This is a genomic window from Vibrio sp. D404a (assembly GCF_030248535.1).
Classification (GTDB): domain Bacteria; phylum Pseudomonadota; class Gammaproteobacteria; order Enterobacterales; family Vibrionaceae; genus Vibrio.
The window spans coordinates 1-55,817 of sequence record NZ_JAHGAJ010000033.1; the positions used below are offsets into that span (position 1 = coordinate 1).

Annotated in this window: 60 protein-coding genes and 1 riboswitch (1 of these 61 running past the window's edge); of the genes, 23 read left to right on the forward strand and 37 right to left on the reverse strand. The window is 46.5% G+C overall.

Going from position 1 to position 55,817, the window contains the following annotated elements; genetic code table 11:
• Window positions 1-174 precede the first annotated feature (174 nt).
• Window positions 175-669 (reverse strand): DUF2780 domain-containing protein, encoded by a 495-nt coding sequence (locus KI655_RS18805; protein ID WP_285407872.1) that lies wholly within the window; start codon window positions 667-669, stop codon window positions 175-177.
• Between the two features lie 129 nt (window positions 670-798).
• Complete coding sequence (locus KI655_RS18810; RefSeq protein ID WP_285407874.1) at window positions 799-1,419, reverse strand: FKBP-type peptidyl-prolyl cis-trans isomerase; 621 nt, start codon at window positions 1,417-1,419, stop codon at window positions 799-801.
• A gap of 214 nt (window positions 1,420-1,633) precedes the next feature.
• Here KI655_RS18810 and KI655_RS18815 point away from each other — a divergent pair, with 214 nt between their 5' ends.
• The gene (locus KI655_RS18815; protein ID WP_285407876.1) at window positions 1,634-2,194 is read left to right on the forward strand and encodes a LysM-like peptidoglycan-binding domain-containing protein; all 561 of its coding nucleotides are present in this window, start codon (window positions 1,634-1,636) and stop codon (window positions 2,192-2,194) included.
• A gap of 26 nt (window positions 2,195-2,220) precedes the next feature.
• Here the strand turns inward: KI655_RS18815 and KI655_RS18820 are convergent, their stop codons facing one another.
• The 10 genes from KI655_RS18820 to KI655_RS18865 all read right to left on the reverse strand — a co-directional run bounded on the left by KI655_RS18820 (window position 2,221) and on the right by KI655_RS18865 (window position 11,769).
• Window positions 2,221-3,066 (reverse strand): DMT family transporter, encoded by an 846-nt coding sequence (locus tag KI655_RS18820; RefSeq protein WP_285407878.1) that lies wholly within the window; start codon window positions 3,064-3,066, stop codon window positions 2,221-2,223.
• On the reverse strand, window positions 3,066-3,518 hold the full coding sequence (locus tag KI655_RS18825) for a GNAT family N-acetyltransferase (RefSeq protein WP_285407880.1): 453 nt from the start codon (window positions 3,516-3,518) through the stop codon (window positions 3,066-3,068). Before KI655_RS18825 ends, KI655_RS18820 begins: the two co-directional genes overlap by 1 nt.
• A gap of 57 nt (window positions 3,519-3,575) precedes the next feature.
• Window positions 3,576-4,142, reverse strand: coding sequence for a Crp/Fnr family transcriptional regulator (locus tag KI655_RS18830; protein ID WP_285407882.1), 567 nt, complete (start codon window positions 4,140-4,142; stop codon window positions 3,576-3,578).
• Window positions 4,143-4,219: 77 nt separating this feature from the next.
• Window positions 4,220-5,983 (reverse strand): lysophospholipid acyltransferase family protein, encoded by a 1,764-nt coding sequence (locus KI655_RS18835; protein WP_285407883.1) that lies wholly within the window; start codon window positions 5,981-5,983, stop codon window positions 4,220-4,222.
• A gap of 12 nt (window positions 5,984-5,995) precedes the next feature.
• Window positions 5,996-6,433 (reverse strand): YHS domain-containing (seleno)protein, encoded by a 438-nt coding sequence (locus tag KI655_RS18840; RefSeq protein ID WP_285407884.1) that lies wholly within the window; start codon window positions 6,431-6,433, stop codon window positions 5,996-5,998.
• A gap of 12 nt (window positions 6,434-6,445) precedes the next feature.
• Window positions 6,446-7,195, reverse strand: a complete 750-nt coding sequence (locus KI655_RS18845) for an NRDE family protein (protein ID WP_285407886.1) — start codon at window positions 7,193-7,195, stop codon at window positions 6,446-6,448.
• Between the two features lie 2 nt (window positions 7,196-7,197).
• Complete coding sequence (locus tag KI655_RS18850; RefSeq protein ID WP_285407887.1) at window positions 7,198-7,740, reverse strand: hypothetical protein; 543 nt, start codon at window positions 7,738-7,740, stop codon at window positions 7,198-7,200.
• A 19-nt stretch (window positions 7,741-7,759) separates the two neighbouring features.
• Complete coding sequence (locus KI655_RS18855; RefSeq protein ID WP_285407888.1) at window positions 7,760-8,893, reverse strand: D-alanine--D-alanine ligase; 1,134 nt, start codon at window positions 8,891-8,893, stop codon at window positions 7,760-7,762.
• The gene (locus KI655_RS18860; protein WP_285407889.1) at window positions 8,890-9,477 is read right to left on the reverse strand and encodes a DedA family protein; all 588 of its coding nucleotides are present in this window, start codon (window positions 9,475-9,477) and stop codon (window positions 8,890-8,892) included. The genes KI655_RS18855 and KI655_RS18860 overlap by 4 nt, the downstream gene beginning before the upstream one ends.
• Before the next feature lie 315 nt (window positions 9,478-9,792).
• Complete coding sequence (locus KI655_RS18865; RefSeq protein ID WP_285407891.1) at window positions 9,793-11,769, reverse strand: bifunctional 2',3'-cyclic-nucleotide 2'-phosphodiesterase/3'-nucleotidase; 1,977 nt, start codon at window positions 11,767-11,769, stop codon at window positions 9,793-9,795.
• Between the two features lie 402 nt (window positions 11,770-12,171).
• Here KI655_RS18865 and cysD point away from each other — a divergent pair, with 402 nt between their 5' ends.
• The 4 genes from cysD (at window position 12,172) to cysC (ending at window position 16,993) form a co-directional block, all read left to right on the forward strand.
• The gene (cysD, locus tag KI655_RS18870; RefSeq protein WP_285407969.1) at window positions 12,172-13,116 is read left to right on the forward strand and encodes a sulfate adenylyltransferase subunit CysD; all 945 of its coding nucleotides are present in this window, start codon (window positions 12,172-12,174) and stop codon (window positions 13,114-13,116) included.
• Between the two features lie 18 nt (window positions 13,117-13,134).
• Window positions 13,135-14,562 carry a sulfate adenylyltransferase subunit CysN gene (gene cysN / locus KI655_RS18875; protein ID WP_285407892.1) on the forward strand — a complete coding sequence of 476 codons (1,428 nt, stop codon included), beginning with the start codon at window positions 13,135-13,137 and terminating at the stop codon, window positions 14,560-14,562.
• Window positions 14,563-14,623: 61 nt separating this feature from the next.
• A complete protein-coding gene (locus KI655_RS18880; RefSeq protein WP_285407893.1) occupies window positions 14,624-16,348 on the forward strand; it encodes an SLC13 family permease in 1,725 nt (574 codons plus the stop codon).
• Between the two features lie 24 nt (window positions 16,349-16,372).
• Complete coding sequence (gene cysC, locus KI655_RS18885; protein WP_285407894.1) at window positions 16,373-16,993, forward strand: adenylyl-sulfate kinase; 621 nt, start codon at window positions 16,373-16,375, stop codon at window positions 16,991-16,993.
• 95 nt (window positions 16,994-17,088) lie between these two features.
• Here cysC and KI655_RS18890 read toward each other — a convergent pair whose 3' ends face one another.
• The 7 genes from KI655_RS18890 to KI655_RS18920 all read right to left on the reverse strand — a co-directional run bounded on the left by KI655_RS18890 (window position 17,089) and on the right by KI655_RS18920 (window position 22,880).
• Window positions 17,089-18,003, reverse strand: a complete 915-nt coding sequence (locus KI655_RS18890; RefSeq protein ID WP_285407896.1) for a TIGR03899 family protein — start codon at window positions 18,001-18,003, stop codon at window positions 17,089-17,091.
• Window positions 18,004-18,490: 487 nt separating this feature from the next.
• On the reverse strand, window positions 18,491-19,003 hold the full coding sequence (locus KI655_RS18895; protein ID WP_285407897.1) for a DUF3299 domain-containing protein: 513 nt from the start codon (window positions 19,001-19,003) through the stop codon (window positions 18,491-18,493).
• 14 nt (window positions 19,004-19,017) lie between these two features.
• Window positions 19,018-20,277: an ABC transporter permease gene (locus tag KI655_RS18900; RefSeq protein ID WP_285407899.1), complete on the reverse strand. Its 1,260-nt coding sequence runs from the start codon at window positions 20,275-20,277 to the stop codon at window positions 19,018-19,020.
• Window positions 20,274-20,990 (reverse strand): ABC transporter ATP-binding protein, encoded by a 717-nt coding sequence (locus KI655_RS18905; protein WP_285407900.1) that lies wholly within the window; start codon window positions 20,988-20,990, stop codon window positions 20,274-20,276. Before KI655_RS18905 ends, KI655_RS18900 begins: the two co-directional genes overlap by 4 nt.
• A 156-nt stretch (window positions 20,991-21,146) precedes the next feature.
• Entirely contained in the window at window positions 21,147-21,902 is a 756-nt protein-coding gene (locus tag KI655_RS18910) for a DUF2796 domain-containing protein (RefSeq protein WP_285407901.1), read from the reverse strand.
• 45 nt (window positions 21,903-21,947) lie between these two features.
• Window positions 21,948-22,238, reverse strand: coding sequence for a DUF2607 family protein (locus tag KI655_RS18915; RefSeq protein WP_373417303.1), 291 nt, complete (start codon window positions 22,236-22,238; stop codon window positions 21,948-21,950).
• A 90-nt stretch (window positions 22,239-22,328) separates the two neighbouring features.
• Entirely contained in the window at window positions 22,329-22,880 is a 552-nt protein-coding gene (locus KI655_RS18920; RefSeq protein ID WP_285407903.1) for a YtfJ family protein, read from the reverse strand.
• 253 nt (window positions 22,881-23,133) lie between these two features.
• On the opposite strand from KI655_RS18920, the gene KI655_RS18925 reads away from it, so the two are divergent.
• Complete coding sequence (locus tag KI655_RS18925; protein ID WP_032553292.1) at window positions 23,134-23,334, forward strand: DUF1107 family protein; 201 nt, start codon at window positions 23,134-23,136, stop codon at window positions 23,332-23,334.
• Window positions 23,335-23,414: 80 nt separating this feature from the next.
• Here the strand turns inward: KI655_RS18925 and msrA are convergent, their stop codons facing one another.
• Window positions 23,415-24,044: a peptide-methionine (S)-S-oxide reductase MsrA gene (gene msrA / locus KI655_RS18930; protein WP_285407904.1), complete on the reverse strand. Its 630-nt coding sequence runs from the start codon at window positions 24,042-24,044 to the stop codon at window positions 23,415-23,417.
• 168 nt (window positions 24,045-24,212) lie between these two features.
• Here msrA and KI655_RS18935 point away from each other — a divergent pair, with 168 nt between their 5' ends.
• The 3 genes from KI655_RS18935 to KI655_RS18945 are packed head-to-tail and all read left to right on the forward strand — an operon-like array spanning window position 24,213 to window position 30,047.
• Window positions 24,213-25,925 (forward strand): autotransporter assembly complex family protein, encoded by a 1,713-nt coding sequence (locus KI655_RS18935; protein ID WP_285407905.1) that lies wholly within the window; start codon window positions 24,213-24,215, stop codon window positions 25,923-25,925.
• A complete protein-coding gene (locus tag KI655_RS18940) occupies window positions 25,922-29,671 on the forward strand; it encodes a translocation/assembly module TamB domain-containing protein (RefSeq protein ID WP_285407906.1) in 3,750 nt (1,249 codons plus the stop codon). Before KI655_RS18935 ends, KI655_RS18940 begins: the two co-directional genes overlap by 4 nt.
• Before the next feature lie 4 nt (window positions 29,672-29,675).
• Window positions 29,676-30,047: a gamma-glutamylcyclotransferase family protein gene (locus KI655_RS18945; protein WP_285407907.1), complete on the forward strand. Its 372-nt coding sequence runs from the start codon at window positions 29,676-29,678 to the stop codon at window positions 30,045-30,047.
• A gap of 68 nt (window positions 30,048-30,115) precedes the next feature.
• Here the strand turns inward: KI655_RS18945 and fbp are convergent, their stop codons facing one another.
• Window positions 30,116-31,132, reverse strand: coding sequence for a class 1 fructose-bisphosphatase (gene fbp, locus KI655_RS18950; RefSeq protein ID WP_285407908.1), 1,017 nt, complete (start codon window positions 31,130-31,132; stop codon window positions 30,116-30,118).
• A gap of 270 nt (window positions 31,133-31,402) precedes the next feature.
• Between fbp and mpl the strand changes: the two genes are divergently transcribed.
• The 5 genes from mpl (at window position 31,403) to thiQ (ending at window position 37,005) form a co-directional block, all read left to right on the forward strand.
• Window positions 31,403-32,761, forward strand: coding sequence for a UDP-N-acetylmuramate:L-alanyl-gamma-D-glutamyl-meso-diaminopimelate ligase (mpl, locus tag KI655_RS18955; protein ID WP_285407909.1), 1,359 nt, complete (start codon window positions 31,403-31,405; stop codon window positions 32,759-32,761).
• A 39-nt stretch (window positions 32,762-32,800) separates the two neighbouring features.
• Window positions 32,801-33,424 carry a flavin prenyltransferase UbiX gene (locus KI655_RS18960; RefSeq protein WP_032553282.1) on the forward strand — a complete coding sequence of 208 codons (624 nt, stop codon included), beginning with the start codon at window positions 32,801-32,803 and terminating at the stop codon, window positions 33,422-33,424.
• A 43-nt stretch (window positions 33,425-33,467) separates the two neighbouring features.
• Window positions 33,468-33,587: riboswitch (TPP riboswitch) on the forward strand.
• Window positions 33,588-33,639: 52 nt separating this feature from the next.
• Window positions 33,640-34,632 carry a thiamine ABC transporter substrate binding subunit gene (gene thiB, locus KI655_RS18965; protein WP_285407910.1) on the forward strand — a complete coding sequence of 331 codons (993 nt, stop codon included), beginning with the start codon at window positions 33,640-33,642 and terminating at the stop codon, window positions 34,630-34,632.
• A 70-nt stretch (window positions 34,633-34,702) separates the two neighbouring features.
• Window positions 34,703-36,301, forward strand: a complete 1,599-nt coding sequence (gene thiP / locus KI655_RS18970; protein ID WP_285407912.1) for a thiamine/thiamine pyrophosphate ABC transporter permease ThiP — start codon at window positions 34,703-34,705, stop codon at window positions 36,299-36,301.
• Window positions 36,301-37,005, forward strand: a complete 705-nt coding sequence (gene thiQ / locus KI655_RS18975; protein ID WP_285407913.1) for a thiamine ABC transporter ATP-binding protein — start codon at window positions 36,301-36,303, stop codon at window positions 37,003-37,005. The genes thiP and thiQ overlap by 1 nt, the downstream gene beginning before the upstream one ends.
• A gap of 104 nt (window positions 37,006-37,109) precedes the next feature.
• On the opposite strand, the gene yjgA is transcribed toward thiQ, so the two are convergent.
• On the reverse strand, window positions 37,110-37,637 hold the full coding sequence (yjgA, locus tag KI655_RS18980; RefSeq protein WP_032553278.1) for a ribosome biogenesis factor YjgA: 528 nt from the start codon (window positions 37,635-37,637) through the stop codon (window positions 37,110-37,112).
• 118 nt (window positions 37,638-37,755) lie between these two features.
• On the opposite strand from yjgA, the gene pmbA reads away from it, so the two are divergent.
• Window positions 37,756-39,099: a metalloprotease PmbA gene (gene pmbA / locus KI655_RS18985; RefSeq protein ID WP_285407915.1), complete on the forward strand. Its 1,344-nt coding sequence runs from the start codon at window positions 37,756-37,758 to the stop codon at window positions 39,097-39,099.
• Between the two features lie 106 nt (window positions 39,100-39,205).
• Here the strand turns inward: pmbA and mgtE are convergent, their stop codons facing one another.
• From mgtE to KI655_RS19045, 12 genes are all read right to left on the reverse strand, one after another.
• Entirely contained in the window at window positions 39,206-40,561 is a 1,356-nt protein-coding gene (gene mgtE / locus KI655_RS18990) for a magnesium transporter (protein ID WP_032553276.1), read from the reverse strand.
• Between the two features lie 150 nt (window positions 40,562-40,711).
• On the reverse strand, window positions 40,712-40,987 hold the full coding sequence (locus KI655_RS18995) for an HPr family phosphocarrier protein (protein ID WP_150893324.1): 276 nt from the start codon (window positions 40,985-40,987) through the stop codon (window positions 40,712-40,714).
• 3 nt (window positions 40,988-40,990) lie between these two features.
• A complete protein-coding gene (rapZ, locus tag KI655_RS19000; RefSeq protein WP_285407916.1) occupies window positions 40,991-41,860 on the reverse strand; it encodes an RNase adapter RapZ in 870 nt (289 codons plus the stop codon).
• A gap of 1 nt (window position 41,861) precedes the next feature.
• Window positions 41,862-42,323 carry a PTS IIA-like nitrogen regulatory protein PtsN gene (gene ptsN, locus KI655_RS19005; RefSeq protein WP_032553273.1) on the reverse strand — a complete coding sequence of 154 codons (462 nt, stop codon included), beginning with the start codon at window positions 42,321-42,323 and terminating at the stop codon, window positions 41,862-41,864.
• A 1-nt stretch (window position 42,324) separates the two neighbouring features.
• Window positions 42,325-42,612: a ribosome hibernation promoting factor gene (gene hpf, locus KI655_RS19010; protein ID WP_032553272.1), complete on the reverse strand. Its 288-nt coding sequence runs from the start codon at window positions 42,610-42,612 to the stop codon at window positions 42,325-42,327.
• Between the two features lie 45 nt (window positions 42,613-42,657).
• Window positions 42,658-44,124 (reverse strand): RNA polymerase factor sigma-54, encoded by a 1,467-nt coding sequence (locus KI655_RS19015; RefSeq protein ID WP_285407918.1) that lies wholly within the window; start codon window positions 44,122-44,124, stop codon window positions 42,658-42,660.
• Window positions 44,125-44,178: 54 nt separating this feature from the next.
• The gene (gene lptB / locus KI655_RS19020; RefSeq protein WP_032553270.1) at window positions 44,179-44,904 is read right to left on the reverse strand and encodes an LPS export ABC transporter ATP-binding protein; all 726 of its coding nucleotides are present in this window, start codon (window positions 44,902-44,904) and stop codon (window positions 44,179-44,181) included.
• Window positions 44,905-44,906: 2 nt separating this feature from the next.
• Entirely contained in the window at window positions 44,907-45,401 is a 495-nt protein-coding gene (lptA, locus tag KI655_RS19025; RefSeq protein ID WP_285407919.1) for a lipopolysaccharide transport periplasmic protein LptA, read from the reverse strand.
• The gene (gene lptC / locus KI655_RS19030) at window positions 45,382-45,945 is read right to left on the reverse strand and encodes an LPS export ABC transporter periplasmic protein LptC (RefSeq protein ID WP_285407921.1); all 564 of its coding nucleotides are present in this window, start codon (window positions 45,943-45,945) and stop codon (window positions 45,382-45,384) included. Before lptC ends, lptA begins: the two co-directional genes overlap by 20 nt.
• On the reverse strand, window positions 45,942-46,499 hold the full coding sequence (gene kdsC, locus KI655_RS19035; protein WP_150869337.1) for a 3-deoxy-manno-octulosonate-8-phosphatase KdsC: 558 nt from the start codon (window positions 46,497-46,499) through the stop codon (window positions 45,942-45,944). Before kdsC ends, lptC begins: the two co-directional genes overlap by 4 nt.
• Entirely contained in the window at window positions 46,499-47,470 is a 972-nt protein-coding gene (gene kdsD / locus KI655_RS19040) for an arabinose-5-phosphate isomerase KdsD (RefSeq protein WP_285407924.1), read from the reverse strand. The genes kdsC and kdsD overlap by 1 nt, the downstream gene beginning before the upstream one ends.
• Before the next feature lie 45 nt (window positions 47,471-47,515).
• On the reverse strand, window positions 47,516-48,481 hold the full coding sequence (locus KI655_RS19045) for a calcium/sodium antiporter (RefSeq protein ID WP_285407926.1): 966 nt from the start codon (window positions 48,479-48,481) through the stop codon (window positions 47,516-47,518).
• Window positions 48,482-48,744: 263 nt separating this feature from the next.
• On the opposite strand from KI655_RS19045, the gene mlaF reads away from it, so the two are divergent.
• The 8 genes from mlaF to KI655_RS19085 all read left to right on the forward strand — a co-directional run bounded on the left by mlaF (window position 48,745) and on the right by KI655_RS19085 (window position 54,183).
• Window positions 48,745-49,539, forward strand: coding sequence for a phospholipid ABC transporter ATP-binding protein MlaF (gene mlaF, locus KI655_RS19050; protein WP_285407927.1), 795 nt, complete (start codon window positions 48,745-48,747; stop codon window positions 49,537-49,539).
• A 1-nt stretch (window position 49,540) separates the two neighbouring features.
• Window positions 49,541-50,320 carry a lipid asymmetry maintenance ABC transporter permease subunit MlaE gene (gene mlaE / locus KI655_RS19055; RefSeq protein WP_032553263.1) on the forward strand — a complete coding sequence of 260 codons (780 nt, stop codon included), beginning with the start codon at window positions 49,541-49,543 and terminating at the stop codon, window positions 50,318-50,320.
• A 2-nt stretch (window positions 50,321-50,322) separates the two neighbouring features.
• The gene (gene mlaD / locus KI655_RS19060) at window positions 50,323-50,814 is read left to right on the forward strand and encodes an outer membrane lipid asymmetry maintenance protein MlaD (protein WP_285407928.1); all 492 of its coding nucleotides are present in this window, start codon (window positions 50,323-50,325) and stop codon (window positions 50,812-50,814) included.
• A gap of 16 nt (window positions 50,815-50,830) precedes the next feature.
• The gene (locus tag KI655_RS19065) at window positions 50,831-51,463 is read left to right on the forward strand and encodes an ABC transporter substrate-binding protein (RefSeq protein ID WP_373417302.1); all 633 of its coding nucleotides are present in this window, start codon (window positions 50,831-50,833) and stop codon (window positions 51,461-51,463) included.
• Window positions 51,460-51,768: a lipid asymmetry maintenance protein MlaB gene (locus tag KI655_RS19070; protein ID WP_285407930.1), complete on the forward strand. Its 309-nt coding sequence runs from the start codon at window positions 51,460-51,462 to the stop codon at window positions 51,766-51,768. Before KI655_RS19065 ends, KI655_RS19070 begins: the two co-directional genes overlap by 4 nt.
• A gap of 13 nt (window positions 51,769-51,781) precedes the next feature.
• Window positions 51,782-52,036 carry a BolA family iron metabolism protein IbaG gene (gene ibaG, locus KI655_RS19075; RefSeq protein WP_261838179.1) on the forward strand — a complete coding sequence of 85 codons (255 nt, stop codon included), beginning with the start codon at window positions 51,782-51,784 and terminating at the stop codon, window positions 52,034-52,036.
• A gap of 8 nt (window positions 52,037-52,044) precedes the next feature.
• On the forward strand, window positions 52,045-53,310 hold the full coding sequence (murA, locus tag KI655_RS19080; protein WP_285407932.1) for a UDP-N-acetylglucosamine 1-carboxyvinyltransferase: 1,266 nt from the start codon (window positions 52,045-52,047) through the stop codon (window positions 53,308-53,310).
• A gap of 147 nt (window positions 53,311-53,457) precedes the next feature.
• A complete protein-coding gene (locus tag KI655_RS19085; protein ID WP_285407934.1) occupies window positions 53,458-54,183 on the forward strand; it encodes a 1-acylglycerol-3-phosphate O-acyltransferase in 726 nt (241 codons plus the stop codon).
• Window positions 54,184-54,243: 60 nt separating this feature from the next.
• Here the strand turns inward: KI655_RS19085 and KI655_RS19090 are convergent, their stop codons facing one another.
• The 3 genes from KI655_RS19090 to pyrB form a co-directional block, all read right to left on the reverse strand.
• A complete protein-coding gene (locus KI655_RS19090) occupies window positions 54,244-54,633 on the reverse strand; it encodes a RidA family protein (protein ID WP_239841798.1) in 390 nt (129 codons plus the stop codon).
• 136 nt (window positions 54,634-54,769) lie between these two features.
• Entirely contained in the window at window positions 54,770-55,231 is a 462-nt protein-coding gene (pyrI, locus tag KI655_RS19095; RefSeq protein ID WP_285407936.1) for an aspartate carbamoyltransferase regulatory subunit, read from the reverse strand.
• A gap of 13 nt (window positions 55,232-55,244) precedes the next feature.
• Window positions 55,245-55,817: the 3' portion of an aspartate carbamoyltransferase gene (gene pyrB, locus KI655_RS19100; protein WP_285407937.1), read on the reverse strand. The gene runs 357 nt beyond the window's last position; the window shows 573 of its 930 coding nt (coding positions 358-930); the start codon falls outside the window, past its right edge — the gene reads right to left on this strand; the stop codon is at window positions 55,245-55,247.

A 55,817-nucleotide genomic window follows, 5' to 3' on the forward strand; every position in this document is an offset into this window, starting at 1 on the left:
GTATCTCGTATCTCGTATCTCGTATCTCGTATCTCGTATCTCGTATCTCGTATCTCGTATCTCGTATCTCGTATCTCGTATCTCGTATCTCGTATCTCAATTTCTAACACCGACAAAAAAGAGCACCGAAGTGCCCTTGATTAAAACTGTCTAAAGTTGCGTCCGTTTGGAGGATTAACTCCAAATTGCTGACAACGAGTCAAGCAAACCAGAGGTTGCACCTTGTGATTGCAGTGCTTGTAGAATAATTGGTGCAAAGGTCGTGATCATTGAAGAGTCCATACCTAGACCTGAGAATGCGCTTTCAACCGCGCCTTGTGAATTCAGGATAGATGTTAGGCCTGTAGACTCTAGCGTTGACATGCCTGGAATTAGAGATGACAACTCTTTGTTATCGGCGCTGCCCAGAGAGTTTTGTGCAAGTGCAAGCATTGAACCAATACCACCTAGTGCTTGGTCGCTCGTTACAGAAGCTTGGCTTGCTACTGTATCGGCCAACGGTGTCGATTCGTTCTGTTGCGACCACATGTTAACGGCGGCCATCAGTGCGGTTTGAGTCAGTTGAGAGTAATCAGTCGTCGCTGCTGCGCTAGTTGAGGCTTGATCTGAAGTGCTTGCGCAAGATGCTACTGCAAGTGCGCTGAATACTGTGATGAGAGCTTTCTTCATTATTCTTCCTTAAGTAATAAAGTAATCGTCCCTCCACTATAAACGAAAAACGGCGATGTTGTTACATCGCCGTTGCATTAATTTAACTTTATTTGCGCTTAGTTTATTGTTTACTAAGGCTTTATAAAATTAAAGGATAGCTAGTAGTTCTACTTCGAATACTAGAGCTGCAAATGGAGGGATAGCAGCACCTGCGCCACGCTCACCGTATGCAAGATCTTGTGGGATGTATAGTTTCCACTTAGAACCAACAGGCATCATTTGTAGAGCTTGAACCCAACCTTGGATTACGCCAGTTACTGGGAACTCAGCTGGTTGACCGCGAGATACAGAGCTGTCGAATACAGTACCGTCTGTTAGCTCACCGTGGTAGTGAACGCGAACTTGCTTGTCAGCAGTTGGGATTTCACCAGTACCTTCAGTGATTACTTCGTACTGTAGGCCAGACTCAAGAACCGTTACTTCTGGACGTAGAGCGTTGTCAGTTAGGAACGCTTCACCGTCAGCTGCAGCTGCTTTAGCTGCTTCTTGGCGGATAGCTTCTGCACGAGTGTGTAGCTCTTGCAGTGCGTTGTTGATTTCGTCAACTTCGATAGCTGGCATGTCGCCAACTAGAGCTGTTGCGATACCAGCAGCGATTGCGTCAACGTTTAGGCCTTCAAGACCAGAACCAGCAAGTTGTTGGCCCATTTGTAGACCGATACCGTAGCTAGCTTTTTGCTCTACAGTTTCAAATTTTACTTCAGACATGAAAGTTACTCTTTTTGTGTCAGTACGAAAAAGGTAAGAATACCAGTATTAACAGCTCGAAGAAACGGCTACACCCTGATTCGCTCTAGCTTTAGTGCACTCAAATCACAATGGCACTATTTTTATTGCATTGCTCCCGTAATGGAGGAAAAATCTATACTGTTCAAGTTTTGGTTTTTATACTGTAGTTAATCAATAGTTAGGGCGCAGTAGTATGAATCGTCGTCATAAGAAGAAACAACAAGTAGATTATTTGCAGCTGTGCAAAGATAAACTCAGTGCTATCGAGTTTGAGGAAACGAAACAGAAGATTCGTGGCCTATGGCAGAGCTTACCCAAATTGCACCAACGCGCGTTGATGGTGCTGACACCGGTTGTGTTGCTGCTTTTGCTTATTCCTTTTCCAAAGACCGAGGTTGTCGAGAGCACTCCAGCGACCAGTCGTGTCGAGTTAGAAATTAATACGGTGGGTTTAAGTGAGCAGCAGAGTGAACAACAACAGTCTCTGAAATCGAGTCATTGGAAAGAGTATCTAGTCAAACAAGGTGATACCTTGGCTCAGGTATTTCGTAATAACCAACTGCCTCTGTCCGATCTTAATGCGCTGGTTCGTATCGAGGGTGATGACAAACCGCTTAGCCAGATCAGAAAAGGGCAACTAGTGCGCTTCAAGCTAGCAGAGAACGGTCAGTTGGATATTCTTCAGCTTGAGAAAGGCGGGAGTTCGGTGATGTTCTTCCGTTTATCTGACGGTGGCTTTGGCCGCAGCAAATAAATAACGATAGAGACACAAAGGAGCGATTATCTCGCTCCTTTTTTTATGCGTGGAATCGGAGCCAGAGGTAACACAATCAGCAGGATACCGATAAAGGTCAGGATATCCGGGATTTCGTTAAACCAAATCATCCCGATGAGTGCTACAAAGACGAGGCCCGAGTACTCAGCCAGTGCAATCTGACTAGAGTGTGCTTTTTGGTACGCTGAAACAGCCAATCCATTGTAAGCCAATATTAGAGTCGCGCTTAAGGCGATATAACCAAGGTGCCCCCAAGACACTGGTGACCAAAATAGTACGCAAAGTATTAAAGAAACGGGTAGCGAGAACAGAGTAGTCCACCAAAGTGTCGTCACTACCGATTGTTCACTCGGGAGCTTGCGAACCAAGACATTGAACAGCGCTAGGGTACATGCCGTACCAAGCGCAAATACTGCCGCCCAATGAAATTGTGAGGGTCTCAATACGATCAGGGCACCCACAAAACCTACCGTGGTCGCGATAACTTTTCCGAGAGCAGGGCGCTCATTCAATAGCAGTATCGACAATGGCAACATCAACAGTGGCGCAACGTAAAATACCGCATTAGCCGTCGCCAACGGAAGGTGGGTAATCGCTACCACCATACAACCGCTACCGATGAGTATCAGTTGCCCACGAGCAAAGGTGATTTTTGCCTGTTTGAGTTGGCGTTGTACTTTGCTTTGTTTTAACCACAATGGCGTAATTAAAAGCAGTGACAATAGTTGGCGAAAGAAGATGTATTGCAGTGGCGGCACTTCACCATTGAGCAGTTTCACCGCCACGTCAGAGAGCGAGGCAAAAAAGTTGCCCGCAACAAGCAGCAAGATCCCAAGCGTGATGTTGGACATCAGCCCTGTAATCTCATATCGATATGTGGAATATCGTCCTCAAGGTACATCTCTGAGATCGTCACAAAGCCGTGACTTTGGTAAAAGGCTTCTAAGTGTTGCTGAGCACCGATATCTATGGTGCTCTGTGGCCACAATGTATGGCAATGCTCGATTGCTTGCGTTAAGAGTTTATGACCTAAACCAGCCCCTCGCGCCTCTGCTTTGGTTGCGATTCTACCAATACTGACGTTGTCATAGGTTGTACCTGCTGGCAGTAAGCGAGCACAGGCGACCAGTTGACCATCCTCATATCCGAGCAAATGACGGACACCTTGCTGCGTGTCTTTCCCGTCGAGTTCAGGGTACGGGCAAGTCTGTTCAACAACGAATACATCCACACGCAGTCTCAATAACTCATAGAGTTCCGTTGTGGTTAATTCGGCAAAGGTGGGGGTAGACCAAGTGATCATAATATCTTCCTAAAACTGTACTTGGCGTCAATCTAACAAGGCTGACTAAGCTGTGCATTAACCATTGTTAATTCTGCTCTTAATTCGACTAAGACTGATCGCGGTAATCCCCAAATAGGCAGCGATTTGATTGTCGTTTAGACGCTGCATAAGGTCTGGGTAGTGTTCACAAAACAGCTGGTAGCGTTGCTCAGGAGTGTAAAGCAGCATGAAGCGCTCTTTGTTCTCTTTGTGCATCAACTGAGTTTCGAGCAGCTTAAGGTAAAGAGGGTTATTGGTGTCGCGCCACTCTGTTAGCGCCTGCATGGGTAACTCAAACAATGAAATAGGAGTGAGTGTTTCTAGCAGGTACGGAGAGGGCTGCTGCTTGATTAAGCTCTCAAAGCCGATCACCCAATCATGCTCCCAATAGAACTCCTTACTGAATTGCTTACCCTCTTCTGTTAGATAACAAGCGTGGCATAGACCTTCAACGATGAAGTAAAACGAATCCGGTACCTCGCCCTGATTGGTGAGAATGTGTCGAGTCGGTAATTCTAATGGTTTAGCGATCTCTAAGAGAGATTCAATCTGGGACGGGGTAAAGCCAAAGCTTTCTAGTTGTTCTGTTAATGCGTGGTACATGGTCACTACCTAAGCCATTTCAATGCGAAGATAATCGCACTTTCTATGGCTTAGGTATAGGGCAAGGTGATGTCGAGTTACTGAAGTTGGGCGGGATTATGGCGTTCCAAATACGTTTGAGCCTGTTCTCTGCCCATGTACTTAGCTAGGGTTTTCAGTGGTACCTTGTTGAGGTTGACGACAATCAGGCCATCCAGGGCGTCATTAAACGATGGGTCGACGTTGAAGCAGACTAACTTGCCGTTCATCCCGAGATATTGACGCAATAGTACCGGTAGCCCTTTTCCCTGCTCCATGCGTGCCAACACCTTTGAAAGTAGAGGCACACTCGCCAGTGATGACAATAGGTGATTCTGCCAAAACACGTGACTATTGGTATTAAGAGGGGAAGAAGGAGAAACTAGATTCGCCTTTTCCTCATCATAATGGTGGATTGATAAGGTGGTCGCGATTAACAGGCGCGCATTGTGGCTGTAATCATTACTGATACTGACCGGCCCGAATAGGTGAGTGTATTGAGGGTGTTGGGAGACAAAGGTCGCGATGCCTTTCCACAGCAGTAGCAGTGAGTTTAGGCTCTTTTGATAGGGCTTGCTCACCACTGAACGGCCAAGCTCTATGCTGTTGTCTAAGGTATCGATGAACTCTTGGTTGTAGTTAAACAAGCTGCGAGAATAGAGTTGCTCTAACCCGTGCTCGGCGATTAACTTGTCGACCATACCCAATCGATAAGCCCCGACTAATTCAGCCTTGGTTTTATTCCACACAAACAGCTGATGGTAGTAAAGGTCGTACTCATCCAAATCACAGGCAAGCCCGCTGCCTTCACCAACTTCTCTAAAGCTCTCTTCTCTGACTCGACCAATTTCACGCATCAGGTTAGGAATAGATTGGCTTGGGGTACAGTAGACCTCGAATTCACCTTGCTCAAGAAGCTTCATCTCTTCTGGGAGCCCACCTATCTCAATTGCTAATACCTCTGGAGATATTGGTGCTATCACCTGGGTATCAAAAGAGGGCGCATGGATTGGTGCGTGCGAGCTCTGTTGTTGGCTCATTAGATAGGTGTTGAGCCGCAGGTAGTTGACGATATCCATCTCTTTTTCAAACGATTTTATCTCAGAGTATGGAATCGATGAGCCAATCGAAATCGAAATAGTAGATGCACGTTTATTGAGGAGTTCGCGCCCGAGCAGAGCGGTTCTCAGTAATGGGTGAACTCGACCTGCTTGATAGAAAAGCTCACTGTTTTTGCCATTGATAAAGATAGGTACGGTCGTGGCTTGATGACGCTTAACGAATTTTGCGACTGATTTGCTCCATTCGATATCGGTGAGCGTTTTTGCCCCTTTACGATAACTGGAGACTTCACCTGCTGGGAATACAATCAACAGACCACCGTCGGCTAGGTGACGATTGGCATCACGAATCGCCTTGGCATTGGTGCGTTTCGATTCTTTGCTATTGAAGACATCAACACCGATGAAAAGATCATCCAGTTCAGGCAGTCGCTTGAGTAATTCATTCGCTAAGACCTTCACATCCTTTCTTACCGATCCTACGAGATCTGCAAGGATAACTCCTTCAATGGCACCAAGCGGGTGATTCGCTACAATCACAACAGGCCCTTCTTCTGGTATGTTTTGCGTGCTTCCCGATGCAACCGAGTAGTCGATATTGAGCGCCGATAGAGTGTAATTCATAAATTCGAAGCTAGATAACTCGTCTTGTCGATCTTGATAGAGTCGGTCTAGCTTAGATAGCCCAGTTGCCCACTCGACAACAGACTCACCTAAACCAAAAGGCGTGTAACGTGGTAAACGAAAAGGACTATCAATCATAATGAAGCTACCTTATTTTATCAGCTGCGGCCAAGCTTTGTCGGCTTGTTGAATATGCTGTGCACGGTCTTGTTCCCAGGTCTCCTGAATCTCTTGGTCGTAGTTAAGGTAAAGTTTGTCATCAACTATGGTCCAATACTGTGGATCGCCCGGTGCGAAGTCGTTTTTGGCAGAAACAGCCCATGCGCAATAACCACCATACTGAGGCGCATATTTTTCAGGATTATTAACAAATAAAGTCAGATTCTTTTCAGAGGAGAAGTACCAATCCGCGCCTTTGTATTCGGTACTGAATTTTTTGCTTCCTTCAACAGGCTTACCTGAAGTGAAGTAAGCCACGGTATCGTAGCCGTCGAGTGCCTTGCTGCTAAAGAAGCCGGTATAGATTTCGTCGGCGGCAAATACGTACGGGCTAACAAGTAGCATGAGCATGGTGATGAGTTTTCTCATGGTGGGCTCCATCTATAGGTTGATTGCTGGTGATAAATCGAAGGTAAAGCGCTGTTGATTTATCTGACATGGGTTGATTGGTTCACAAGGCGAGCCGGGTGCATAAAACATAGAGGCGTGACCGTGCAAATTACGTAAGTGGGTAAAGCTAACGGTGTGTGCATCTTCACGGTGCATACAGGTCGCTAAATGGGGTTGTTCACTGTGATGGTGAGAGTGAAATTTGAGTAAATTCTGTTGGTTCTTCCCTGTTGCGATGAGTTGATCGTATTTGGCTTGTCGGTAGGCTTGGACTCGCTCTAAATCAACCCCGGATGAGAACAGTGGTGAGTCGGTTTCAATAATTCTCTGTTGAACGCCATTCCACATGTAGGCAATAACTACACCATTGCGCTGCGTTAAATTCGGTGCAAAAGCCAGTAGGGTAAATGGTGCAAATGAATGTAAGTTGAGCCTATGAAAAGCCTCGGAAAGCTGACTGAGATTACGACTCGAGGATAGGTTTTTGAGTAATAAACCGCGGCTGACTAATGGGCCGACTGGCATCATGCCTTGGTAGTTATTGAGTAGGCACAGCGAAAGCCCGAACTCATTAATGCTGATCCAACTTCCCCCACCAGTAGGATCGAGTGGCATGATGATATCGACACCATTCACTTGGTACTGTTTAGGCGGCATCGCCAATGCTCGTGTTTTCTGTTCATCACGATTGAAAAAAACCTGATAGCCGTTTTCTTCAAGCAGCCAAGATACTGAACACATGATTATTGCTCCCTCAGATAACTGCTGGTGGTTGGGGCATAGCCAAAGGTTTTACAGGTGTCGACTTCGAGGAAGGTGGTGATCACTTTGATCATCGCGTAATGATGATTGGCGTGCAGAGCGGCAAAGGTGATCTCTCTTTCTAGCGTTGAAGGCAAGCTGGCGAACACCTGACTATCCATCGAAACCTCAGTTTGGATAGTGATAGGCGCTTTGAGATCACTGTGGTCTAATCGCTCAAGCCAGTTGATCACGTAATGGATCTCTTTTACAGCCAATGAGCGGTCGTACTCAACTGGGTGACCACGGCGGCGAGTGTTGTAATCGACGCTTGAGTCCTCGTTTAAAATCAAAGCGTGGAAAAGATCGAGCGTATGACGTGTGTGTTCACCAATAGAGCTGGTGACGTGAGGCTTAGCGTTTGTCAAATAGTCGCTGTCAGAAATGGCTAACAAAAACTCTAGGCCTTGGTTCAATATCTCTACCGCTCCTTTGATACTAGGAGAGAAAGAAGTGAGGGCGCTCGGTTGGGCTATCGGGTTCATTCATGATCCTCGTACAAAGTTAATCGGTGGTTGGATATTGTTGAACAAGGCGTCGCTCTTCTTGCCACGCCTCAATTAAGCTCTTGAAAGAGGGAGGCTGGTGGCCCCGTTGTTTCTGTTGAGCGCCAATGTCATAAAGAATGCGATATTGCTGAAGTAGCGTAGAAAATATCTCTTTCAGCGGTGTGTTTCGATCCCAGATATGTGCCGCTTCACTGCTCGCGCCATTAACCTCAAGGATCGTAAAATCTTCGCCCTGCATCAGGCTATGTATGTCCCTGAATTTGACGTCCAGTCGTCCATAATGGAAGCCATCGAAGTCGTTAAATATCTCATCTAGACGCTCAGTTAGCGCTTTGGTGATGTATTGATTGCCATCTCTAAAAATAGAGCCGCGACTGTGGCTGCCTGCGAATGCCAGTTGAAATTCTTCACCCTCTGCGAGCACATGATCCAACTTGCCTTTATGCCTTGGGAGATAGAGGTGACTGATCTGCCCAGCTCTTGGATTGCTTTCAATTAACTGCTTGAGTGTGGAGGTGCCATCCCCTGTCACCATTGGTGAATATTTGAGGGTGATCGAGATGATCTCACCTTGCTTTTTATTTGGATAGCGAACATAGAAGACGCCGGCTTCAGCTTGATAGGGCGCCTTTTCTTGCAGTAAAAATCGAGCCTGATTTGGGAAGGATGCAATGTACTGTTCTAGCTGATCTTGGCTATTGATCAGTTTGACACCTGCACCTCGACAACCCAGATCCGGTTTGGCGACGAGTGGGAAATCAAGGTCGGATTGGATCAAGGCACGATACGCATCTGCGGCTTGTTTATGACTGTTAAGATCCGTCTTTGTGAGAGTAATGAACGGTGAGATCCAGCGCTGACTCGACGATCCTGCAAGGCTCAAGATATCGTGTTTGGATTCACCGACCATACCACTGAGTTTGATACTTGGATTTGCGATAAGCGGCAATGCCCAGTCAAAATGCCGTAACCCTTGCATCAAGCTCTGAAGCACGACAGGCGTGTAGAAAAACCAAGCAGGAAGAAACTCATAGGGAGACACGCTGCGCACGGTATCTTTTTCGAGTAAAGGCATCCCTGCATTAATTTGATGTGCCGGAATAATACGAATATCTTGCGGTGAACTCATGATAATCCTCTAGAGTAAGTTCTATTGATTAACCGATTGCTGAAAAACAACAACGCGATAGCACACGGGATAACGACCCATTGATATTCAGAGGCTTGCAGCCACGCAGATGTCCCTAAATAGTAGATGGTCGAGAAGACAACGCCAGTCCAGAGTGCAGTCGCACTAATCACGGCAAACAGGAAAGTAGGAAGAGGGATGACGAAAAAACCACTTAAGGTAAACCCAATCGTGCGCAGCCCCGGAACAAAGCGAATGATAAATAGACTGTTGAATGCGTTTTGACGGAGCCTAGCTCGAAGCGCGCGGAAGTATCGATTGGTCAGCGCTTTATAGCGAACACCTCTAAAGTAGCGCCCTGATTTACCGAGGTAGTAAAGCCCTAAGTCACCCGTCGCGATACCGATGAAAATCGCAAGTAGCGCATATTGCGGTGGAATGAGATCTTGAGTCGCTAACCCTGCTGCAGACACAATCGCTAAATCTTCAAGCAGATAAGAAAGCGCAATAATGCCGAGCATCAGCCAGAGCAGCGACTCCTCTCCAGAATTTAACCATGCTTGAATGCTTTCGACGGCGCTCATTAAATATCCCTATCTATCCTATATATGAATGGCTTATTGACCACTCATTGAGTGTAGTAAATGAAATAGACACGAGCAGTGGAGAAAAACTTGCAGTGAGTTGTGGAGTTTTTGTACTTATTGTCTGTACTAGGGAGTTAAAACAAGGTGGGGGAGTTGTGAATCTATGGGATGAGGATCTTGCTTTAAATTAAGACTAATTGATGATTAAGGTACAGAAAAATAAAGACTTTTAAAGGGGCGATTTACCTATATAAAAAAGGCTGAATCGTTAAATTCAGCCTTTGAAACATTAACTAAAGATTATTGAAAATCTTATTTAGTTAGGTCGATTTGGTAAACACCGAAGCCAACATCGTCAGTCGCAACACGTTTCATCGGGTATTGACCCTTCTCTTTGATGAATTGTGCTGCTTTCTCGCTTGGTGACGTTTCAAAGCGGATGTCTAGCTTCTTGCTTGTCTCGATAGGAGCAAAAGACCAGTTGTTATCTGCTGTTGGGCTTACTTTACCTTGCTCTTTGCTTACGCGAGAGATGTAGTTTGCAAGAACAGTGCGGTTTTCGTCTGGCGCATCAAATGCGATGTACTCAACACCTGTGCCCGGGAACTTCGCGCTGTATGCACGGTAGTTGTTGGTCGCAATCAAGAAATCCTGTTCCATATCGATTGGTTGATCTTGGTAAGTCAGACCAACGATACGTTGAGAATCAGGGTTTACCACTTTACAGTTAGCGTCGTATTTAGCCGGTTGAGTCACGTCGATCTGGTAGTTCACACCATCGATAACATCGAAGTTGTAGGTGCGGAAGTTATCCCACTCGATCAGCTGCTGTGGTGCTGTTGAGTTCGCGTCGATCTGATTGAACTGGCCTGCAGCACATTCAAGCCACTCTTTTACTTCTTTACCTTTTACCTTCATCGCAACAAGTGTGTTCGGGTATAGGTAAAGGTCAGCAGCGTTACGGAAAGTCAGTTGACCAGACTCTACTTCAGTAAAGTTTGCTGGGTCATTCTTACGGCCGCCCGCTTTAAATGGTGCCGCTGCAGAAAGTACTGGTGTGCCATCTAGGTCTGGGTCGCCTTGGATGAAGCGCTCAACGTAGTCCTTCTGTGCAAGGTTAACGATTTGAACTGTAGGGTCGTCTTGTACCAGTGATAGGAAGCTGTACATCACGTCATCAGCTTGACCGATTGGCTGGTTTACAAAGTCACGAGTACCCGCGTGGTCTTTTTCCAGCGCTGTTACGATACCTTCATCTGCTGCAGCCAGTGATTTCTTCTCTACTTTGTCGTAGATATGACGCGCTTCAGATTGACCTTTTACCACTTCCCATTTGCCGTCTTTTTGCGCCAGCGTTAGGTCCATGATACCTACGTGGCTACCCCAACGACCTGGCATAACTGCCGCTACGCCATTCATTGTGCCCGCTTGGTTGTCAACACCTTGGATGTTGTCGAAGCCTTTACCCGGGAATACTGCGTGAGAGTGACCGAATGCAATTGCATCGATGCCTTCTACTTCAGATAGGTACAACGTTGAGTTCTCTTCACCCGCTTTGTATGGGTCTTGAGATACGCCAGAGTGAGGGATAGCAACGATCACGTCTGCACCCTCAGCCTTCATTTGAGGTACTAGCTCGTTCGCAGTTTCAACGATGTCACGAGCAATCACTTTGCCTTCAAGGTTCTTCTTATCCCACGTCATGATTTGTGGTGGAACAAAACCGATGTAGCCCACTTTTACTTCGTGCTCTACGCCCGCAGTATCAGCAAAGGTGTGTGTCTTGATGATGTATGGTGTGAAGTAGTGCTCTTTCGTTTCTGCGTCGTATACGTTAGCACTGATGTATGGGAAATCAGCGTCGTTGATTGACTCTTCTAGGAACTCAAGACCGTAGTTGAATTCGTGGTTACCGATGTTTGCTGCATCGTAATCTAGCTGGTTCATCGCCTTGTATGCTGGGTGTACTTCACCCGCGACAATGCCTTTGTCTGCCATGTAGTCACCCATAGGGCTGCCTTGCAGTAAGTCACCATTATCAACAAGAATGCTGTTGGTTACTTCACCTTGAGCTTCTTTTACAAGAGTTGCAGTACGCGCCAAACCGATCTTTTGTGATGGCTTGTCTTTGTAGTAGTCGTAATCCATTAGGTTAGTATGAATGTCAGTCGTTTCTACAACGCGCAGTTTGATTACTTCATCTGTGTCTGGGGTTGTTGTACAGCCAGCTAGTGTAAAACCTAGTCCAGCCAGTACTGCAAGTGATAAAGGCTTCATTGCAACTTTCATTATGGAGCTCCAAGATTGGATGGGGAAGAATTTGTTGCGTAATGTAACAAAGTGGAATGAAACAATGAGTACGACATGTGTTAATTCGTGACATGGATCTTATTACTTTATGCTGTTCTGCCACCCTTATCCCAAACCGCTCAATCCCTACACAACAAGTGCTTATTAAAGGTAGTCCATTCATTTTTATAAGGAATAAATGTTACAACCATTCCTTATCAGCTTTTCGAATAAAAAATGAAATTTTAGAATTTCCAGTAATATGAGAGGCTCGTCATAATGCTTTCATTGAGGGCGTATTGGGCACTATTGCATCACACAGAAATTGTGGTTGTCGTCTGATACTCCAATTCACATCACGGTGAATGAGTTAACTCCCATGCTTGATTGAACAAGTATTGCATTGCTCGTGATACGAGCCTTAAAGGAAGCACTGAAATGGACCAAGAACGTTTAACCCACCTAAAACAGCTTGAAGCGGAGAGTATACATATCATCCGTGAAGTAGCGGCTGAGTTTGATAACCCAGTGATGATGTACTCCATCGGTAAAGACTCTTCTGTGATGCTTCACCTAGCTCGCAAAGCGTTTTATCCGGGCAAAATCCCTTTTCCTCTTCTTCACGTAGATACCGATTGGAAATTCCGTGAAATGATCGAGTTTCGTGATCGCACGGCAGAGAAATACGGTTTTGACCTTTTGGTACACAAGAACCCTGAAGGTCTAGCAATGGGTTGTAGCCCGTTTGTCCACGGCTCTTCAAAGCACACGGACATCATGAAGACTCAGGGCCTTAAGCAGGCGTTAAACAAGTACGGTTTTGATGCAGCCTTTGGTGGTGCGCGTCGTGACGAAGAGAAGTCACGTGCTAAAGAGCGTGTTTACTCATTCCGTGACAAGAACCATACATGGGATCCAAAGAACCAACGCCCAGAGCTATGGAAGACTTACAACGGTCAAGTGAACAAAGGCGAGAGCATTCGTGTATTCCCACTTTCTAACTGGACTGAGCTGGATATCTGGCAATACATCTACCTAGAAAACATCGAGATTGTTCCACTTTACCTCTCCGATAAGCGCCCAGTAGTGGAGCGTGATGGCATGTTGATTATGGTCGATGATGACCGTATGGAGCTTCAAGAAGGCGAGGTGATTGAAGAGAAGAGTGTGCGCTTCCGTACACTTGGCTGCTACCCGTTGACGGGCGCAATTGAATCTGAAGCCAACACATTAACGGGCATCATTGAAGAGATGCTGGTGGCCACCTCTAGTGAGCGACAAGGTCGTGCGATCGACCACGATCAATCAGGCTCGATGGAGCTGAAAAAGCGTCAAGGTTATTTCTAAGGATCTAAGGAAAGAAAAATGAATAGTGCAGTAGAAGCTGAATTGGCTGAACTTGGGATCGAGGGTTACCTGAGTCAGCACCAACATAAATCGATGCTTAGATTTCTAACTTGTGGCTCGGTAGATGACGGTAAGAGTACCTTGATCGGTCGCTTGCTCCATGACACGCAGCAGATCTATGAAGATCAGCTTGCAGCAGTACATAACGACAGCCAACGTGTTGGTACTACCGGTGAGAAGCCTGACTTGGCTCTACTGGTGGATGGCCTGCAGGCAGAGCGCGAGCAAGGTATCACCATTGACGTGGCATACCGTTATTTCTCGACTCAAAAACGTAAGTTCATTATTGCTGATACCCCGGGGCATGAGCAGTACACGCGTAACATGGCAACCGGTGCATCGACTTGTGATCTGGCGGTGATCTTGATTGATGCGCGTAAAGGCGTACTGGATCAAACACGTCGTCACTCGTTCATTTCTAACCTGCTTGGTTTGAAACACTTTGTGGTTGCGGTTAACAAGATGGATCTTGTGGAGTACTCGCAAGAGCGCTTTGAAGAGATTCGCAATGAGTACCTAGAGTTTGCTGAAAACCTAGAGGGCGAAACCAACATTCAGATCCTGCCAGTGTCAGCATTGGAAGGCGCTAATGTGGCGTCGGCTAGCCAAGAGCTGTCTTGGTTTGAAGGTCCATCGCTACTTGAAGTGCTTGAGAACGTTGATATCGATCAGAAACGCTCAGCAGGCGAGTTCCGCTTCCCTGTTCAATACGTGAACCGTCCAAACCTAGATTTCCGCGGTTTTGCCGGCACGATTGCTTCTGGCAGCGTAAAAGTCGGTGATGAAATCAAGGCGCTTCCTTCAGGTAAAACCTCGAAAGTGGCACGCATTGTTACTTTTGATGGCGACCTAGAGTCGGCGCAAGCAGGTCTTGCTGTGACTTTGACGCTTGAAGACGAAATCGACATCAGTCGTGGTGATTTGATTGTGCTTGAGAATGCAGAAGTCGCATCTACCAATCACATTCTGGCGGACGTGGTATGGATGACGGAGCAAGCTCTGCAACCGGGTCGTGAGTACGACATCAAGGTTGCGGGTAAGAAGACGGTTGGCCAAGTGAGCGCTGTTCGTCATCAATATGACATCAACAATCTTGCGACTCATGAAGCATCAGAGCTGCCTCTCAATGGTATCGGTCTGTGTGAGTGGTCACTGAACGAGACTGTGGCACTGGATAAATACCGTGATAGTGCGGATACCGGTGGCTTTATCGTGATTGACCGCCTAACCAACGTCACTGTTGGTGCAGGTCTAATCCGTGAACGTTTAGATTCTGTTGAGCAGAAAGTCGGTGACTTCTCAGCGTTTGAAATCGAGTTCAATGCTCTGGTTCGTAAGCACTTCCCACACTGGGATGCCAAAGATATCAGTCAATTACTTAAGTAATTACGTTTCGATGTAAAGCAATAGGCGGGAGCTTCGGCTCTCGCTATCCAAGGACAGGTATATGTGGCAACAAGGATTTGTATTAGCGCTATTGCTTGGCATCGTAACTTGCCTTCTAACGACGCGTATTAAGCCGAGCTTTATTTTTGCTGGTGCAGCTTTCATTGCGTTTATGGCTGGAATGATTGATGTATCCAGTCTGGCAGGCAACTTCACTAACTCTTCACTACTCACTTTAGTGTTGCTAATTCTCGCTTCAAGTGCGTTGGAGAAAACTCGCTTAATCAGCTGGGTAAGCCGAAACATTTCAGAAGGTCGGCTTGGTACAGTGGTGGCAAAGTTGGGTGTTTCCACAGCGTTACTTTCTTCCTTTACTAATAATACTGCTGTTGTCGTGTCATTGATCGGTGCGATCAAACGCAATCAGCAACATGCACCCTCTAAGCTACTTATCCCACTTTCGTACGCTGCGATTTTGGGTGGAACCCTGACATTGATCGGCACCTCAACCAACTTGATCATCAACAGCTTTGTTGAAGATGCAGGCTTACCGAGTTTGAACTTCTTTACACCGACGTTGATCGGTTTGGCGGTATTGGTCGGTGGTGTGTTGATCTTGATCCCACTGAGTTACTTCCTGCCTAGTTACGATGATGGTTCACAAGATGAATTGCCTTATTTCTTGGAGGCTCGCGTTGAACCCGGTTCACCGCTGGTGGGACGTAGCGTAAGTGAAAATAACCTTAGAGCACTGCGTAAGCTGTTTCTTGCGGAAGTGATTCGTGATGGTAAGACAACGGCTTCAATTGACCCAGACTTCGTGCTACAAGCACGCGATCGCCTTTTGTTTTGTGGCGATGTCGAGAGTGTTGCAACTCTGCAAGAGATCCAAGGACTAACACTGTTTGGACAACATCACCTTAATGGTCAGAACTTTGTTGAAGTAGTGGTAAGTTCATCGGCGAGTGTGTGCAATAAGACATTGAAAACCAGCCAGTTTAGAGACCGTTTTGACGCGGTAGTAGTAGCGATTCGCCGTGGCCATGAACGCCTTGAGGGCGGGTTAGGTAATATCACGCTTACTGCGGGCGACACATTGGTATTGGTGCCGGGGAAACGCTTTGAAGAGCAACGCCAACAGCACAGCAAAGAATTTGTGTTGATGAATGATCTGGATTCCAGTGCCAAACTTGACTCAGACAAATCGGCTTGGGTATTACTGGGCTTTGCTTCCGTGATTGGTTTAGCACTTACCGACATACTGCCGATCATCAAGGGATTGGCTGGCTTCCTGCTGCTGTTGGTTGCACTCGGAGTGGTGCAACTGAGTGAGCTAAGACGCCGCTTTCCGGTGGATATTGTGGTGATTGTGGGGTCTGCCTTGTCAATTGCGCAGCTGATGATCTCTTCCGGTTTGTCAGAGCAGATGGGCTTAATGTTTATCGAGGCATTCAATGGTTGGGGCGTGTTTGGTGCGCTGGTGGCCACCTATTTGATGACCTTAGTATTGACCGAGCTGGTGACCAATAACGCAGCGGCGGCACTCTCTTTTCCTATCGGTTATAGCATGGCCATTGGCTATGGTGTTGATCCTATGCCATTTATTATGGCGGTGCTGTTTGGCGCCAGTGCTAGCTTTATGTCGCCTTATGGTTATCAAACCAATCTACTGGTGTACAGCGTGGGTAACTATCACCTAACCGACTACCTACGTATCGGTATCCCAATCTCGATTGTGTATTCAGGGTTAGTACTTAGCCTTATCCCTTATTTTTTCCCATTTTAATGCTGTTTATTTAAAGGACTAATTATGACCACTGCAGTTAAACCCAAAGATGAGAACATCGTCTGGCATCAGCACTCTGTTGATAAAGCTTTTCGTTCTCAGCTGAAATCACAGAAGCCCGTGGTATTGTGGTTCACGGGACTGTCCGGTTCGGGCAAATCAACGGTAGCAGGTGCGCTAGAAACTCGTTTGGCGCAGCTGGGTTACCATACTTATTTGTTAGATGGGGATAATGTTCGTCATGGTTTGTGCAGCGATCTTGGTTTCTCTGAGCAAGACCGTCGCGAGAATATTCGTCGTATCGGTGAGTTGGCAAAATTGATGGCAGATGCTGGTTTGATCGTGCTATCTGCTTTTATCTCTCCCCATAAAGCTGAGCGTGAGCTGGTAAGAAACCTACTGCCTGACGGTGAGTTTTTGGAGGTGTATGTGAACACGCCAATTGAGGTGTGTGAGCAGCGTGACCCTAAAGGTCTGTATAAGAAAGCGCGAGCCGGCGAGATCCCGAATTTCACGGGAATCAGCTCGGTTTATGAGGCGCCTGAAACGCCAGAAATCGATCTTCCGGCCGGAGATAAGTCGCTTGATGAGCTTGTCGAGCAGTGTATAGAAGCGTTAGAAGCACGCAAGATTATCGCTAATTAACACTAACTTATTGGCAACTAACACTCTATAGCCTTGGTTATCGCCAAGGCTATGTTGTTTTATAGGACTATATTGTTCTATTAGACTATGTTGCTTTATACGGTGTGGTTGACGCTGCCGCCGGGTTTTGCTTCTGCTTGGACGGTAAACTTTTGACTGAGCAGAGCAATGAGCTGGTCATAGTAAGCACTGTTCGGTTTGTTTCCGAGTAAAACACACAACTCATTACCCGTTGGGCTGAAGCGATAGTAAACCAACTTTACTCCCTTTGAGAGTGGCGTGATCGCCATCGGCTTGCCTTGATAGGTTAAGTTGAGCGCGGGATCGAAATCGATCTCTCCTGACTCTAATTCTGTACCATGTAGAATTCCCAGTTCAATCAAGTGCAGCAGACTTGAGTAGGGTAGGTTATGGCTGCCTAAATTGATGGTGCTCGCACCACTTCTTTTCCCAAAGCTGAACAAACCTGCCTGCGTTTTGAAACCGAGCAGTAACTTACGGCTATGGTCACTACCAAAGCTACACCCTAATGAAGCGGCACGTTGCAGGGTCAGTGCCTCTTTAGGTGTCATATCTTGCAGGATCTGTAACGCCTTCATTGACGTCGAGCCGGGGTTGGTTACTTCTCTTTTTAGCACCTGAGCCCACAATCTCTGCATTGAGCTATTATGAATCTCTTGTGCCATATCGAAAAAGCGGTACAGCCAATCTTGGTCTGGGTCGCCTGCGGCCTCATCTTTACATGACATATGCGCCAGCTTAAGGATCTGTTCGAGGTTCTTTTGACGTAACTCTTTACGCTTTTTCTCACGCAAAAGAGCGCGCTCAATCAGTGATTTTTCACCTTTGTCAGATGTTTTATTTTCTGGTGTAAGCAGCGCATCCAAACCGAAGTTTTGCGCGATATTCAGCATTCGACTGGCGCTATCGGTGATATGAGGTTTTTTCTCTTGTTTAGGAGCAGCGTCGTTTACATGCTCAATGATCACGGGCTGTTGAAAGTCAGACATAGCGATACCTACAAACCTTAAGACAGAAATGTAACTGGCTAAAATGTAACTCTTTATTGAACTTGTGACTAGGGGCTGTTGATCTTTCGCGGTTAAATTTCGATCGGATGGATAGGCCTAGTCAAAATCGTTTTAGGCGCGGCAAGGTGTGTGTGGCCTCAATATTACGATTAAAGTTGAAGGATTAAACAAAATTTACTTTTTATGATGATAATAAAATGTTAAATTTGTTGTGTAATCCAAGGAGGAGTTATGAATCAGGTGAATGATAATAAGCTGAAAAAACAGCTGGCAATCGGGCTATTACTCGTCAGTTATGTCGCTATTCTAGCGTATCTATCTAAATATATTGCCTAAGTTAGCGATATTTCATTGTTAGAAAACTGTTATAATACAAGTTGCTTATAAAATTAGCTTATAAAGCGTTGCCCATAAAAAATGGCAGCCCAAAAGAGCTACCATCTTCATAATCGAACAGTCGATATACTTACATATCGTCGTATTCCTCGATAGCTACCCCTTCAATAAGATAGCCAGTTTGCGCCAAGTCGTGCGAAATGGTCTCTGTTTTCAGTGTCCCCACTAAGTAGATAACATCCCATAATTGTTGAATTGGTGCGCCTTTAGGAAACTTCACATAGATGATCTGGTTTGGTGGCGGTGGCGGTACGTGAATACATGCTCCAAAATATGGCACCAATAGAAACTCAGTGATCATATTCTCATCCCCTTCTAGCGGGATAACAAAGCCAGGGATTTTCACTTGGCTGCCATTCAACTCAGGGCGGATTGCACCCAACTTAGACTGTTGTGGGTTCTCTTGCGTGTGGTCTACAACCGGCATGCCAAACGGATCCAGCTGAGCACGCTCGGATTCTGGAATCAAATCAATCCATTCAAGAGTCAGTACCGAGTCGTCAGTATTTGTCGACTCTGCATGCGCTGTTGTTATCAATGGGAAGAAGAGCAACCCGAGAATCAGCAGGAGTTTGTGCTGCATAGTGTGTTCCTATATTAAATTCGAATGGTCATGCCATCAGCAAGTGATTGACGATACGCGCGGAATGCGGGAATAAAGCCAATGATAATACCGGCAATTTGAACCATCAGAATGAGCTTCCACTCATGTGGTGTGATTGCGGATATTGATATGTTGATACCATAACTTTGTTGCACGATAGGAGCAACCACTGCTATTAAGCCAAACAACAAACCGACACCGAGTGTGATGCCGAGGAAGGTTAGGGCACTGGCTTCACTGATCAGTAAACCGAATACATGCCTTGGTCTTGCTCCCATGGCTCGTAATATCGCCATCTCTCGACGACGTTCTTGTAGGCTGGTTAGTAGGCTGCTGAGCATACCCAGTAGTCCGGCGACTACGACAAAGCCAGAAACAACCAACAGAGCCTGCTCTGCCACTGCCATCATTCCCCACAATTCATGCAGAGCGATGCCTGGCATGATCGCACTCAATGGTTCTTTGCGGTAGGTATTGATTTCACGCTGCAGAGCGAAGGTTTGGATTTTTGAGTTCAGTCCTAGCATCATCGCCGTGATCTGCTGAGGCTGAAAATCGTAGGTTCTTAAGGTATCGGCATCTGGGGTATGGCCGAGGTTAGCGCCTGACTCCCAACCGACATGAATCGCTTCGATTGCTTCCAGTGAGACGTGTACGGTTTTATCCACTGGGGTTCCAGTTGGTGCAATGATACCGACGATAGTGAATGGCAGATTATCGTGACGGCTGAATGCCACATCGCTAATACCGTGCGCTAGGATGATTTGATCACCAATCTTATAGTCGAGTTGTTTTGCCACATCCGCACCGATCACCACATCAAACAGCTCATCAAACTCACGCCCCTGCTGTAGAGTTAGTGGTTGCTTACTTCCATAGCGATAGTGTTCAAAATAGCTGTGGTTGGTCCCCATCACACGGAAGCCTTTGTGTGAGTCACCGAGTGAGATCGGAATCGCCCATTTTACCGCTTTGTGCTGGCTGAACTCTTCATAACTCTTCCAGTCGATATTGTTGGTCGCATTGCCGATTCGAAATACGGAATAGAGCAGCAGGTTTACTTGGCCAGAACGACCACCAACAATCAGGTCGGTACCTGAAATGGTATTGGCGAAACTGCTTTTTGCTTCGGTACGCACGCGTTCTACACCAAGGAGCAAGATCACGGAAACGGCCACAGTTAGGATGGTGAGAATTGCGGTGGCCTTGCGATTGAGAACACTTTTGAGCGCTAAGTGAGTGATTACTTTCATACGATAGCCTTCGCTTGGTTAACGGTCGTTAGGTCAATGCTGCGTGTGAACAGCTTTTCTAGTGTTGGATCATGACTGACAAAGATTAGGGTCGAGTTAGCTTGGTCGGCTTGCTCAAGCAGTAACTCAATGAAAGCTTCTCTGTTGTCGTGGTCGAGTGCCGATGTTGGCTCGTCCGCAATGATGATTTGTGGTTGTCCCATTAAAGCTCTTGCTGCTGCTACGCGCTGTTGTTGTCCTATGCTGAGCTCGGTAACTGGCTTATTCATTAAAGTTTGTGGGAGTTTGAGTCTCTGGAGCAGTGTCTCGGCCGTTGCTTTTAAGTCGTGGCTACCTTGGGTGACATTCTGTTTTCGGATGTTAGAAAACTGGCAAGGTAGCGTCACGTTGTCGGTGACCGATAGGTATGGCAGAAGGTTAAATTGCTGGAAAATATAGCCTATATGGTCGGCTCTAAACTTATCGCGTTGGCGCGGTGACAGTTGGTTGAGATCTTGACCTAAGATAGAGACTTCACCTTGCTGCGCTTGGTTGATACCCGTTAATAACCCTAATAGTGTTGATTTGCCACAGCCACTGGGTCCTTTAATAAAAAGGTGCTCTTTGGCATGGATATGAAGAGAAGGTATTTCGAGTGTCGGTGGTAAGTCTGGCTTCCAACGGAAACTGACGTTTTCCAGTTTAACGACAAGCGATGATTGGTCAAAGGACATATAAGCTCCTGCTCGCTAAGCGTTTTGCTTAAATCGATATTCGAGGGAATTGCTCTATGAATCATTCTGATAGGAGATTCGACTATTATGAGAGCAAGACAGCCAAGTGAGTGCTCACTTGGCTGTTGTACGTTGTGTTTCTAACTTATGCCGAACTTAGAAACGGAAGCTAGTGCTGTCTGGTGTTAGCTTCTTCTGAGTTTGAGTGCGATCCGTTAGTAGGTTCACCGTCATTGACTCTGTGTTTGCAAAGTTAGAGAACCATTGTGTTTCTACACTGTTTAGCTCTGCCACATTCGAACACTGGTAGTGGTATTCGATAGTAAACTCACCGTGACCGCCATGCTCATGGTCGTGTCCTTCGTGGTCATGATGATCATGTTTGTCATGGTCGTGACCTTCGTGGTCATCATGATCGTGTTTGTCATGGTCGTGACCTTCATGGTCTTCATGAGCATGTTTGTCATGGTCGTGACCTTCGTGGTCATCATGATCATGTTTGTCATGGTCGTGACCTTCATGGTCATCATGATCGTGTTTGTCGTGGTCGTGACCTTCGTGGTCATCATGATCATGACCTTCATGCTCGTCTTCACCTAGAGTGTGAGTGACTGATTTGAACTCTAGCGTACAGTCAGCACCTTCAAATGCGAATAGCTTGCTTGGCTGATTAAGTAGTGCAGTCGCTTTCTCAAGTGTCGCAATTTGCTCTGGTGTTTGCGGTGCATGTTCAAAACCAACAACGTCTGCACCCGGAGCGGTAACTTCAACCAAAAGCTCTTGGCCGTCTTGGGCAATATTGACTTCAACCTCACCATGAACGTGAGCGTCATGAGAGCGGAAATGATCATCAGCGATAGCAGTAGCAGATACAGTCATGCCGATAACAACGGCTAAAATAGAAGGTTTCATTGGGTATTCCTAAAATAAAAGATAAATTAAAAGCAAATTTAGTGATTAAGTCATCTTCACGGGTGGTGAACGAGCAAGATAAGCAAAGTATAGTCTTTGTAGCTTACGAGCTGGTTCACTGGTTAGGGCAATGAAATCGATATTTAATTCAGGAAGTTGTGGTAAATCGTGAGCGAAACCAAACTGACTGGCAGAAAACAGTTCACACTGATGATGAGCGTGATGGGATGGGTCGATGTCTACGATGTGGTGCGCCACTGACCAAGACAGCATGATCATCAGCCCTAGCATGCAGAGGACTGAACGTCTGGTTATATGTGAATGGGCTCGCCAAATCATGATGATGATGGACCACAAAAGAAAAAGGACACTGTTATAATATAACAACGTCCTTTCAAGAAATCTCGTAAAAGAGAGTAATAATTATTAAAGATTCACTTTAATAAGTTGAATAACTTCAGCAACTTCGGTTTCGCTTAACGCCCCTTCTTTTACAAATAGGACTTTACCTTGTTTGTCTTGAACGATAATGGCTGAGCTCTCTTCTTTTAGCGCCCATGCTGAAGCTGCCGTGCCTTCTTCATCCAGTACCATTGAAGACCAAGGAAACTCTTCCTTGCTGCTCTCAGCTGATGACTTTACAAAAGAACCGGTTCCCCAAATCGCATCGTCTTGGTTGATGATGGTCGTGGTTTGGTAAGCATCTTCTGGGAACTCAGAGGCAGTGATCGCGGCCATTAGAGGCGCGTTGAGCTCTTTAGAGCTGCTACGACCCGCAATAGCTTGAACGACACGTACTTTACCTAACATGTCTTTGGTCGCCCAAGGTTGGTAGCCTGTTGAGCCGTCGTTTAGGGTGATTTCACCATGAGCTGTAACACTCACTGCAGGTAGAGTTTCGCCAACAGATAGATTGTGAGCGTTGGCAAGTAGTGGAGAGGCTGCGGCTAATAAAGCCAGTAGAGTTTTGTTTTTCATTATATTTTTGTTCCGCTTGTTGGTTTGCCCTCGAAGTATAATATGAAATAAACAAAATGCCTCGCTTACTTTTTTATCGTATGGCTGTCAAAAGGTGTTGCGGAGTTGTTACTAAAGGGTATAATGCAGCTATATCAAGGGAATCGACAGGTTTTCTTGCTGTAAGCCAACGGATTTGGCTGTTATTTGTGCTTTGCTCAAAAGTGAAGAGCTGATCACAAACTGTTGTACTCAAAAGGAATTGAGGTTGTTTATGTTACGAGAATTTTCTACTTACCGCCCTCGTCAAGTGGCGCGTTTCGTTAAAGTCCTATTCAAGGGTCAATTTAGCATCGAAGGTATCGGTGAATTTAGATTCGACCAAGGCAAGGTTCTTCTTCCTGAAGTGACCGACCAAAAAAAGCTTAATGTATTTAAAGAAGTGAATGGCACCATCGCTTGTATGTCGATGTAATGCGCATTGATTTCAACCATTGAAATGAAAGGGCTTGATAAATCAAAGCCCTTTTTTGTTTCTATCGCTTAATGATTTATTTACTGAGATGGGAAGCAAACACCCGTTCCGCCTAACCCGCAATAACCGTTCGGATTTTTAGCTAGATATTGTTGGTGATAATCTTCGGCATAGAAGTACTCACCGGCTGGCTGTACTTCAGTAGTGATCTCTGAACCCCGCGCCCTTTGTATCGCTTGTTGATAGCTCTGCTTCGAGGATTCAGCAATGGATTGCTGTTCATTGCTAAAGGTGTAGATCGCAGAGCGGTATTGAGTGCCGCGATCATTCCCTTGGCGCATACCTTGGGTTGGGTCATGACTTTCCCAGAAAGTTTTAAGCAGTGTTTCAAGAGGCAAGATACTTGGATCGAACACCACTCGTACTACTTCTGTATGGCCTGTTTCACCGGTACAAACCTGCTGGTATGTTGGATTGTGAGTGAAGCCGCCAGCATACCCGACAGAGGTGGAAACGACGCCGTCAAGTTGCCAGAACAAGCGTTCAGCACCCCAAAAGCATCCAAGCCCCAGTAATATCTCTTGCTGCCCTGCAGTGGGTGGTGCAAGCAGATCACTCTGGTTGACGAAATGTGGTTCTGATACTGTGATTGGGTATGGATTCCCGGGCAAAGCCGTTGCTTCAGAAACCATTTGTTGTTTGTTAAGCATGTCTGTGTTCCTTTTAGAAGTATCTATACGCTTTAACCGTCTTAAATATACGACTAACTCTTTAAATTAGACCGTTTTATTGCTTGAATTATTACAGACGTGCTATTGAATTAGCGGTATGATTTCCTTTTGATTCTTAACGTATTGATAACGTCTCACCAATTAAACATGATAAGAAAAACTTTACCAGTTCTGATTGGCACCTTGCTGTCATCAAGCCTTGCCTTTGCTGATGTCTCTCTTGAAATTGAGGGGCTAGATGGGGCGCTTGAAGACAACGTGGATGCTTATCTGAGTGCCATTCCGGAAGAAGAATATTCCATATCTCTACGTTTTCAATCCCGTTTAGAATCCATGATCAGAGAAGCGGTGAGTGCGCTGGGCTATTACCATCCTAAAATCACCTTTACCCCCTCTGAAGATGACAGTGAATTACTGGTGACAGTTGAGGCAGGTGAGCCTGTTGTTATCTATGCCTCAGATATCGTGATTTCCGGAGAAGCGGAAAATGATCCTGATTTTCTAGCCTTAGTAGCAAAGAGTAACCTTCAAAAAGGCAAGGTGCTTAACCATAGTAATTATGACTCCCTAAAGTCTTCGATGCGCAACCTGGGTTTAGCCAAAGGCTATTTCGATGGTAATTATGACCTAAGCCGCTTAGAAGTGGCGCCTGAGCTCAACCGTGCTTATGTGCGATTGCACTATGACAGTGGTATTCGCTATCACTTTGGCAGCACAACAGTGATGGGCAGTCAGATTGAGGATGACAAGGTTCAGTCTTTGAAACCTTTCGAACAAGGGCAGCCTTATGAAATTGCTAAGGTAGGGGAATATAACCAAAACCTTTCCAACACCGACTGGTTCTCTTCTGTGTTTGTCGAACCTGATCTTGGCGAACTTGGTAATGGTCGTGAGATCCCAATGAAGGTGAGCTTGGCTCCTCAAGCACGAAATCAGCTCGAAACGGGTATTGGTGTTTCTACCGACTTAGGCGTAAAGGGCAGTCTGAAATGGAAAAAACCTTGGGTGAACAGCAGTGGACACAGCTTTAATAGCAGCCTGTCTATATCTAAACCCGAGCAGACCATCACCGCCAGCTACAAGATCCCGCTCGATGATGTGCTTAATGACTACTATCAAGTCACTTACGGTATGAAGAATGTTGATAATCGAGATACCAAGAGCTTGGAATCGAACCTGAAACTCGAGCGTTACTGGCGTCTCGACAATGGTTGGCAGCGTACAGTCTTTGTTCGTTATCTATTAGAGAACTACGAGCAAGGTCTGCAAGATGATGTGGCGCAGTTTGTTCTGCCGGGTATCTCGTTTTCTCGCACGCGAACGCGCGGCGGTGCGATGCCAATGTGGGGTGATAAGCAAACCATTATGTTAGAAGCGGGCGATGACTCGCTGCTTTCTGAAACTAAGGTGGTTCGTTTTCAGGGAAGTACGGCGTGGATTCGTAGCCTAGGAGAAAACCACCGTGGCTTAACGCGTTTGGAATATGGTGCCAACTTTGCGGATGAATTCGAAAAGCTCTCTCCTTCATTGCGATTCTTTGCTGGTGGTGACAACAGTATCCGTGGTTACGGTTATGAATCTATCTCTCCACGTGATGAGAGTGGTGCTCTAACCGGCGCGAAATACATGACGACGGCAAGTTTCGAGTATCAATATCGTCTCTACGGTAACTGGTGGGGCGCCATGTTCTATGACATAGGTGATGCGTTTAATGACACGCCGGATTTAAAAGCGGGGACGGGTGTCGGCATTCGCTGGGCCTCTCCGGTTGGCCCAGTTAGTCTAGACTTTGCATGGGGACTCGATGCAGACCCAGGTGATGAATTCCAAATCCACTTCACTTTAGGACCTGAGCTATGATTAAAGTGATCGGCAAAATTTTCAAATGGACCTCGATCTCTATCGTCTCTATTTTGTTGCTTATTCTGACCTTAGTTGGTCTTGCACTGTTTACCAACCCGGGCCTGAATGCCGTACTTTGGGGTGCTGAAAAGGCTTTACCGCAACTAAAAGTTGAGAGCACTAAAGGCGCGCTTTTCCCTCGTTTTAGCCTACACAACGTCCAATTTGTCGATGAAAGCCTACATATTGATACTCAACTTGAGAAGATTGAGTTAGCGATCAACCCAAGATGTCTATTGGATCCGCAGGTGTGTATTGATGAGATAACGCTGCAAGGGCTGGATTTCGCCTTTACTGAATTGCCGCCGCCAGCGGAGGAAGAGCCAACAGAACCGTTAACCTCTATTTCGACGCCGTTACCTATCACTCTTAATCGTGTGAACTTTGAGGATATCTCTCTAAATATCCTAGGCAATGAGATTGATTGGCAGCACTTTTCGACAGCGATGAACATGAAGGGCGATGTGTTAACCATCTCCCCAACCGTCTTTGATGATTTAACGGTTAAGTTAGCTGAAGCGGATCCATCGACAGAGGTGGATACTGCGCCCGAGCCAGCTACTGAAGCTCAAGCTATTGTTCTCCCTGAGGTGTTGATCCCACTCACAGTGGTACTCGAACGCTTTGATCTAAATCGTTTTACGCTTGAGCAAGAAACACCTATTGTGGTTCACCATCTCGGCTTGGAAGCTAAAGTCGGTGAGTATGATGTCGATGTTCAAGCTCTAGAGTTGAATATGCCGCAAGCCGAGGCTGATCTCAGCGCGAAGGTACAGTTGAAGGGCGGTTATCCTCTTGAGCTTGATGTGAATGCTCTAGTTAAAGAGACAGACGTTGCGGGTCAAAAACTGCAGCTTTCAGCCAAGGGTAGCGTTGACGATCTGACGCTGAATGCGACGCTGTCAGAGTTGATAGAGGCCAAGTTATCCGGAAACCTTCAACCTCTCGAACCTACACTGCCGTTTGACCTTGAATTGGTTGATGGAAAGGCGCAGTGGCCACTCACAGGCAAGAGTGACTATCAGGTTGCGATAAAACAGTTAAAAACCAACGGTTCACTGGAAGGCTTCAAACTAAACCTAGACGCTGAAGCCGCGGGTACCGATATTCCGGATGTTCACCTTGATGTTGAAGGGGCAGGTAGCACGGAACATATTGATCTTGAGCGCCTTGATATCGCGACCTTAGGCGGACACGTTACTGGTGCTGTTAAAGCCAACTGGAAAGACCTTGTGAATTGGCAGGCGGATATTGGCCTGCAGCATATACAGCCGGGGTTGCAGTGGCCGGAAGCCGAAGGTGATATCAGCGGTAGTCTCAAAACCTCGGGTAGCCTAACCGAAGCGGGTGGCTGGCAGGTGGAATTACCGACCTTAGATATCGATGGCATTTTGCGTGAGTATCCATTGAATATTCAAGGCCAGTTGTCAGCGTCGGATAAAACCGCTTCTGGTGAACCGAGCGTAGAAACTTCTGGACTGCGTTTGTCGCACGGCGTCAACGCCATCAATGTGGTAGGCAAGCTTGATAAGCAATGGGATATGGATGTTGCCATCGATTTCCCTGAGCTAGTGAAGAGTGTGCCAGATTTACGAGGCACCTTGGTGGGTGATATCTCTCTGTCTGGGCCAATGAAAGAGCCAAGTGTCGACTTAGGCCTGAATGTTAATCGCATTAACTGGAAACAAGAAGCTGCACTCGACAGCTTAGCGCTCAATGGTTCAGTGACACCTTTACCGGCTCCGCAAGCCGATTTGGTACTAAAGGCGAATGGTCTCAGTTATCAAGAGCAGAAGGTAGAGAGTGTTGAGCTTCGAGTCGATGGCGGTGAGAAAGAGCATAAACTGACACTCGATGTGGTATCCGACATTGTATCAACCAGTCTTGCGATCTCTGGTGAGTTGATTCAAAAGCCATCTATGGTTTGGAAAGGCGCATTAGAGCGCGTCACCATCACTACCGAGCAGGGGCCTTGGAGGCTTGAGAAGCCGGTCGATATTACCGCGGATATTGATAAGCAGTTTGCGGATGTCGCAGCGCACTGTTGGCTGCAAGCCGACTCTAGTGTTTGCTTAACCGAAGACATTAGAGCAGGTAAATCGGGCGCGGCTAAGCTTGCGATCAATCGCTTTGACTTTGAACAGGTCAAGCAGTTCATCCCTAAGGGCACACAGCTGACGGGTTTGATTAACCTTGAAGCTGAGGCGAAATGGGACGAGAAGCAAGCTCCAGAGGTGAATGCAAAGGTTACTCTGCCGAAAGGGCAAGTAGTGCAGAATGCGGGAGAGACGATCACATTAGGTTGGGAAAGTATCGAACTCAATGCCGCGCTGAAAGATAATCGACTGCAGGCTGACTGGCTGCTTGATGTTACCGACAATGGAGACTTGACGGGCTCCTTGGTTCTTCCTGATGTGGTGGTTGAAGATAAGCAAGTTGAAGCGGTGCTGCAACTAAGCACCTTCCATCTTGATTTTCTGGCTCCTTTGATTGGCGAATACAGCTTGCTGCAAGCTAACCTGTCGAGTGACTTGAAAGTGCAGGGTTCATTGATGCACCCACAAGTCTTCGGCTCATTTGCGGTTGATGATATGCAGGTCAAAGGCGATATTACGCCAGTTGATATCAAAGACGGACGTATTGGATTCGACTTTGATGGATACAGCGCTAAGTTAGATGCGGACATCGTGACACCGGATGGTCAGCTAGATGTTGAAGGTACAGGCCAGTGGCAAGATCTTGAGGCGTGGAGCACTCAGGTACGTGTATTTGCAGACGATTTGATGGTGGATGTCCCACCTATGGTCAAAGTGAAAGTTGTGCCTGATATGACGATTGATGTCTCACCTAAATTGGCTCGCATCACGGGTGATATTGCGCTGCCGTGGGGACGTATTGTTGTGGAAGAGCTGCCCCCGAGTGCGGTCGGTGTCTCTTCTGATCAAGTGATTCTCAATAAAGACTTACAGCCAGAAGGCGAGACCAAAGTCCCATTCAATGTCGAAACCAATATCAATATCTCGATTGGTGATGACTTCAAACTGTCTGCATTTGGTCTAGAAGGTGATCTGGTTGGTAAGTTGAATGTCGCTCAGAGAGATCAAGGTCCGTTTATTACCGGAGAGGTCAACATCGTCGATGGTACCTATCAATCATTTGGTCAAGACCTGATTATTGAAGAGGGTAAGATCTTGATGAATGGTCCACCCGATCAGCCTTATGTAGCGATCAATGCGATTCGAAACCCAGATAACACGCAAGACGATGTGACGGCAGGGGTGCGAGTGACAGGTCCTGCGACGGAACCGACTATTGATATCTACTCTGAGCCATCGATGCCGCAAGCCAATGCCTTATCTTACCTGCTTCGTGGACAAGATATTGATGGCGAGTCGGGCAGTGGCTCGATGACGACAACCTTAATCGGTCTTAGCTTGGCTAAAAGCGGTAAAGTGGTTGGAGAAATAGGTGAAGCCTTTGGTGTTCAAGATTTACAACTCGATACCGCTGGCTCAGGTGAAGACTCTCAGGTTACCGTTAGTGGCTATATCTTGCCTGGTTTACAAGTGAAGTATGGCGTGGGTATTTTTGACTCTCTTGGTGAGTTCACCGTTCGTTACCGCTTGATGCAAGACTTATATGTTGAAGCGGTTTCGGGTGTCGACAGTGCGGTAGACCTACTTTATCAATTTGAGTTTGAGTAGCGTCGTGAGTACAGACAACCAACAACGGCAAGGATTACATCGAGTCTTTGTTTATGGAACCCTTAGAGCAGGGCAGCACAATCATCACTTTTTAAAGCAGAGCGAAAAAATTGGGGATTGGATTACGCCTCCTCAATTTGCTCTGTACGATCTTGGGTCATACCCGGGCATGGTTTTCGGAAAGAAAAAAGTGCTTGGGGAGGTCTATATGGTGAGCGGCGATGTATTAGCTTCACTCGATCGGCTAGAAGATGTTCCTATTGAGTACCGTCGTGAACAAATTGAGACTATATTTGGATCAGCGTGGGTTTATTTATATCAGTTTGATTTATCTGAGCAACGAGAGATTCTTTCTGGTGACTGGTGCAGTCGATAATGAGCCAGACCTACAAAGCAAAAGCCAGTACATTAGTACTGGCTTTTTCATATTAGCGTTTGAAGGGCTTAGTCTTCGTCGCGGTTCAGTTCAAGAAACTCCTCAACCTTGTTAACCATGTTCTTTGAACCAACAAAGAAAGGCACGCGCTGGTGTAGCTCAGTTGGCTTGATGTCCATAATGCGTTGAACACCGTCTGAAGCGATACCGCCAGCTTGCTCCATGATGAAGGCAATTGGGTTGCACTCATACAGAAGACGCAGCTTACCGTTCGGGTGGCTTTGCGTGCTTGGGTACAGGTAAATGCCACCTTTTAGCAGGTTGCGGTGGAAATCCGAAACCAAAGAGCCGATGTAGCGAGACGTATATGGACGGTTATCACTTGGCTCGTTCTCTTGGCAGTACTTGATGTACTTCTTCACGCCAGTTGGGAAACGAATGTAGTTGCCTTCGTTGATCGAGTAGATCTTGCCTTCGTCTGGGATCATCATGTTTTCGTGAGAAAGACAGAAAGTGCCCAGTGATGGGTCGTAAGTAAAGCCGTTCACTCCATTACCGGTTGTGTAAACCAGCATGGTTGAAGAGCCGTAGATTACGTAGCCCGCTGCAACCTGCTTGTTACCAGGCTGTAGGAAGTCTTCTTGAGTTGGTGGTGTACCTATAGGTGATACACGGCGGTAGATTGAGAAGATCGTACCGACAGATACGTTCACATCAATGTTTGATGAACCATCTAGAGGGTCCATTAGCACTACGTATTTCGCGTTTTTGTTCAACTCTTTGTTGAATGCTACCGCTTCGTCCTCTTCTTCACTCGCCACACCACATACTTGGTCACGAGCTTCCAGAGCTGCTTTGAATTTGTCATTTGCGTAAAGGTCAAGCTTTTGCTGAGCTTCACCTTGTACGTTATCGGTGCCTACAGCACCTGTAATGTCGACAAGACCCGCTTTATTGATTTCTCGGTTAACGATTTTCGCAGCAAGACGGATCGACGATAAAAGGGATGATAGATCACCACTTGCATGGGGAAAGTCACTTTGTTTCTCAACAATGAACTCACCAAGGGTGCGCATCTCAGACATGTTATTTCCTTAAACTTCTCTGAATAATTGGGGGATTCAAGCGCTATTGGGTTGCCTCTTAAGTGGGCATTATTCATCTAGTCGCTTACTTAAATTCTAAGCTTTAGATCTTTTTAATGGTAATGAAGTAAGCGACACAGATCTCACTTAGAATGTCGACTGAATTTGTTTTGCATTGCGACTCGCTTTTGTTGGGCGATTCGTGATAAGAAATGCACATAATCTTGATTAAGAAATCAGTCTTTTTGCCCCGTTTTTTGGAAGCGATATATGCATATTCATATCTTAGGAATTTGTGGCACCTTTATGGGTGGTGCAGCGGTGTTAGCCCGTCAATTAGGTCATAAAGTGACAGGTTGTGATGCCAATGTTTACCCGCCAATGAGCACGCTATTAGAGTCTCAAGGAATCGAAATTATTGAAGGTTTTAATCCGAGCCAATTAGAGCCGAGACCTGACTTGGTGGTGATTGGCAATGCGATGAGTCGTGGCAATCCGTGCGTTGAATATGTTCTAGATAACAATCTTAAATACACCTCTGGTCCTCAGTGGCTACAAGAGTTCCTGCTTCATGACCGCTGGGTTCTCGCGGTGTCGGGCACTCATGGTAAAACCACCACGGCCAGTATGTTGGCGTGGGTTCTAGAAGATTGTGGCTATGCGCCGGGCTTCTTAGTCGGCGGAGTGCTGGGTAACTTTGGCATCTCAGCGCGACTGGGTGAAAGCATGTTCTTTGTCGTGGAGGCCGACGAGTACGACAGTGCTTTTTTTGATAAGCGTTCTAAGTTTGTTCATTATCACCCACGCACTTTGGTGATGAACAATCTTGAGTTTGATCATGCGGATATTTTCGACGATCTTGAGGCGATTAAGCGCCAGTTCCACCATCTGATTCGAACCGTGCCGGGCAATGGACGAATTTTCGCACCAAAACAGGATAGTGCTCTTGAAGATGTACTGTCTCGCGGCTGTTGGAGTGAAACGGAATTTGCTGGTGAAGAGGCGGATTGGCGCGCTGAAAAGCTAGTCAAAGATGGCTCTCAGTTCAAAGTGTACTTCCAAGAAGAGTGTGTCGGTCAGGTTGATTGGCCGCTGGTGGGGGATCACAACGTCAATAATGCCTTGATGGCGATCGCAGCAGCAAGACATGTCGGCGTGACTCCGGATCTGGCGTGTGAGTCTTTAGCAAAATTTATTAATACTAAGCGACGCCTCGAGCTAAAAGGGGAAGTCGCGGGCGTGACGGTCTACGACGATTTTGCACATCACCCAACTGCAATTGAACTAACTTTGGGTGGCTTACGTAATAAGGTCGGCAATAACAAAATTATCGCAGTGTTAGAGCCTCGCTCTGCTACGATGAAACGAGGCGTGCACAAAGAAACCCTTGCTGATTCATTGAAGCAAGCAGACAGCACTTTCTTATTCCAACCAGACAACATTGATTGGTCGGTTAAAGATGTCGCAGACGCTTGTCATCAGCCCGCTGTTGTCAGTGACAACCTAGATGCTTTAGTCGCAAGTATTGTTGAGCAAGCGCAATCTGGTGACCAAGTTTTGGTGATGAGCAATGGTGGTTTTGGTGGTATTCATCAGAAATTACTTGATGGATTGGCGGCCAAAGGTTAAATACACGCGTTCTAATCGATTTAAGAAGTACAAGAGATCATGACCAAACAGAGTAAAGCGATTACCCTCGCATTCACTGGCGCTTCTGGTGCCCCATATGGTTTGCGCTTACTAGAGTGCCTACTCGCCGCTGACTATCAGGTGTACCTGTTGATATCGTCAGCCGCCAGAGTGGTGCTTGCAACCGAACATGATCTCAAACTGCCTTCAGGTCCCGATGCGGCCAAAGCGGCATTGGTTAAACACCTAAATTGCGACCCTGAGCGTTTGGTTGTGTGTGGTAAAGACGATTGGTTCTCTCCTGTTGCGTCAGGCTCTGCTGCACCGAAGCAGATGGTGGTTTGTCCATGCTCGGCAGGGAGTGTTGCATCAATTGCCCACGGTATGTCAGATAACTTGATTGAACGCGCTGCGGATGTTGTCATGAAAGAGCGCGGCCAACTGCTGTTAGTGGTTCGAGAGACGCCATTCTCGACGCTACACTTGGAAAATATGCACAAACTCTCGACTATGGGAGTGACCATCATGCCCGCAGCTCCTGGTTTTTATCATCAGCCAAAATCGATCGATGACCTTGTCGATTTCATGGTGGCTCGTATTCTTGACCACCTAGGTATTGAGCAGGGTTTAGTACCAAGATGGGGCTACGATCAGCGCCATTAAGGCGAACTTTGTAGCTTATTGGTTAAAATACAATTACAATTCTGCTCACTCATCGGGGAGCTAAACATTCAAATTATGAATGGCGGCTGAGATCAAGTGTCAACTTGGGACCCGTAAACCTGAACCAGATAATGCTGGCGTAGGAATTGAGTTAGGCAGTACTTTTCCATTGTCCTCCCTCAAGCCTGTGCCGCTCAGACCATGGAGAGCGTCCAGTGAAATTTGCATTAACCACTCTTGCTGTTACTACAGCAGCTTCTTTTTCCGCACTAGCGTCCGATAATACTCTAACTGTTTATACCTATGACTCTTTCGCTGCAGACTGGGGCCCGCGTCCTGCTGTCGAGAAAGCATTTGAAGAGAAATGTGGTTGTGACGTGAACTTTGTTGCGCTGGAAGACGGTGTTTCAATTCTTAATCGCTTGCGTCTAGAGGGTGGCAATAGCAAAGCCGATGTTGTGCTGGGTCTTGACCAAAACCTAATGGCGGAAGCTAAGAAAACAGGCCTACTATCTGAACACAACGTCGATACTTCTTCTGTCGTGCTACCTAATGGCTGGGACGACAGCACCTTTGTTCCTTATGACTTCGGTTACTTCTCATTTATCTACAACACAGAAAAGCTATCAAACCCACCTAAGAGCTTGAAAGAGTTGGTTGAGCAGCGTGATGATCTTAAGGTGATTTACCAAGATCCTCGTACTTCAACACCAGGCCAAGGTCTGATGTTGTGGATGAAGTCGGTTTATGGCGACGATGCAACTCAAGCGTGGAAACAGCTTTCCAATAAAACCGTTACTGTCACCAAAGGCTGGTCTGAGGCTTACTCAATGTTCCTTGAGGGCGAGTCAGATATGGTGCTTTCATACACGACCTCACCGGCTTACCACATCATCGCTGAAAGCGACACTAAGTACGCGTCTGCTGACTTTTCTGAAGGTCACTACACGCAAGTGGAAGTGGCAGCAAAAGTGAAAGGCAGCGATAATGGGAAGCTAGCGGATGAGTTTATGGCATTCATTCTAAGTGACGAATTCCAATCGGCGATGCCAACGGGCAACTGGATGTACCCAGTGACGGATGTCGAACTACCAAAAGGGTTTGAGCAACTGACGATGCCTAAGAAATCTCTGAGCTTTACTTCTGAAGAAGTGGCTGAGAAGCGTAAGCCATGGATTCGTGAGTGGCAAAACGCCCTGACTTTTTAATTGAGTGCCCAACGTAGGGCATTAAGCCTCTATCTCAATTAGGGGCTAAACATCGAGACAATCACTCTTTATGTTAAAGAATACACCTAAGGTGGGTATCTGGGTCGCATTGACCATTACTGCATTTGTGGTTTCATCAGTAGGGGCATTGCTTAGCAATGCCCCTTCTCTTGATATCAGCCAAGTATGGTCTGAACCGTACTATTGGCACGTTACCAAGTTCAGTTTCTACCAAGCGACGCTATCCATGTTATTGAGCGTCGTATTTGCAGTTCCTGTGGCTCATGCCTTATCTCGCCGCCAGTTCCCAGGGCGTTCTCTGCTGCTAAGACTGTTTGCTTCCACCTTGGTTCTGCCCGTGTTAGTCGGTGTTTTTGGTATCTTGGCTATCTATGGCAACAGTGGTTGGCTGGCAAAACTGCTTCAAGCTGTTGACGTAGAGCTGCCATTCTCCATTTATGGATTGAATGGCATTTTGCTTGCGCATGTCTTTTTCAATTTGCCCTATGCAAGTCGATTGTTGTTACAAGCCTTGGACACGGTTCCGGTGGAGCAACACAAGTTATGTGCACACCTTGGAATGAGTCACTGGGATAAATTTAAGTGGGTTGAATGGCCACGTCTTAAGCAACAGCTACCGCATGTTTGTGGTTTAGTCTTTATGCTCTGCTTTACCAGTTTTGCGACTGTGATGGCATTGGGCGGCGGTCCTAAGTCGACAACTATCGAGCTTGCTATCTATCAAGCGATTAAATTTGATTTTGATCTTCAAGCTGGTGCTCTGTTAGCGATCTGGCAGATGCTACTGTGTGGTGTATTAGCGGTGAGTATTCAACGCCTTTCTAAGCCTGTTTCTGTAAGCGTTGGTCAACTGTCTGAAGCTAAGTTTTTGGTTAAGGACACCTATAGGTCAAAAGCTTGGGACAGCTTTTGGATCATCGTAGCCTCATTACTGGTTTTACCGCCACTGTTGATGGTAATTGTGGGTGGCTTAAACAGTGAAGCGATGGCGGTGTTAACCAGTGAACCGTTTTGGTTAGCGTTGTTTAACTCATTGAAAGTAGCTCTTAGTGCGAGTGTGATTGCACTTTTAGTTGGAGTGGCTATTTTGATGACCAGTCGAGCATGGCGCTTGCAAAACAAGACATTTCGCGCCGATAAGATTGAGCTTATTGGCACCATTATTTTGGTAACTCCCGGCTTAGTGGTGAGCACTGGAATCTTCTTGTTGCTGCGTTCAATCACTGATGTGTTTAGCTTAGCTTTTTTTGTTGTGATTGCCGTTAATAGCTTAATGGCGCTCCCGTATGTGATCAAAAATTTAGCTCAGCCGATGCTACATGTTGCCCAGCAATATCAGTATCTGTGTGCAAGCTTAGGTATGAAAGGTTGGCACCGCTTTAAGCTGGTCGAGTGGCGAGCGCTGCGTAAACCGATCGCACAGGCTTTTTCGATCAGCTTTATGTTATCGATGGGCGATCTAAGTGCAATTGCGCTATTTGGCAGTGCCGATTTTAGAACCTTACCACTGTATCTTTTCCAACTGTTGGGCAGTTATCAGATGGAGGCAGCAGCGGTGGTTTCTGTTAGCTTGTTAATCCTGAGCGTCGGCAGTTTCAGTCTAATTGAATTCTTATTTACACGAACATCTAACCAGAGAGGTGCCTAATGTTAGTGATGCAAGATGTTGATTACCACTATCATCAGGAGCTGTTTCACTTCGATTTTACGGCTGAACAAGGCGATGTTATCGCTTTAATGGGACCTAGCGGTGCGGGTAAATCAACGCTATTGGCATTGATTGCAGGGTTTATTGAACCGTCAGCAGGCGCTATCTCGGTATCAGGCGACTCTCTGATTGGCTTAGAAGCTTACCAACGCCCTTTGGCGATGCTGTTTCAAGAGCACAATTTGTTTGCTCACCTTACGGTTAGAGAGAATATCGGCTTAGGACTACACCCCGGCCTTAAATTAACCAAAGAGCAGCAACAACAAGTACAACAAGCGGCAGAGCAGGTCGGTGTCGATCAGTATCTTGATCGATTGCCGGAGCATCTTTCTGGCGGACAGCGTCAGCGTGTCGCATTGGCTCGATGTTTTGTACAGCCACATCCCATTTGGTTGTTAGACGAGCCCTTCTCTGCGCTGGATCCTTTGTTGCGAGAAGAGATGTTAGCCTTGGTGAAGCAGCTCGCGGCTGAGCGCAATATTACAGTGATCATGGTGACTCACCATTTGGGAGATGCTCGCAGTATTGCTAATAAATTTGCCTTTGTGGCTAAAGGACAGGTGTTGGTAGCGGATGCGATATATGCGCTGACTGCGCAGCATTCACAGCCTGAATTAGCCGCCTTTGTCCGAGCCGGTGAGTAACCCCTAGTTCTAAAATACGGGTCCTAAAATGCGGTTCGGTAATAAATACGCAGATATGAAAAAGGCCTAGCAGAAGCTAGGCCTTTTTGATCGCGTGATGAGTCTTATAGCTCGTCTTGCTTAAGTTCCTTAAGAACTTGGAAGATCTCGCGGTACGCTTTCGCTGGCTTACCTGCTTTTTTCTCTTTGTTTGCTTGACGCGCCAATTGACGTAGACGCTGACGGTCTGCTTCAGGGTGCGCTTCAACAACTTCAGAGATAGCCGCATCACCGTCTTCAACAATACGGTCGCGCAATTGCTCAAGCTTGTGCAGCTCGGCTGTTGCTTGAGAGTGTTTGTTGCGAACCTTATCTAGAGCCGCTTGAATTGGCTCTGGATCTTCGTTACGCATCACTTTACCGATGTATTGCAGTTGACGACGTTTCGCTTCATTTTTAAAGCGTTGTGCATCTTTAATCGCTTCCGCCAAATCTTCAGACAGAGGAAATTTCTCTAGTACAGAAGGCTTAAGTTCTACGAGCTCTTCGCCCAACTTTTGTAGCGCTTCCATGTCCTCTTTCATTTCCGTCTTACTTACCCAGATGATTTCTTCTTCTGGTTCCCATGGGGCTTTTTGGTTTTTGCGAGCCATCTTTTCTGCCTATATCACTATCTCAATCGAATATATCCGCTATTTTAGCAAGAATCTTGGGGAGAAAGCGAAATTCTTGTTATCCTACGTAATATTGACCTTCAAAAATAGAATAGATATGGATGTAAAACAGCAAGTCGCTCAGCAACGTGTTGAGTTAGAAGCAGCAGTAGCAAAAGCGTTAGATATGGCTTCAGTCAGTGCGGATGCTGCAGAGGTGGCTATTACTAAATCAACGGGTTTGAGTGTCTCTACACGCATGTGTGAGGTTGAAAACGTTGAATTTAATAGTGATGGTGCCCTTGGTATTACTGTTTATCGCGGCCAACAAAAAGGCAGTGCATCTACATCTGATTTGAGTGAACAGGCGATTGCCCAAACCGTAGCTGCGGCTTTAGATATCGCTCAATACACATCTGAAGATCCTCACGCAGGACCTGCTCCTAAAGAGTTCATGGTAAAAGAGATTCCAGACTTGGATCTATTCCATCCTGATGAGCCAAACCCTGACTACGCAGCTGAGATCGCGATTGCGGCTGAGAAGCAAGCACTCGCGTACAGCGATAAGATCAAGCAGAGCGATGGCGCCAGCTACGACAGCCATTACGGCGTTAAAGTGTATGGCAACAGCCACGGCCTGCTCGCAAGCTATGCTTCAAGCCGCCACAGTACGAGCTGTTGTGTGATTGGACAAGGCGCTAACGGTGAAATGGAGCGAGATTACAGCTATACCGTTGCACGTCACCGTGACGAGCTGTGGACGCCTGAGCGTGTGGGTCAAGAAGCGGCAGAGAAAACCATTAGCCGTTTAGATGCGAAGAAGCTCCCAACAGGGCAATACCCAATCATGTTTGCGGCAGATGTCGCAACGGGTCTAGTTGGCCACTTAGTGATGGCGATCAGCGGCGGCAACCTTTACCGCAAAGCTTCGTTCTTATTGGATCACCTAGGTGAGAAGATTCTTCCAGAATGGTTCAATATCTCAGAGCGCCCACATATTCTGCGCGGCCTAGCGTCAAGCCCATTCGATAGCGAAGGGGTCTACACTCAAGATCGTGAAATCATCACTGACGGTGTTCTGGCGACTTACCTATTAACCAGCTACGCAGCTCGTAAGATGGACATGACACCAACGGGTCACGCTGGTGGTATCCATAACTGGTTTGTTCAATCAACGGGTCAGAACTTTGAACAAATGCTAAAAGAGCTAGGAACGGGTTTCCTTGTGACCGAAGTGATGGGACAAGGCGTGAACACAGTAACGGGTGATTACTCTCGTGGCGCTGCTGGTTTCTGGGTTGAAAATGGTGAGATTCAATACCCTGTGTCTGAGGTGACGATTGCTGGTAACCTTAAAGATATGTTCAATCAGATCGTGGCAGTGGGTAGCGATGTTGAAACGCGCTCACAGATTCAAACGGGTTCGATCCTATTAGAATCGATGAAAGTCGCGGGTGAGTAATTCGCATCACGCAAATCTGAGCAATTAAAAAAGGGAGCCACTGGCTCCCTTTTGTTATTTGGTTTCTAGACTCAAACTTATCGCTTAAATCTGGCATTCATCCAAACTAGATGAGTATTGTCGCTAAGCCCAAGAACACCGATAGGCCAATCACGTCGGTCACGGTAGTCAGAGCCATACCACCAGCCAGAGCTGGGTCGATATTCATCTTCTTCAGCATCACAGGGATGGTCACCCCAGCAATACCCGCAACAATTAAGTTGGTCATCATCGCCGCGGAGATAATGCCGCCGAGTATCCAGTTGCCTTTCCAAGCCACCACAATACCGCCGATGATACATGCCCATAGAATACCGTTAAGGAAGCCGATCGCAGCTTCTTTTAGCAATAGCTCTCGCTTGTTACTGTCACCGATGTGACCAAGCGCTAGGCCGCGGATAACCAGAGCAACGGTTTGGTTACCTGCCACACCACCCATTGAAGGCACAATGGTCATCAGTACCGCAATGGCTGCCATTTGGTCGAGGGTTGCCTCAAACATATTTGATACTGATGCTGCTGCCAGTGCGGCTAACACGTTTGCACCAAGCCAGACACTACGACGACGTGCAGACTTTACAACCGGTGCGAAGGTATCTTCGTCATCGTCCATACCCGCCATACTCATCATTGAGTGCTCGGCATCTTCACGAATCACGTCAACCACGTCATCGATGGTGATACGGCCAACAAGGTGTTGGTTTTCATCAACAACCGGAGCCGATACCCAGTTACGACGTTCAAACAGGCTTGCAATGTCAGAGGCGCTGGTCTCAACAGCGATCGCTTCATCAGCGTCATCCATCACTTCAGAGACAAGGGTTTCAGGTTGCGTGGTAATCAGCGTTGTTAGAGAGAGATTGCCGATTAAGCGCTCATCTTCATCAATAACATATAGAGCATCGGTCGCATCTGGCAGTTCGCCTCGAATGCGTAAATAACGTAGAACTACGTCGACGTCGACATCACCACGAATGGTGATCACGTCTGTGTTCATCAATGCACCTGCAGAGTCCTCTGGGTAAGAAAGGGCATTCTCAACCAAGGCTCGGTCTGCTGAGTCCATCTGTGATAGAACTTCACGAGAAACGTCATCTGGCAGGCTTCGAAGTACGTAGGCGACATCATCGGTCTCCATGCCTTCGGTTGCTTCTGCGAGGGTCTCTGGTGCCATTTTTGACACCAATGCATCCTTAACGTCTTCGTTCAGCTCATCAAGAATTTCACCGTAGTCTTCAGGATCGGTAAGTTGCCAAAGTACGTCACGACTCTTGCGAGGGGAGGCTTCTAAAAGGTGTGCAATATCTTCAGGTTCCATGTCCTGAAGTTGTCGACGTACGTGAACAAATCGGCCGTTTTCAAGGGCTTCGCTGACTTCTTGGAGGGTTTGGTGAGCTTGGTCAAATTCTAATTGCTCTGCCATGTTTTCCTCCTCTTCTCATTATTCTATGGATGCTAGGAATAGTAACTTAATTCTATGACGTATTTAAATCATTAACTTATAGAGAACTAAGATTTAGGCTTGGTAGGCGTTGTATAGCGAGATAACAGTTGGGGCATTACCCCGTTCCAGTTACTCGCCCTCGTCAAATTTGTCTTCGATTAGGTGACACACGGCATCAAGTGCCTGCTGGGCATCATCGCCTTCTGCCTGAATGCGAATGTGTTGACCTTGGGCCGATTCAAGCATGAGTAACCCCATGACACTGTCTGCTGTTGCGCTTTTCTCATCTTCACTATGAATCGTCAGGGTTGCATTGAAGCTTTGGGCAAGCTCCACCAGTTTTACTGCTGCGCGAGCATGAAGCCCCAAACGGTTTTGAATGAGTACAGTGCGGGTCAATTCCATGATTTAGGCCTGTTGGTTTTTTTCTAATGAAGCGTGTCGAATTTGTACTTGGTGACCGAGTTGGTCAAAGTACTCGCCGATTTTTTGAGTCAGATATACAGAGCGATGTTTACCACCAGTACAACCAATCGCCACGGTAAGGTAACTGCGGTTGTTCTTCTCTAGCATAGGTAGCCACTGCTCGACAAAACCTTGGATCTGCTGCTTCAACTCGATCACTTCCTGATGTTTCTCTAGGTAGGAGTGGATTGGTGCATCGAGGCCCGTTAATGGTCGCAGATCGGGCTCCCAGTGTGGGTTAGGCAAGAAGCGCACGTCAAACACGTAATCTGCATCGCTAGGTAGGCCGTATTTAAAGCCAAACGATTGGAAGACAATGATCAGTTCTTGCTTCTCTTTCCCTTCAATTTTGAGGCGAACCTGCTCACTGAGTTCGTAGAGGTTACAGTCGCTGCTGTCGATCAAAATATCGGCTTGGTCAGACAGCGGTGACAGTAGCTGTTTCTCTAGGTCGATGGCTTGTTCGAGTGAAAGCTTGTCATTACCCAGTGAAAGAGGGTGAATACGACGAGTCTCGCTATAGCGTTTGAGCAGTGTTTGTTTGCTGGCGTCCAAAAACAGGACGCTGACATCGATATCGGCGGCATCTTCCAATTGAACCAAGGTCTCGGTAACAAGATGAGGCTCTTTAGGCAGGTTGCGAATATCGATGCTTACGGCAACGTTTTGGTTGCTCTGCTTGACTGACTCGACAAAGTTGCCGAGCAGGTTAACAGGTAAGTTATCAACGCAGTAATAGCCGAGATCTTCAAGTACTCGCAGTGCGACACTTTTCCCAGCTCCTGATTGACCACTGACTACGATAAGGCGCATGTTATTGCTCGCAAGTCGGCACTTGAATCATAATGTCGTAAAGCTCTTGGTCGCTTTGCGCATTACGCAGCTGTTTAAGGGTCTGCTTGTCGTTGAGTCGCTCTGCCATACAAGAAAGGGTTTTTAGGTGCTCTTTACACTGTTCGCTGGGAACCAAAAGCGCAAACAATAGGTCGACAGGACGGTTATCGATTGCATCAAACTCGATAGGGTCTTGGCACTGCAATAGAACAGCGATCGCTTTGTCGCTGACATTCATACGGGCATGGGGAATAGCGATACCATTTCCAATACCAGTACTGCCCATTTTCTCACGGCTCAGCATACACTCGAACAGTTCTGTTGAGTCTTGACCACAGCTTTCTGCGGCGATCTGGCTGATGATTTCTAGGGCTCTTTTTTTGCTTGTGCATTGGACTGCACTTTTGGTGCAGTCCAATGAAAGTACTTCGCTTAATTGCATGTTAGTGACTACTTAGCTTTTCTTTGTGCTTGTTGAGTTGGCGGACGAGTTTATCAACTAATGAATCAATTGCAGCATACATATTTTCATCGGTCGCTGTTGCATGAATGTCGCCTTGATTAACATGCAGCGTTGCTTCTGCAATCTGGTTAATTTTCTCAACTTTTAATACAACTTGAACGTTATTAATGTGCTCAAAAAAGCGTTCAAGCTTTTCAAATTTGGTGTGAACATAGTCTTGCATTGAATCGGTAAGATCAACGTGATGGCCTTGAATATTGATTTGCATAGACTTTCCTTTTCAGTTAGTTGTCTGATATATAGCTAAATTAGCCTATAGCAGGCGTTTACGCTGACTCGAAGGAGCAATGCCTAAAGATTCACGGTATTTTGCTATGGTTCTTCTAGCTACCTGAATTCCTTGGTCAGCCAGTAAAGCAGCAATCTTGCTGTCGCTGAGCGGTTTAGCTGTGTTTTCAGCCGCCACCAGTTTCTTAATGAGAGCGCGAATTGCTGTTGATGAACACTCACCACCATTGTCAGTACTGACATGGCTAGAGAAGAAGTATTTCAGTTCGAAGATACCTCGTGGTGTGTGCATGAACTTCTGTGTCGTAACACGAGAGATTGTCGATTCATGCATGTCGACTGCAAGTGCAACGTCATTTAACACCATAGGTTTCATGGCTTCTTCACCATGTTCGAAGAAATCGTGCTGATGTTCAACAATGCATCGCGCAACTTTGAGTAGCGTCTCATTTCGGCTCTCTAGGCTCTTAATTAGCCATTTTGCCTCTTGCAAGTTTGAGCGAATGTATTGGTTGTCAGCACTGTTGCCTTTACTGCCTAGGTCTGCGTACTGCTGGTTCACTTTCAGCTTTGGTACGCTATCTGGGTTAATAGTCACTAACCACTTACCTAGGTCTTTAAACACCGACACATCAGGCACCACATACTCGGTTTCATCCGGTGTGATTTTGCTGCCTGGGCGTGGGTCTAACTGCTGAATAAGCTGCAGAACTTCACGTAGCTCTGCCTCTTTCAGTTTAGTTTCTTTGATGATCAGCTTGTAATCACGGTTACCAAGTTGGTCAATATGGCTAGTAAGTACTAACTTAGCCTCTTTCAGCCATGGGGTATCTTCAGGGAAAGTCGCCAGCTGCAGCAGCAAGCAATCTTGCAGGTTAAGAGAACCCACACCAAGCGGATCGAACTGTTGAATGCGTTTACGAACGGCTTCAATTTCGTCGAGTTCAATCTCTTCGTTGTCGAAGCTCTCAAGGATGTCTTCACTTGAAACGGTCAGGTAGCCGTAGTCATCAATAGCATCAATCAGAGCTAATGCAATAGTACGGTCAGTCTCTGAGAATGGCGTTAGGTCTAATTGCCACAGTAGGTAATCTTGTAGGCTTTGAGTGGTTTCACCTTGGTAGACCGGCATGTCGTCATCAAGCGCAATGCCTGTGTTACCCGTGTTGGCACTGTAGACGTCTTCCCAAGTGGTATCGATTTCTAAGTCGTTGCCAATCTCAGATTTTTCAATCAGATCTGAGCTGTCAGGTAAGTCTGGTTCAGCGGTTGCTTCTGCTGTTTCTTTCTCGTCACGGCTAGGTTTTTCTTCAGAGTTTGCAGGGGTGTCATCGTTGCCCTCTTCTACGTCCAGAAGTGGGTTTGATTCTAAAGCCTCTTGAATCTCTTGTTGCAAATCCAACGTAGACAACTGCAACAAACGGATCGCTTGCTGTAGCTGCGGGGTCATTGCTAATTGCTGGCCTAGCTTAAGTTGTAATGAGGGTTTCATTCAGTAGTACTTACCTAGTTATTATTCTTAGAATTCTCGATACGCTCTATATAATCATAGACGGAATTGTTCGCCTAGATAAACTTGTTTCACCTGTTCGTTATTGAGAACATCCTCCGGTGAACCTTCCGCAATCAAGTGTCCTTGGCTCACGATATAAGCCTTTTCACACACGTCCAAAGTCTCGCGAACGTTGTGGTCTGTGATCAGAACGCCTAGGCCGCGATCGCGCAGATGTTCAATGATTTTCTTGATATCGATAACCGAGATCGGGTCGACACCCGCGAACGGTTCATCGAGCAGGATAAACTGAGGGTTAGCTGCTAGGGCACGTGCAATCTCAACACGACGTCGCTCACCACCGGACAGTGCCATACCGTTACTGGTGCGGATGTGCTGGATATGGAACTCTTCAAGCAGGTCTTCAAGCTTATCTTGGCGCTCTTCTGGTGTTAGCTCTTTACGTGTCTGCAGTACCGACATGATGTTGTCTTCAACAGAAAGCTTACGGAATATTGATGCCTCTTGAGGCAGGTAGCCGATACCTAAACGCGAGCGGCTGTGCATCGGGAGAATACTGATGTCGTTATCATCAATGCTGATGGTGCCTTCATCACGCGCAACTAAGCCAACAATCATGTAGAAAGAGGTGGTTTTGCCCGCGCCGTTTGGACCGAGTAAGCCAACAATCTGACCTGACTCAACCTGCAGGCTCACGTCTGTTACAACCTTACGCTTGCTGTAGGTCTTCGCCAAGTTTTGCGCTTTTAAGACTGCCATAGTTATTTGTTCACTTGTGCTGGTTGAAGAACGGTTGAAACGCGCTCGTTTTTATCGCTGTCTGCAACCAGTTTTTGTGAGGAGATCTGATAGGTGATCTTTGAACCACGGATCAGGTTGCCGTCTTGCGATAATTGCGCTTCTTTGGTCATGATCAGCTTATCTGTGCTTAGCTGGTAGTTCAGTTCAAACGCTTGTCCATTTAGCGTCTTACCATCATCTGTAAGCTGTGAGAAAAGCGCAGGTTTACCAAAACCTTGGATCGCCTCAATCTCACCATTCGCAGCATTGCGCGTCACAATGATCTTGTCAGCGTTGATATTGATGCTGCCTTGCTTAAGTTTTACATCGCCCGCAAACGTGACCTTGTTGCTTTTCATATCAAGCTGTTGGCTATCCGAATCAATATACACGGGTTGCTCTGTGTCCGATGACAGAGCAAGAGCGTTCGGCGCGGCAAACGCAAAAGCAAGTAAACTAAGGTGTAAGAGTTTCATATCTACCTTGAACAGTGTCAAAGAGGGTCGCAGTGTTGCTATCGAAGTTGCCCTTCATAGCTTGTCCCTCAGTTTCAAATAATGGGCCGATCAGATGTACTGTGCTTTCTGAGTGAAAGTCTCGGCTAGTGAGCTCAACAACCAACTTATCCATAGTCATGTTGTCGAAGCTGGCTTCTGGTAATAGGTTTTTCACTATTACATTATCATAAAGTGTCAGGGTTTGGTCATCGTCGAGTACCGCACGTCTTGCGGTCATCTGCCATTCAATCGTGTGTCCATCGCGAAATACCGAGAGCACTGGGTTTTCAAAGATGGTATCGCCACTTTTTGAGTAGTGCTCAAGGTGGCTTGATTCAATCTGGTAGCTACGAATACCGGCTTGGTCGTAGCTGATATTATCTAGATTTTTTCCACTGAACACAGGCAACTCCAGGTTAGGAGCAACCTGGATAGCGGTGTTCTGCTCTTTGTCATACAGGTAATATGCAGACCAAGAAGCAATAAAGAACAAAATTAAATAGATAATACGAGTTAAACTCATATGCTTAGACCTTTGTGCACGTCTAGCTCATCCCTTGCTTGTAAAATAAGGTCGCAGACTTCTCGTACTGCGCCATGGCCGCCTTTAATGTTGGTCACGTAGTTGGCACGTTGAACCAATAGTGGGTGCCCATCCGCGACACACACTTTCAGTGCGACTTTTTCCATAACTGGCCAATCTATTAGGTCATCACCGATGTAGCCGGTGTGCTCTGGGGCAATATTCAGTTTATCGCAGATATCTTGGTAAGCTTTAACCTTGTCATCTTGACCTTGGTAAATCAGCTTAATACCGAGAGCCGTCATACGATTTTCAACGATTTGAGACTGACGCCCTGTGATAATAGCGATTTCAATCCCTGCATTCATGAGAGATTTTACACCGTAGCCGTCGCGAGTATGGAAGGTTTTAAGTTCTTCACCTTGGTTGCCCATGTAAACTAGGCCATCCGAAAATACGCCATCTACATCACAGATTAGCAGTTTTATCTCTTTCGCGATCTGAAATACGTCAGCATCTACAGAACCATAAAGTGTAGAAACAGTTTGAGTCATTACATTACTCCCGCTTTCAGTAGGTCATGCATGTTGAGTGCACCGACTAGTTGACCGTTTTGGCACAGCATTAGGCCGTTGATGCTCTTCTCTTGCATTAAATTCAAACCCTCGACAGCCAGCATATTTGGATCGGCAACGGTCGGGTTTTGCGTCATTACATCACCAATCTGGGTGGTGTGAATATCGACGCGTTTATCGAGAATTCGACGTAAGTCTCCGTCAGTGAAGATACCCAGCATCTGGCCTTGATTATCGACGACCGCAGTCATGCCTAGGCCTTTTTGAGAGATTTCAAGTAATGCGTCACGCACCAGCGCATCTGGGGATACCATAGGTAGCGCATCACCGGTATGCATAATATCTTCAAGCTTCAATAGCAGCTGGCGACCGAGTGCTCCACCTGGATGAGACAGCGCAAAATCTTCGGCAGTAAAGCCACGAGCTTGCAGTAGTGCAACAGCCAGAGCATCACCCATTACAAGTGTAGCGGTTGTACTGCTGGTTGGCGCAAGACCTAGTGGGCAAGCTTCTTCTGGGACAGTGATTTGAAGATGGATGTCAGACAACGTAGCCATATTCGACTTTGGTTTGCCTGTCATACTGATGATTTTGATGTTCAGTCGCTTCAATACAGGGAAAAGGCTAAGGATCTCATCAGACTCCCCTGAATTTGAGATAGCAAGCACGATATCACCGGCTTCAACCATACCTAGGTCACCGTGAGCGGCCTCACCTGGGTGAACAAAAAACGCCGAAGTACCTGTGCTTGCTAAGGTCGCAGCAATCTTATTGCCGATGTGACCCGATTTACCCATCCCCATTACAACCACTTTACCTTTGTTGTTTAGGATGAGATCACAAGCGCGACAGAAGTCGTCATTAAAGTACTGATCAAGCTGATTGAGGCCCGCGACCTCAATCTCTAATACTTGTTTGGCAACACTACGGTAATCGAATGACTGAGACATCAGATACTCCAGTAATCGTTTAAAAAAGGAAGGCTTGGTTTGTGATTAAGCTGACATGTTCATCAGCAGGTAGCCTTGATACACCAAGAAGCAGACCACAAGTGCACCGCCTTCAATGCGGTTGACGCTGCGTGATTTGCCTAGTGCCATTACCACTAACAGTAGCGACACGCCTAGCATGACCCAGAAGTCACGGCCCATTGCGAATTCGCTAAGAATAGAAGGGTTTAGGATACCTGGGATACCCATTACCGCTAGGATGTTGAAAACATTTGAACCAATGATATTACCCACAGCCATATCATCTTCACCTTTCATTACACCAGCAAGAGAAGCAGCCAGTTCAGGTAGACTTGTGCCTACAGCAATAATTGTGAGACCAATGACAAGGTCGCTCATGCCGAAGTATTTAGCGATAACAACCGCGTTGTTCACCAGCATATCTGCTGAGATTGGGAGAACAATCAGGCCCACAACCACCCACATAGCGGCTTTTACGTTACTCACACCTTCAGGAATCTCAGACTCTTGCTCTTCGATAAAGGCATCACCTTTACTCTTTTCACGACGGCTGATTTGCAGCATTGCAAATAGGAATGCGCCGAACAGCACAAACAGTAATACGCCTTCGTAGAAGCCAAGGTAGCTGTCCCAAAGCAGGGCACCAGCCAGTAGTGTGACACCGATCATCAGCGGCAGTTCACGACGGATAACCGCAGAGCTAATAGAAAGCGGCTTAATTAATGCTGTAATACCTAAGATAAGCGCAATGTTGGCGATGTTCGAGCCAAGCACGTTACCTACGGCTGTATCTGTTTTGCCATCAAGAGCTGCAGTCGCAGAAACCATCATTTCAGGCGCTGAAGAGCCCATTGCAAGAATCGTCATACCGATAACTAGGGGAGAGATTCCGAAGTTGCGAGCCAATGCTGCGGCACCATAAACCAGTTTATCTGCACTCCACACCAAAAAACCTAGGCCGATAATAAGAAACGCAATCGCTTCAAGCATGATGATTCCTAAAAATTAATAAAAATGGACAATTAACCGCTAATTTTGACGTGTTGCTAGATAAAAGGGAAGTCACGGATTCAATTAATTCAGACTAAGTTGTAAAGAAAGTGCCTTTGTAGGGAGATTTCTTAATACTTTCAAATCCCTGCTCTATGTTTTGATTTGCTACAATTAATCGAACAGTGCTTTTAATTATGAAGCAGACTACTTATCATGAGCGCAATTATTGGCGTTTTTTAGAGCAAGGAAATAACAAAAGCATGCCAAACAATGAGCTTGTGAAAGTTAAGAACCTCAGCTTCTCACGTGGGGAGCGAGTGATCTTCGATAATATCGATCTCGAAGTTCCTCAAGGAAAGGTCACGGCCATCATGGGACCGTCGGGGATCGGTAAAACCACCTTGCTGCGCCTGATTGGCGGTCAGCTTCCTCCAGACCAAGGTGAAATCTGGTTTGATGGCGACAACATTCCGAGTTTGTCGCGCCGTAAACTCTATCAAGCTCGTAAAAAGATGAGCATGTTGTTCCAGTCCGGGGCACTTTTCACTGATCTCAATGTCTTCGATAACGTCGCTTTTCCACTGCGTGAGCACACGGAGCTGGATGAGTCATTAATTCGTACCATTGTATTGCTTAAACTAGAGGCGGTTGGCTTACGTGGAGCTGCACAGCTAATGCCAAGTGAGTTATCGGGTGGTATGGCAAGGCGAGCGGCATTGGCGCGTGCGATTGCTCTCGACCCAGACCTCATCATGTACGATGAGCCGTTTGTCGGGCAGGACCCAATCACTATGGGTGTTCTGGTTGAACTGATCCGTAACCTCAACCAAGCGCTAGGGCTTACGTCGATTGTCGTGTCGCACGATGTCCCAGAGGTGATGAGTATTGCTGATTGGGTCTACCTGTTGGCTGATGGCAAAATTATTGCCAAAGGAACACCACAAGAGCTGCGCCAGAACAACGATCCAAGAGTGCAGCAATTCTTGAATGGTGACGCGGACGGTCCTGTGCCTTTCCGATTCCCGGCTCAGAGTTTAGAAAAGGATCTCTTTTAGTATGTTTGTAAATTATATCGCTGGGGTAGGCCGCAGAACATTAGCGATGTGCGAAGCATTTGGTCGTGCAAGCTTGATGTTATGGGGCGCTTTCTTTGGCATTCCACGCCTCAAAAACTTCCCACTATTGGTGAAGCAGCTCTATAGCGTGGGCGTACAGTCACTTGCGATTATCGTGGTTTCAGGGCTCTTTATCGGTATGGTACTCAGCCTACAAGGCTATGTGGTACTGATTGATTACGGAGCAGAAGGCAACCTTGGCCAAATGGTCGCATTGTCGTTGCTGCGTGAATTAGGGCCAGTGGTAACGGCGCTGCTGTTTGCAGGTCGAGCAGGCTCAGCACTGACGGCAGAAATCGGATTAATGAAGGCCACAGAGCAGATCTCCAGCCTTGAGATGATGGCGGTGGATCCTCTGAAACGCGTGATCGCGCCACGACTGTGGGCGGGCCTTATCTCTATGCCGCTATTGGCGATGATCTTTATGGCTGTTGGCATATGGGGCGGTCAACTAGTCGGTGTTGATTGGAAAGGCATCGACCATGGCAGCTTCTGGTCGGCGATGCAGTCATCGGTTGAACTTGGTCGAGATATCGGCAACAGCATGATCAAGTGTATGGTATTTGCGATTACCGTAACTTGGATTGCTCTCTTTAATGGCTATGACGCAATACCAACCTCGGAAGGTATTAGCCGTGCGACCACTCGTACCGTGGTTCACTCTTCTCTAGCAGTATTAGGGCTAGATTTTGTTCTTACAGCATTGATGTTCGGGAATTAATCATGCAACAAACTCGAAAATTAGAATTATGGGTCGGTAGCTTTGTTATCGCGGGAATTTGCGCAATCTTAATCATGATCTTTCAAGTCGCTGACGTGAAAGGGCTAGGTTCCAACCATACTTACACACTCAAAGCGACGTTCGATAATATCGGCAGCTTGAAGGTGCGCTCTCCAGTAAAGGTTGGCGGGGTTGTTGTCGGTCGTGTAAACAGCATTCAATTAGACTCTGAGAGTTATCTGCCTGTGGTGGAGCTTTCTATTGATGCGAAATATGACCAGTTCTCAGAAACATCCAGTGCACAGATTTTGACATCAGGTCTGATCGGCGAGCAATACATCAGTCTAGTACCGGGCTTTGTCTTTGAAGACGAAGAGATGCTGGTTGATGGCGATGTTATCGAAGACACTAAATCTGCATTAGTATTAGAAGATCTGATTGGCCAAGTGCTGTATAGCGTTGGCGGCTCTGATGAAACAACAACCGAGGAATAAGTTGATGTTAAAAAGAATGTTTATGATGGTCGTAGCCGTTGTCTTTGCGACCAATGTTATGGCTCAAGAGAGCATTGACCGCACTCAGCCATACCAAATGATGACGCAGGTGTCTGAGGTGGCGTTTGACCGATTAAAGTCGGAACAAGCAAATATTCAAAAAGACCCAGAGCTGTTGAAAGTGATTGTTGAAGAAGAGCTGATGCCATACGTGAATGCGCAGTACGCCGCTCTTAAATTGCTTGGGCCTAACCTAAAAGGCGCGAAGAAAGATGACGTGCGTGTGTTCATCGGAGCTTTCCGCGAATATTTGGTTTCTTCTTACGCTCAGGTATTAACTCAATACACAGATCAAACTATTCAGTTTGGCCCTGAACCAAAGATCAAACCGGAAAGTCGTATTACTAGCATCAAGGTCGACATCATTGATGCACCAAGACCGAACATCAAGCTTGAGTTCAAGCTACGTAAAGACAAGAAAACCGGTGAGTGGAAAGCCTTTGATATGGTTGCAGAGGGCATTAGCCTGCTTTCAAGCAAGCAGTCAGAGTGGAATACCAAGATTCGCCAGCAAGGCATCCTTTCGGTGGCGAAAGAGTTAGAGCAACTTGCGGCACAACCTATTCGTTTTGAGAGCTCAAAAAAATGAGTCAAACGCAATGGAGCGAAGTCAGCTCAGTGGAATTTCAGCTGAGTGGTGACCTAGACCGCGACACTGTGCCTGCAATATGGCGCACATTACAGGCGTGGAAAACGACAGAATCTCGCGTGCAAGTGAACCTCAACACCGTTGAGCGCATCGATTCATCAGGAATGGTGATGCTAATTCACTTAATAGAGCATGCAAAAAATCAAAACTGTCATATAATGCTCAGTTTCGTGCCAGAACAATTACGAACGTTGTTCCAATTGAGCAATATCCAGCCAATGATGGCAGAACACTTAAAAGATTAGGCAGGAGCTATTTGTGGACAGCACAAAAGTACAAGAATTATTAGCAGAGGCGCTTAACCTTCAAGAAATTATCGTGAAGGGTGAAGGCAGCCATTACGAAGTTGTTGCTGTGGATGCATGTTTTGATGGCATGAACCGCGTTAAGAAGCAGCAGCTGATCTACGGCCCACTAATGGAATACATTCAACGCAATGACATCCATGCTCTTTCTATTAAGGCATTTACGCCAGAAGAGTGGGAACGTGATAAGAAACTGATGTCACTTTAAGGTTTATGATGGAAAAGTTTCGAGTTATTGGATCGGATCAACCGTTAAACGGTGAAGTGACGATCTCTGGTGCAAAGAATGCTGCACTACCTATTTTGTTTGCTTCAATTCTGGCGGAAGAGCCTGTTGAGGTAAGTAATGTTCCGCACTTGCGCGATATTGATACCACTATGGAGCTGCTAAAGCGCCTAGGTGCAAAAGTGTCACGCAACGGTAGCGTACATGTTGATGGCAGCGAGATTAACGAATTTTGCGCGCCATACGATCTAGTAAAAACAATGCGTGCTTCGATCTGGGCTCTAGGTCCATTGGTGGCGCGTTTTGGTCAAGGCCAAGTATCACTGCCTGGTGGTTGTGCGATTGGTGCTCGTCCGGTGGATCTTCACATTCACGGTCTAGAGCAGCTAGGTGCAACAATCACTCTAGAAGACGGCTATGTAAAAGCGAATGTTGATGGTCGCCTAAAGGGCGCGCACATCGTAATGGACAAGGTGAGCGTAGGCGCAACCATCACCATTATGTGTGCGGCAACTCTGGCTGAAGGTACCACTGTACTGGATAACTCAGCGCGCGAGCCTGAGATTGTTGATACAGCGGAATTCCTAAACAAGCTAGGTGCGAAGATTTCTGGCGCAGGTACAGACACCATTACTATTGAGGGTGTTGAACGCCTTGGTGGTGGTAAGCACGCTGTTGTTGCTGACCGCATCGAGACAGGTACTTTCCTTGTTGCTGCTGCAGTATCAGGCGGTAAAGTGGTTTGTCGTAACACCAGTGCGCATCTACTTGAAGCGGCTCTTGCTAAGCTAGAAGAAGCCGGTGCAAAAGTGGAGACCGGTGAAGATTGGATCAGCCTTGATATGACTGACCGTGAACTGAAAGCGGTTAAGATCGTAACAGCACCACACCCTGGCTTCCCAACGGACATGCAAGCACAGTTCACTCTATTGAACATGATGGCGAAAGGCAGTGGCGTGATCACTGAAACGATTTTCGAAAACCGTTTCATGCACATCCCTGAGCTACAACGTATGGGCGCAAAAGCTGAGATTGAAGGTAACACGGCTATCTGTGGTGAGACTGAAAAACTGAGTGGTGCACAAGTGATGGCAACGGACCTACGTGCCTCAGCAAGCTTAGTTATCGCTGGCTGTATCGCACAAGGTGAAACCATTGTAGACCGCATTTATCACATCGATCGTGGTTACGATAAGATTGAAGATAAACTGTCGGCACTGGGCGCGAACATCACGCGTTTTCGTGAATCGAGCTAACCCTCGATACCACGAAGCATGACGAGATAATAAAAAAGAAAGTCGAAACTTTGGTTTCGGCTTTTTTATTGTATTTTGCCGCTTACGACTCTGTTACCATCATGCGTAATTAAAACAGACCTAGTTAAGCGGTTGTTGAGGAACAAAATGATAGCAATATTACGTATTTTCGCTGTAGCAATATTTGCGATTTTCATGTTTGTATTTGGTTGTGGTTACTGCTTGTTAAGCCCACGTAATCCAAAGCACGTATTTACTTTCGGTCGTTACTTTGGCCGCATGTCGAAGATTTTTGGCATTACTCTGGATCTGCGTATTCCAGAAGATGCATACTCTCGCGGTCAACACGTTTACATTGCCAACCACCAAAATAACTGGGACTTGTTCACGGTGTCTTCTGCGGTAACACCTAAAGTGGTTACTGTGGGTAAGAAGAGCCTAGCTTGGATGCCACTGTTTGGTCAGCTTTACTGGCTAACGGGTAATATCCTGATTGACCGTGCTAACCGCAGTAAAGCCGTTGGTACGATTGATCAAGTGGTTGATAACCTAAAGGGCAGTGATGTGTCGGTATGGATGTTCCCAGAGGGCACTCGCTCTCGTGGTCGTGGCCTATTGCCATTTAAGACCGGAGCATTCCACGCAGCGATTGGTGCTGGTTTACCGATTATCCCAATCGTATGTAGCTCGACAGGCGGAATCAAACTGAACCGTTGGAATAATGGTCACGTGATTGTAGAGATGCTACCACCAGTCAGTGTTGAAGGTTTTGATAAGTCGAACGTTCGTGAGCTAGCGAACGAGTGCCGCGAGCAGATGAAAACAAAACTTGCAGAGCTTGATGAAGAAGTGAAAACACTGAACAGCAAGTAAGCGTTTTTCAGATAATAAAAAGGTTGCCGTAGTGGCAACCTTTTTATTATCTGGTCGAGACTATTTGCGAACTGCGATAGCTTCGATTTCGATACCAACATCTTTAGGAAGACGCGCAACTTCAACACATGAACGTGCAGGGTAGTTTGCAACACCGTGCTCGTCGAAGAACTTGCCGTATACTTCGTTTACTGTACCGAAGTCATTTAGGTCTTTAACGAATACCGTTAGCTTAACGATGTCTTTTACTGTTAGGCCTGAAGCTTCAACCACAGCTTGCACGTTTTCTAGAGATTGACGTGCTTGCTCTGCGATATCAGAAGACACTTCACCAGTAGCTGGGTTCACTGGGATCTGACCTGAAGTCAGTACCATGTTGCCTAGGTCAACGCCTTGTACATATGGGCCGATTGCTGCTGGAGCTGATTCTGTGTGAAGTACTTTAGTCATTATAGGTTCCATCATTTTATTAGATAAAAATCGAAATTCAGTGTGCCTTCAAAGCGGCATTAGGTAAAGAATAAAATACCCCGCACAGGCGAGGTATTTCATAGTTTTCACATTCTTTACGTGCTACACGGATGTACTATCTCTCAGTCACGATCTCGCGTGAGAATACCTTTTCACAATATTTGCACTTCAAGCGAATGTCGTCGTTCTTTTCAAAGATTTTGAAGCTGCTTTCTACCGGTTCATTATGCGTAATACAGTTGGTATTCGGGCACTCAAACACATCGTTGATCTGTTCAGGTAGTTCTAGCGCCAGCTTCTTAACCACTTCGTATTCTTCAATCTGGTTCACGGTTGCATGCGGTGCATACAGTGCCAGTTTGTTCGCCTGCTCTTCTGTCACGAACACATTCTCAATCTTCAGTAGGTCTTTACCCCCTAATGCAGAAGAAGGAAGGTTTAGACCGATAGTCACACGCTGGTGAGAGTTATGTAGGTCAAACAGCTTTAATACCTTGATACCCACGTTCGCTGGGATATGGTCGATTACCGTGCCGTTTTTGATCGCTTCAACTTTTAACTGAGTTCCTTTGGACATGATATCTCTCCTATTACAGCGTTTCGTTAAGAACAAGGGCTAGCAGTGCTTCACGTGCATACACACCGTTTTCAGCTTGCTGGAAATAGTAAGCGTGCGGTGTTTTGTCTACGTCGATGGTGATCTCATCAACACGTGGCAGTGGGTGAAGAACCTTAAGGTTCTCTCTTGCACCTTCAAGTAGCGCCGCCGTTAGGATGTATGCTGATTTGATGTGAGCATATTCTGATTCGTCAAAACGCTCTTTCTGAACACGTGTCATATACAGTACATCGAGTTCAGGAATCACGGCTTCCATATCGGTTAGAAGTTGATATTCAATACCCGCTTCGTCTAGCTCTTCACAGATGTAATCTGGCATCGCAAGCGCTTCTGGTGCAACGAAGTAGAAGCGGATGTTATTGAACTTAGCCAGAGCTTGAGTCAGTGAGTGAACCGTACGGCCATATTTCAAATCACCAACAAACGCGACGTTCAAGTTATCTAGGCGGCCTTGAGTTTCGGCAATAGAGAACAGATCAAGCAGGGTTTGTGTTGGGTGTTGGTTAGCACCGTCACCTGCGTTGATTACTGGAACACCGTTAGA

Excerpts from the sequence above, each read along its gene's own strand:
- KI655_RS18805 (WP_285407872.1), bottom strand. The coding sequence starts at position 669 with ATGAAGAAAGCTCTCATCACAGTATTCAGCGCACTTGCAGTAGCATCT.
- KI655_RS18810 (WP_285407874.1), bottom strand. The coding sequence starts at position 1,419 with ATGTCTGAAGTAAAATTTGAAACTGTAGAGCAAAAAGCTAGCTACGGT.
- KI655_RS18815 (WP_285407876.1), top strand. The coding sequence starts at position 1,634 with ATGAATCGTCGTCATAAGAAGAAACAACAAGTAGATTATTTGCAGCTG.
- KI655_RS18820 (WP_285407878.1), bottom strand. The coding sequence starts at position 3,066 with ATGTCCAACATCACGCTTGGGATCTTGCTGCTTGTTGCGGGCAACTTT.
- KI655_RS18825 (WP_285407880.1), bottom strand. The coding sequence starts at position 3,518 with ATGATCACTTGGTCTACCCCCACCTTTGCCGAATTAACCACAACGGAA.
- KI655_RS18830 (WP_285407882.1), bottom strand. The coding sequence starts at position 4,142 with ATGTACCACGCATTAACAGAACAACTAGAAAGCTTTGGCTTTACCCCG.
- KI655_RS18835 (WP_285407883.1), bottom strand. The coding sequence starts at position 5,983 with ATGATTGATAGTCCTTTTCGTTTACCACGTTACACGCCTTTTGGTTTA.
- KI655_RS18840 (WP_285407884.1), bottom strand. The coding sequence starts at position 6,433 with ATGAGAAAACTCATCACCATGCTCATGCTACTTGTTAGCCCGTACGTA.
- KI655_RS18845 (WP_285407886.1), bottom strand. The coding sequence starts at position 7,195 with ATGTGTTCAGTATCTTGGCTGCTTGAAGAAAACGGCTATCAGGTTTTT.
- KI655_RS18850 (WP_285407887.1), bottom strand. The coding sequence starts at position 7,740 with ATGAACCCGATAGCCCAACCGAGCGCCCTCACTTCTTTCTCTCCTAGT.
- KI655_RS18855 (WP_285407888.1), bottom strand. The coding sequence starts at position 8,893 with ATGAGTTCACCGCAAGATATTCGTATTATTCCGGCACATCAAATTAAT.
- KI655_RS18860 (WP_285407889.1), bottom strand. The coding sequence starts at position 9,477 with ATGAGCGCCGTCGAAAGCATTCAAGCATGGTTAAATTCTGGAGAGGAG.
- KI655_RS18865 (WP_285407891.1), bottom strand. The coding sequence starts at position 11,769 with ATGAAAGTTGCAATGAAGCCTTTATCACTTGCAGTACTGGCTGGACTA.
- cysN (WP_285407892.1), top strand. The coding sequence starts at position 13,135 with ATGAATAGTGCAGTAGAAGCTGAATTGGCTGAACTTGGGATCGAGGGT.
- KI655_RS18880 (WP_285407893.1), top strand. The coding sequence starts at position 14,624 with ATGTGGCAACAAGGATTTGTATTAGCGCTATTGCTTGGCATCGTAACT.
- cysC (WP_285407894.1), top strand. The coding sequence starts at position 16,373 with ATGACCACTGCAGTTAAACCCAAAGATGAGAACATCGTCTGGCATCAG.
- KI655_RS18890 (WP_285407896.1), bottom strand. The coding sequence starts at position 18,003 with ATGTCTGACTTTCAACAGCCCGTGATCATTGAGCATGTAAACGACGCT.
- KI655_RS18895 (WP_285407897.1), bottom strand. The coding sequence starts at position 19,003 with ATGCAGCACAAACTCCTGCTGATTCTCGGGTTGCTCTTCTTCCCATTG.
- KI655_RS18900 (WP_285407899.1), bottom strand. The coding sequence starts at position 20,277 with ATGAAAGTAATCACTCACTTAGCGCTCAAAAGTGTTCTCAATCGCAAG.
- KI655_RS18905 (WP_285407900.1), bottom strand. The coding sequence starts at position 20,990 with ATGTCCTTTGACCAATCATCGCTTGTCGTTAAACTGGAAAACGTCAGT.
- KI655_RS18910 (WP_285407901.1), bottom strand. The coding sequence starts at position 21,902 with ATGAAACCTTCTATTTTAGCCGTTGTTATCGGCATGACTGTATCTGCT.
- KI655_RS18920 (WP_285407903.1), bottom strand. The coding sequence starts at position 22,880 with ATGAAAAACAAAACTCTACTGGCTTTATTAGCCGCAGCCTCTCCACTA.
- KI655_RS18925 (WP_032553292.1), top strand. The coding sequence starts at position 23,134 with ATGTTACGAGAATTTTCTACTTACCGCCCTCGTCAAGTGGCGCGTTTC.
- msrA (WP_285407904.1), bottom strand. The coding sequence starts at position 24,044 with ATGCTTAACAAACAACAAATGGTTTCTGAAGCAACGGCTTTGCCCGGG.
- KI655_RS18935 (WP_285407905.1), top strand. The coding sequence starts at position 24,213 with ATGATAAGAAAAACTTTACCAGTTCTGATTGGCACCTTGCTGTCATCA.
- KI655_RS18940 (WP_285407906.1), top strand. The coding sequence starts at position 25,922 with ATGATTAAAGTGATCGGCAAAATTTTCAAATGGACCTCGATCTCTATC.
- fbp (WP_285407908.1), bottom strand. The coding sequence starts at position 31,132 with ATGTCTGAGATGCGCACCCTTGGTGAGTTCATTGTTGAGAAACAAAGT.
- mpl (WP_285407909.1), top strand. The coding sequence starts at position 31,403 with ATGCATATTCATATCTTAGGAATTTGTGGCACCTTTATGGGTGGTGCA.
- KI655_RS18960 (WP_032553282.1), top strand. The coding sequence starts at position 32,801 with ATGACCAAACAGAGTAAAGCGATTACCCTCGCATTCACTGGCGCTTCT.
- thiP (WP_285407912.1), top strand. The coding sequence starts at position 34,703 with ATGTTAAAGAATACACCTAAGGTGGGTATCTGGGTCGCATTGACCATT.
- thiQ (WP_285407913.1), top strand. The coding sequence starts at position 36,301 with ATGTTAGTGATGCAAGATGTTGATTACCACTATCATCAGGAGCTGTTT.
- yjgA (WP_032553278.1), bottom strand. The coding sequence starts at position 37,637 with ATGGCTCGCAAAAACCAAAAAGCCCCATGGGAACCAGAAGAAGAAATC.
- pmbA (WP_285407915.1), top strand. The coding sequence starts at position 37,756 with ATGGATGTAAAACAGCAAGTCGCTCAGCAACGTGTTGAGTTAGAAGCA.
- mgtE (WP_032553276.1), bottom strand. The coding sequence starts at position 40,561 with ATGGCAGAGCAATTAGAATTTGACCAAGCTCACCAAACCCTCCAAGAA.
- KI655_RS18995 (WP_150893324.1), bottom strand. The coding sequence starts at position 40,987 with ATGGAATTGACCCGCACTGTACTCATTCAAAACCGTTTGGGGCTTCAT.
- rapZ (WP_285407916.1), bottom strand. The coding sequence starts at position 41,860 with ATGCGCCTTATCGTAGTCAGTGGTCAATCAGGAGCTGGGAAAAGTGTC.
- ptsN (WP_032553273.1), bottom strand. The coding sequence starts at position 42,323 with ATGCAATTAAGCGAAGTACTTTCATTGGACTGCACCAAAAGTGCAGTC.
- hpf (WP_032553272.1), bottom strand. The coding sequence starts at position 42,612 with ATGCAAATCAATATTCAAGGCCATCACGTTGATCTTACCGATTCAATG.
- KI655_RS19015 (WP_285407918.1), bottom strand. The coding sequence starts at position 44,124 with ATGAAACCCTCATTACAACTTAAGCTAGGCCAGCAATTAGCAATGACC.
- lptB (WP_032553270.1), bottom strand. The coding sequence starts at position 44,904 with ATGGCAGTCTTAAAAGCGCAAAACTTGGCGAAGACCTACAGCAAGCGT.
- lptA (WP_285407919.1), bottom strand. The coding sequence starts at position 45,401 with ATGAAACTCTTACACCTTAGTTTACTTGCTTTTGCGTTTGCCGCGCCG.
- lptC (WP_285407921.1), bottom strand. The coding sequence starts at position 45,945 with ATGAGTTTAACTCGTATTATCTATTTAATTTTGTTCTTTATTGCTTCT.
- kdsC (WP_150869337.1), bottom strand. The coding sequence starts at position 46,499 with ATGACTCAAACTGTTTCTACACTTTATGGTTCTGTAGATGCTGACGTA.
- kdsD (WP_285407924.1), bottom strand. The coding sequence starts at position 47,470 with ATGTCTCAGTCATTCGATTACCGTAGTGTTGCCAAACAAGTATTAGAG.
- KI655_RS19045 (WP_285407926.1), bottom strand. The coding sequence starts at position 48,481 with ATGCTTGAAGCGATTGCGTTTCTTATTATCGGCCTAGGTTTTTTGGTG.
- mlaF (WP_285407927.1), top strand. The coding sequence starts at position 48,745 with ATGCCAAACAATGAGCTTGTGAAAGTTAAGAACCTCAGCTTCTCACGT.
- mlaE (WP_032553263.1), top strand. The coding sequence starts at position 49,541 with ATGTTTGTAAATTATATCGCTGGGGTAGGCCGCAGAACATTAGCGATG.
- mlaD (WP_285407928.1), top strand. The coding sequence starts at position 50,323 with ATGCAACAAACTCGAAAATTAGAATTATGGGTCGGTAGCTTTGTTATC.
- KI655_RS19065 (WP_373417302.1), top strand. The coding sequence starts at position 50,831 with ATGTTTATGATGGTCGTAGCCGTTGTCTTTGCGACCAATGTTATGGCT.
- KI655_RS19070 (WP_285407930.1), top strand. The coding sequence starts at position 51,460 with ATGAGTCAAACGCAATGGAGCGAAGTCAGCTCAGTGGAATTTCAGCTG.
- murA (WP_285407932.1), top strand. The coding sequence starts at position 52,045 with ATGGAAAAGTTTCGAGTTATTGGATCGGATCAACCGTTAAACGGTGAA.
- KI655_RS19085 (WP_285407934.1), top strand. The coding sequence starts at position 53,458 with ATGATAGCAATATTACGTATTTTCGCTGTAGCAATATTTGCGATTTTC.
- KI655_RS19090 (WP_239841798.1), bottom strand. The coding sequence starts at position 54,633 with ATGACTAAAGTACTTCACACAGAATCAGCTCCAGCAGCAATCGGCCCA.
- pyrI (WP_285407936.1), bottom strand. The coding sequence starts at position 55,231 with ATGTCCAAAGGAACTCAGTTAAAAGTTGAAGCGATCAAAAACGGCACG.